The organism is Niallia sp. (genome assembly GCF_031978665.1).
Lineage (GTDB): Bacteria > Bacillota > Bacilli > Bacillales > Cytobacillaceae > Niallia.
Genome location: NZ_DALZDK010000039.1, coordinates 1 through 49,394 on the forward strand (window position 1 = coordinate 1; position 49,394 = coordinate 49,394).

The 49,394-nt window shown below is 33.7% G+C and carries 51 protein-coding genes; 10 read left to right on the forward strand and 41 right to left on the reverse strand.

Annotated features, from left to right (window positions below):
* Window positions 1-107 precede the first annotated feature (107 nt).
* On the forward strand, window positions 108-590 hold the full coding sequence (locus RTL21_RS18940) for an Hsp20/alpha crystallin family protein (RefSeq protein ID WP_312098131.1): 483 nt from the start codon (window positions 108-110) through the stop codon (window positions 588-590).
* A 20-nt stretch (window positions 591-610) separates the two neighbouring features.
* A complete protein-coding gene (locus tag RTL21_RS18945) occupies window positions 611-1,033 on the forward strand; it encodes an Hsp20/alpha crystallin family protein (protein ID WP_312098133.1) in 423 nt (140 codons plus the stop codon).
* A 62-nt stretch (window positions 1,034-1,095) separates the two neighbouring features.
* Here the strand turns inward: RTL21_RS18945 and RTL21_RS18950 are convergent, their stop codons facing one another.
* Together RTL21_RS18950 and RTL21_RS18955 are read right to left on the reverse strand one after the other, a co-directional pair.
* Window positions 1,096-1,599: a GNAT family N-acetyltransferase gene (locus tag RTL21_RS18950; protein ID WP_312098135.1), complete on the reverse strand. Its 504-nt coding sequence runs from the start codon at window positions 1,597-1,599 to the stop codon at window positions 1,096-1,098.
* 287 nt (window positions 1,600-1,886) lie between these two features.
* Window positions 1,887-2,669 (reverse strand): CAP domain-containing protein, encoded by a 783-nt coding sequence (locus RTL21_RS18955; RefSeq protein WP_312098137.1) that lies wholly within the window; start codon window positions 2,667-2,669, stop codon window positions 1,887-1,889.
* 513 nt (window positions 2,670-3,182) lie between these two features.
* Between RTL21_RS18955 and RTL21_RS18960 the strand changes: the two genes are divergently transcribed.
* A complete protein-coding gene (locus tag RTL21_RS18960; protein WP_312098139.1) occupies window positions 3,183-3,428 on the forward strand; it encodes a DNA alkylation repair protein in 246 nt (81 codons plus the stop codon).
* Between the two features lie 118 nt (window positions 3,429-3,546).
* On the opposite strand, the gene RTL21_RS18965 is transcribed toward RTL21_RS18960, so the two are convergent.
* The 5 genes from RTL21_RS18965 to deoD all read right to left on the reverse strand — a co-directional run bounded on the left by RTL21_RS18965 (window position 3,547) and on the right by deoD (window position 8,787).
* Window positions 3,547-4,365, reverse strand: coding sequence for a hypothetical protein (locus RTL21_RS18965; protein ID WP_312098141.1), 819 nt, complete (start codon window positions 4,363-4,365; stop codon window positions 3,547-3,549).
* Window positions 4,366-4,499: 134 nt separating this feature from the next.
* Window positions 4,500-5,405 carry a CobW family GTP-binding protein gene (locus tag RTL21_RS18970; RefSeq protein ID WP_312098143.1) on the reverse strand — a complete coding sequence of 302 codons (906 nt, stop codon included), beginning with the start codon at window positions 5,403-5,405 and terminating at the stop codon, window positions 4,500-4,502.
* Window positions 5,406-5,505: 100 nt separating this feature from the next.
* Window positions 5,506-6,978, reverse strand: a complete 1,473-nt coding sequence (locus tag RTL21_RS18975) for a lmo1851 family serine protease (protein WP_312098145.1) — start codon at window positions 6,976-6,978, stop codon at window positions 5,506-5,508.
* 154 nt (window positions 6,979-7,132) lie between these two features.
* Window positions 7,133-7,996 carry a M15 family metallopeptidase gene (locus tag RTL21_RS18980; protein WP_312098147.1) on the reverse strand — a complete coding sequence of 288 codons (864 nt, stop codon included), beginning with the start codon at window positions 7,994-7,996 and terminating at the stop codon, window positions 7,133-7,135.
* A gap of 89 nt (window positions 7,997-8,085) precedes the next feature.
* The gene (gene deoD, locus RTL21_RS18985; protein ID WP_312098149.1) at window positions 8,086-8,787 is read right to left on the reverse strand and encodes a purine-nucleoside phosphorylase; all 702 of its coding nucleotides are present in this window, start codon (window positions 8,785-8,787) and stop codon (window positions 8,086-8,088) included.
* Between the two features lie 238 nt (window positions 8,788-9,025).
* On the opposite strand from deoD, the gene RTL21_RS18990 reads away from it, so the two are divergent.
* Complete coding sequence (locus RTL21_RS18990; protein WP_095259060.1) at window positions 9,026-9,151, forward strand: hypothetical protein; 126 nt, start codon at window positions 9,026-9,028, stop codon at window positions 9,149-9,151.
* Between the two features lie 131 nt (window positions 9,152-9,282).
* On the opposite strand, the gene RTL21_RS18995 is transcribed toward RTL21_RS18990, so the two are convergent.
* Window positions 9,283-9,453: a YozD family protein gene (locus RTL21_RS18995; protein WP_312098154.1), complete on the reverse strand. Its 171-nt coding sequence runs from the start codon at window positions 9,451-9,453 to the stop codon at window positions 9,283-9,285.
* A 224-nt stretch (window positions 9,454-9,677) separates the two neighbouring features.
* On the opposite strand from RTL21_RS18995, the gene RTL21_RS19000 reads away from it, so the two are divergent.
* Window positions 9,678-9,830, forward strand: a complete 153-nt coding sequence (locus RTL21_RS19000; protein ID WP_312098155.1) for a hypothetical protein — start codon at window positions 9,678-9,680, stop codon at window positions 9,828-9,830.
* On the opposite strand, the gene RTL21_RS19005 is transcribed toward RTL21_RS19000, so the two are convergent.
* Window positions 9,822-10,532 (reverse strand): hypothetical protein, encoded by a 711-nt coding sequence (locus tag RTL21_RS19005; RefSeq protein ID WP_312098156.1) that lies wholly within the window; start codon window positions 10,530-10,532, stop codon window positions 9,822-9,824. The two genes, RTL21_RS19000 and RTL21_RS19005, sit on opposite strands and share 9 nt — an antisense overlap.
* A 449-nt stretch (window positions 10,533-10,981) precedes the next feature.
* Window positions 10,982-11,221 (reverse strand): YozE family protein, encoded by a 240-nt coding sequence (locus RTL21_RS19010; RefSeq protein ID WP_312098157.1) that lies wholly within the window; start codon window positions 11,219-11,221, stop codon window positions 10,982-10,984.
* A gap of 294 nt (window positions 11,222-11,515) precedes the next feature.
* On the opposite strand from RTL21_RS19010, the gene RTL21_RS19015 reads away from it, so the two are divergent.
* On the forward strand, window positions 11,516-12,589 hold the full coding sequence (locus RTL21_RS19015) for an SGNH/GDSL hydrolase family protein (RefSeq protein ID WP_312098159.1): 1,074 nt from the start codon (window positions 11,516-11,518) through the stop codon (window positions 12,587-12,589).
* A gap of 331 nt (window positions 12,590-12,920) precedes the next feature.
* Here the strand turns inward: RTL21_RS19015 and msrB are convergent, their stop codons facing one another.
* The 3 genes from msrB to rsgA all read right to left on the reverse strand — a co-directional run bounded on the left by msrB (window position 12,921) and on the right by rsgA (window position 15,110).
* A complete protein-coding gene (gene msrB / locus RTL21_RS19020; protein ID WP_312098161.1) occupies window positions 12,921-13,346 on the reverse strand; it encodes a peptide-methionine (R)-S-oxide reductase MsrB in 426 nt (141 codons plus the stop codon).
* On the reverse strand, window positions 13,346-13,879 hold the full coding sequence (gene msrA, locus RTL21_RS19025; RefSeq protein ID WP_312098163.1) for a peptide-methionine (S)-S-oxide reductase MsrA: 534 nt from the start codon (window positions 13,877-13,879) through the stop codon (window positions 13,346-13,348). The genes msrB and msrA overlap by 1 nt, the downstream gene beginning before the upstream one ends.
* A 178-nt stretch (window positions 13,880-14,057) precedes the next feature.
* Window positions 14,058-15,110 carry a ribosome small subunit-dependent GTPase A gene (rsgA, locus tag RTL21_RS19030; RefSeq protein WP_312098164.1) on the reverse strand — a complete coding sequence of 351 codons (1,053 nt, stop codon included), beginning with the start codon at window positions 15,108-15,110 and terminating at the stop codon, window positions 14,058-14,060.
* Between the two features lie 405 nt (window positions 15,111-15,515).
* On the opposite strand from rsgA, the gene RTL21_RS19035 reads away from it, so the two are divergent.
* Window positions 15,516-16,274: a DUF4397 domain-containing protein gene (locus tag RTL21_RS19035; RefSeq protein ID WP_312098166.1), complete on the forward strand. Its 759-nt coding sequence runs from the start codon at window positions 15,516-15,518 to the stop codon at window positions 16,272-16,274.
* An 82-nt stretch (window positions 16,275-16,356) separates the two neighbouring features.
* Here the strand turns inward: RTL21_RS19035 and RTL21_RS19040 are convergent, their stop codons facing one another.
* From RTL21_RS19040 to ilvA, 5 genes are all read right to left on the reverse strand, one after another.
* The gene (locus RTL21_RS19040; RefSeq protein WP_312098167.1) at window positions 16,357-16,932 is read right to left on the reverse strand and encodes a YpmS family protein; all 576 of its coding nucleotides are present in this window, start codon (window positions 16,930-16,932) and stop codon (window positions 16,357-16,359) included.
* A gap of 10 nt (window positions 16,933-16,942) precedes the next feature.
* Entirely contained in the window at window positions 16,943-17,758 is an 816-nt protein-coding gene (locus RTL21_RS19045) for an SGNH/GDSL hydrolase family protein (protein WP_312098169.1), read from the reverse strand.
* Window positions 17,759-17,952: 194 nt separating this feature from the next.
* Window positions 17,953-19,560: an ATP-binding protein gene (locus tag RTL21_RS19050; protein ID WP_312098171.1), complete on the reverse strand. Its 1,608-nt coding sequence runs from the start codon at window positions 19,558-19,560 to the stop codon at window positions 17,953-17,955.
* A 395-nt stretch (window positions 19,561-19,955) separates the two neighbouring features.
* Window positions 19,956-20,798, reverse strand: coding sequence for a DegV family protein (locus tag RTL21_RS19055; RefSeq protein ID WP_312098173.1), 843 nt, complete (start codon window positions 20,796-20,798; stop codon window positions 19,956-19,958).
* A gap of 239 nt (window positions 20,799-21,037) precedes the next feature.
* Window positions 21,038-22,303, reverse strand: a complete 1,266-nt coding sequence (ilvA, locus tag RTL21_RS19060; RefSeq protein ID WP_312098220.1) for a threonine ammonia-lyase IlvA — start codon at window positions 22,301-22,303, stop codon at window positions 21,038-21,040.
* A gap of 198 nt (window positions 22,304-22,501) precedes the next feature.
* On the opposite strand from ilvA, the gene trhA reads away from it, so the two are divergent.
* A complete protein-coding gene (gene trhA, locus RTL21_RS19065) occupies window positions 22,502-23,140 on the forward strand; it encodes a PAQR family membrane homeostasis protein TrhA (RefSeq protein WP_312098175.1) in 639 nt (212 codons plus the stop codon).
* A 410-nt stretch (window positions 23,141-23,550) separates the two neighbouring features.
* Here trhA and RTL21_RS19070 read toward each other — a convergent pair whose 3' ends face one another.
* The 7 genes from RTL21_RS19070 to RTL21_RS19100 form a co-directional block, all read right to left on the reverse strand.
* Window positions 23,551-24,039 carry a dihydrofolate reductase gene (locus RTL21_RS19070; RefSeq protein ID WP_312098177.1) on the reverse strand — a complete coding sequence of 163 codons (489 nt, stop codon included), beginning with the start codon at window positions 24,037-24,039 and terminating at the stop codon, window positions 23,551-23,553.
* A complete protein-coding gene (locus RTL21_RS19075; RefSeq protein WP_312098179.1) occupies window positions 24,036-24,830 on the reverse strand; it encodes a thymidylate synthase in 795 nt (264 codons plus the stop codon). Before RTL21_RS19075 ends, RTL21_RS19070 begins: the two co-directional genes overlap by 4 nt.
* A gap of 44 nt (window positions 24,831-24,874) precedes the next feature.
* Window positions 24,875-25,582 (reverse strand): anthrax toxin lethal factor-related metalloendopeptidase, encoded by a 708-nt coding sequence (locus RTL21_RS19080; RefSeq protein WP_312098181.1) that lies wholly within the window; start codon window positions 25,580-25,582, stop codon window positions 24,875-24,877.
* Window positions 25,583-25,854: 272 nt separating this feature from the next.
* A complete protein-coding gene (locus RTL21_RS19085; protein WP_312098183.1) occupies window positions 25,855-26,433 on the reverse strand; it encodes a TerD family protein in 579 nt (192 codons plus the stop codon).
* Window positions 26,434-26,487: 54 nt separating this feature from the next.
* Complete coding sequence (locus RTL21_RS19090) at window positions 26,488-27,099, reverse strand: TerD family protein (protein ID WP_312098185.1); 612 nt, start codon at window positions 27,097-27,099, stop codon at window positions 26,488-26,490.
* A 278-nt stretch (window positions 27,100-27,377) separates the two neighbouring features.
* A complete protein-coding gene (locus tag RTL21_RS19095; protein WP_312098187.1) occupies window positions 27,378-28,481 on the reverse strand; it encodes a toxic anion resistance protein in 1,104 nt (367 codons plus the stop codon).
* A gap of 3 nt (window positions 28,482-28,484) precedes the next feature.
* Window positions 28,485-30,128, reverse strand: coding sequence for a YceG family protein (locus RTL21_RS19100; RefSeq protein WP_312098189.1), 1,644 nt, complete (start codon window positions 30,126-30,128; stop codon window positions 28,485-28,487).
* 281 nt (window positions 30,129-30,409) lie between these two features.
* Here RTL21_RS19100 and RTL21_RS19105 point away from each other — a divergent pair, with 281 nt between their 5' ends.
* Window positions 30,410-30,664: a hypothetical protein gene (locus tag RTL21_RS19105; protein ID WP_312098191.1), complete on the forward strand. Its 255-nt coding sequence runs from the start codon at window positions 30,410-30,412 to the stop codon at window positions 30,662-30,664.
* Between the two features lie 126 nt (window positions 30,665-30,790).
* Here RTL21_RS19105 and RTL21_RS19110 read toward each other — a convergent pair whose 3' ends face one another.
* The 14 genes from RTL21_RS19110 to RTL21_RS19175 all read right to left on the reverse strand — a co-directional run bounded on the left by RTL21_RS19110 (window position 30,791) and on the right by RTL21_RS19175 (window position 47,306).
* Entirely contained in the window at window positions 30,791-31,621 is an 831-nt protein-coding gene (locus RTL21_RS19110) for an HAD family hydrolase (protein ID WP_312098193.1), read from the reverse strand.
* Entirely contained in the window at window positions 31,582-32,700 is a 1,119-nt protein-coding gene (locus RTL21_RS19115) for a cysteine protease StiP family protein (RefSeq protein ID WP_312098195.1), read from the reverse strand. Before RTL21_RS19115 ends, RTL21_RS19110 begins: the two co-directional genes overlap by 40 nt.
* Before the next feature lie 3 nt (window positions 32,701-32,703).
* On the reverse strand, window positions 32,704-34,062 hold the full coding sequence (locus RTL21_RS19120; RefSeq protein WP_312098197.1) for a phosphoribosyltransferase family protein: 1,359 nt from the start codon (window positions 34,060-34,062) through the stop codon (window positions 32,704-32,706).
* Complete coding sequence (locus tag RTL21_RS19125) at window positions 34,001-35,200, reverse strand: HpcH/HpaI aldolase/citrate lyase family protein (RefSeq protein WP_312098199.1); 1,200 nt, start codon at window positions 35,198-35,200, stop codon at window positions 34,001-34,003. Before RTL21_RS19125 ends, RTL21_RS19120 begins: the two co-directional genes overlap by 62 nt.
* Before the next feature lie 283 nt (window positions 35,201-35,483).
* Window positions 35,484-36,266 carry a TerC family protein gene (locus tag RTL21_RS19130; protein ID WP_312098201.1) on the reverse strand — a complete coding sequence of 261 codons (783 nt, stop codon included), beginning with the start codon at window positions 36,264-36,266 and terminating at the stop codon, window positions 35,484-35,486.
* 34 nt (window positions 36,267-36,300) lie between these two features.
* A complete protein-coding gene (locus RTL21_RS19135; protein WP_312098222.1) occupies window positions 36,301-36,882 on the reverse strand; it encodes a TerD family protein in 582 nt (193 codons plus the stop codon).
* 218 nt (window positions 36,883-37,100) lie between these two features.
* Complete coding sequence (locus RTL21_RS19140; protein WP_312098203.1) at window positions 37,101-37,697, reverse strand: YpjP family protein; 597 nt, start codon at window positions 37,695-37,697, stop codon at window positions 37,101-37,103.
* Window positions 37,698-37,828: 131 nt separating this feature from the next.
* Window positions 37,829-38,605, reverse strand: a complete 777-nt coding sequence (locus RTL21_RS19145; protein ID WP_312098204.1) for a class I SAM-dependent methyltransferase — start codon at window positions 38,603-38,605, stop codon at window positions 37,829-37,831.
* A 164-nt stretch (window positions 38,606-38,769) separates the two neighbouring features.
* Entirely contained in the window at window positions 38,770-39,204 is a 435-nt protein-coding gene (locus RTL21_RS19150; RefSeq protein ID WP_312098206.1) for a BrxA/BrxB family bacilliredoxin, read from the reverse strand.
* 99 nt (window positions 39,205-39,303) lie between these two features.
* Window positions 39,304-40,425 (reverse strand): conserved virulence factor C family protein, encoded by a 1,122-nt coding sequence (locus tag RTL21_RS19155; RefSeq protein WP_312098208.1) that lies wholly within the window; start codon window positions 40,423-40,425, stop codon window positions 39,304-39,306.
* A gap of 255 nt (window positions 40,426-40,680) precedes the next feature.
* A complete protein-coding gene (locus tag RTL21_RS19160) occupies window positions 40,681-42,567 on the reverse strand; it encodes an ABC-F family ATP-binding cassette domain-containing protein (protein ID WP_312098210.1) in 1,887 nt (628 codons plus the stop codon).
* The gene (locus RTL21_RS19165) at window positions 42,548-43,204 is read right to left on the reverse strand and encodes an HD domain-containing protein (RefSeq protein WP_312098211.1); all 657 of its coding nucleotides are present in this window, start codon (window positions 43,202-43,204) and stop codon (window positions 42,548-42,550) included. The genes RTL21_RS19160 and RTL21_RS19165 overlap by 20 nt, the downstream gene beginning before the upstream one ends.
* 152 nt (window positions 43,205-43,356) lie before the next feature.
* Window positions 43,357-44,217, reverse strand: coding sequence for an amidohydrolase family protein (locus RTL21_RS19170; RefSeq protein ID WP_312098213.1), 861 nt, complete (start codon window positions 44,215-44,217; stop codon window positions 43,357-43,359).
* Window positions 44,218-44,234: 17 nt separating this feature from the next.
* The gene (locus tag RTL21_RS19175; protein WP_312098215.1) at window positions 44,235-47,306 is read right to left on the reverse strand and encodes a GNAT family N-acetyltransferase; all 3,072 of its coding nucleotides are present in this window, start codon (window positions 47,304-47,306) and stop codon (window positions 44,235-44,237) included.
* A 318-nt stretch (window positions 47,307-47,624) separates the two neighbouring features.
* Here RTL21_RS19175 and RTL21_RS19180 point away from each other — a divergent pair, with 318 nt between their 5' ends.
* Entirely contained in the window at window positions 47,625-48,218 is a 594-nt protein-coding gene (locus RTL21_RS19180) for a MerR family transcriptional regulator (protein ID WP_312098216.1), read from the forward strand.
* Between the two features lie 91 nt (window positions 48,219-48,309).
* Here the strand turns inward: RTL21_RS19180 and RTL21_RS19185 are convergent, their stop codons facing one another.
* Together RTL21_RS19185 and RTL21_RS19190 are read right to left on the reverse strand one after the other, a co-directional pair.
* Window positions 48,310-48,786 (reverse strand): glutathione peroxidase, encoded by a 477-nt coding sequence (locus tag RTL21_RS19185; RefSeq protein ID WP_312098217.1) that lies wholly within the window; start codon window positions 48,784-48,786, stop codon window positions 48,310-48,312.
* 12 nt (window positions 48,787-48,798) lie between these two features.
* Window positions 48,799-49,335, reverse strand: a complete 537-nt coding sequence (locus RTL21_RS19190) for a hypothetical protein (RefSeq protein ID WP_312098218.1) — start codon at window positions 49,333-49,335, stop codon at window positions 48,799-48,801.
* Window positions 49,336-49,394 lie beyond the last annotated feature (59 nt).

Below are 49,394 nucleotides of genomic sequence, written 5' to 3' on the forward strand. Positions count from 1 at the left end.
GATTGCTGATTTGAAAAATGGCATATAGGCATATACACACTTTTATCATCAATGAATACAATGAAAAATAAGCATATATATGCAAAGTGAGAAAGGATGAATTTCCAATGTTCCCATGGAATTTATTCCCTTTTAATAAAGATTCAAAAAATAGAATGGAGCAAATGAATCCCCAAGATATTCAAAAGTATGTGCAAGAAATGATGGATAAACTCATGCCAGAATCTCTCCAAAAGATGGAGCCAGATAATTTGTTTCAGACCTTTTCTAAAGGAGCTAATTTTCGTAACGATAATATCAATCAGTCTGAAAAATTCAACTATGTTGTTTTTGAAACCCATCATCACGTTTATGTGAGAATTCCTATCCTAGATAGTAGCTGGCTAGAACATATTAAAATTTTCTATACATCCAACCAATTAATCATACAGCATATTCCATCATTTGAAGACAAACATACCGTTACGCTCCCTGCCATTGTAAGAAAAAAAGGCTCTGCTGCACTATATAAAGACAATATTTTAGAGATAAGGATTCAAAAAAATATTGATATTCAATATTCTGAGATTGATGTAACAGAGATGAATTAACTTAGGAAGAGGAGATTTTCATGAGTTTTGATAACTTGAAAAAAATCTATCAATTTTCTGAGAATAGTCATAAGGAAGATTATTGGAAAACAATGTTTGGTGCAAATGACAAGGAGTGGTTCTCTACTCCATCTTCATCCATTAAGAACAGCGAGTCTTTTCCTGCATGCGATTATTATTTATATCATTCCCGTTATTATATCGATATAGAGTTACCAGGGATTAACTTGGACCGCTTAAAGATTCACTTAAATAACCATATCCTCCAACTAGAAGGCTATTATCAAACCCTTATTCCCAATTGCTCTTATCTTTTAAAAGAACGACAGAATAAACATTTTGTTAAAAAAATCAGTATTCCAATAGATGTAGACGAAAAGGACATCCAAAAGAAATATGATAATGGAATTTTACAGCTTTCCTTTCCTTGTAAAGAAATGTGAAAGGAGGGAATTTGATAGTCCCCTCCTCTTTATTTATACTTGCTTAAGATTCAACATTAGAATCATAAGAATAGCTTATCATAGCAATAAAACGGTTTGTCTTTGCCTTCGAAATATGTGGAACCGACCTTATTATATCCATTTTTCACAAATAAGTTTTGCGCTTTATCATTTAATGAATATGTATCGGTTTTTAAATAGAAAACATCTTGTTCTATAGCATACACTTCTGCAAATGCTAGTAAATTACTCGCAATACCACCACCACGTATTTCGGGATCCACCACCAATCGGTGAATAACCATATATTCCTTATTATGGTAAGTCCATGCGATTTCATCGTAATTTTTTCCACCAATTTGATCAATAGTAATCGAACCAACCACTTTATCATCCATAATGGCAACGAAAAGATTATTATTTTCGATATCTACTTGGAAGCTAGCTTCATTTGGATATTTATGCGACCATTGATCATTCCCTTCTTCTTGCATAATCACTAACGCCTTTTTTACAATCTCCATGATTGTTGGTAAATCATCTATATGTCCTTGTCTAATTTCCACTAATAAATTCTCCTATACAATAAATTCTTGCCTGATATCTCTTATAGTTAGTGTGCTTTTTCTAAAAGTAGATATTCAGGAAAAATTATTATATAAATTTCTAGCGCAAAATACCACTATTTTGTTTAGCAAACATCCTTATTTCTATAATTCTATTTTTTTAGATTTTTTGATAGGGACTTGTGTCTAACATATATTCATGAAGAAGTGTGCAAAAAAAGCCCCTTCAGAAAAAAATTCTGTGGAGCTGCATAGTTTATTTCTTTATTTGTATAATAGGATAGATATTATTTTCCGATAAATTGCTGTGTCCAGTAATTCCCATTTTCTACATATCCAACACCAATATGTGTAAATTTATCGCTTAAGATATTCGCACGATGTCCTTCGCTATTCATCCATGCATTCACTACTTCTTCAGGTGTTTTTTGGCCTTTTGCAATGTTTTCACCTGCAGCTTTATACGTTATGCCAAATTGCTTCATCATATCAAAAGGACTTCCATATGTCGGGCTTGTATGATCAAAATAATTATTTGTACTCATATCCTGTGACTTCACTTTGGCAACTTTGCTTAATTCTGTATCTAATGTAAGTGCTGGTAAGCCATACTTTGCTCTTTCTTTATTCGTCAATTCTACTACTTCTTTTTCATAAGCGCTTACCGAAGTTGTTGCTTTTGCCGCACTATCTTTGCTTGAATCACCTATTGTATTATTTTGCGAAGCAGTTGTTGTTTCTGGTTTAGATTGATTTTGTGTGTTTGTATTATCTTTTTGTTCAGGTGTAGCTTTTTGTTCTTCCTTTTGTTTAGTGAAATGTTGATGAGTTTGTTGAGTTGCAATCGAATCCTTCCACTCTTTCCATACTTTATCTATATCTACTTGATAATTAGTAGAAATATTATTTATCAATTTATTTAGTTGGTCTTCTGATAGATTATGAGATTGATAGATTATTTTTGCTTCATTTGGCTGAATTGATGCAGCTTCCGCTTTGCTTGCCAGTGGAGTAGCCATCAATAAAGTTGATGCTGCTGCTACTGAAAAAATTAAATTCTTCTTTTTCATTTTTTATTTCCTCCTTGGTTGTCCAAATCGAAATAGTAATAGATTTTGTTGTTTTCGACTTACAACAACATCATATCATACGTTTTTTGTCATATTTTTGGATGAAAAACCCAGATAGTAGATAAAATAATAGAATGTGTGAAGATAAAAGGAAGAAAAATAGGATAGATTAATAGATAAATCAACCAATATATCTCCTTAAATTTCTCGTGGTTTTATATAAATAGCAAAAGAGAATTATGGAAATTTATTATTACCAACCCATATTTTGGTCAAAAAACAGACTTGACAGGCTTTTTTTTGACCTTTGAATTTAACATTCAAGACAAAGAGTTTACAAAAATTTAGTGATTATTACAGTAAGAAAGAAAAATTCACACTAAATGTTAATGTAAGCTTATAAAGTCTGTATATTTTAGTTAAACGCTAATTCTCCTTTTGCTAAATGTATAAAAAAACGACAGTATTGGAAAAATAATTAGGAATAATATCTATAAAGAATGGAGTAATGATATGAATACACCGTATTGCTGCCCCAATTGCAAAACGAATCGAAGTCGATTTAATATTATCAAGCAAGTTGCTCAATCTGTTAAACTAGATCCACAAACAGGTAGCGTTGTAGAGGAATATACATCCGATACATTATCTCCTTTCCATATGGGATATGCGGGACCAGAATATCGAATTCAATGTGCTGCTTGTGGACTTGTGGAAGACGAAAAAACATTTATTAAATTTGGGGAAATGAAAGCTTAACCTTATGCATAGGACTTAAATTACTATAGTTTAAAAACTAGTTAGGCTTTTCTTCCTAAAAAAGAGACATACTTACTGCTAAAATTAGAAGTAAGTATGTCTCTTTTAACAAGCGCTATTAAAAGAGAGGTTCCTCCACACTTACCTTCCAAGGTTCTAGTGGAGAGCTTCGAATTAATAATAGCTCTTTCTTTATTCTCCGTGGCTTCCCGTTTTTCACGTATATATTCCATACTATTGTAAGTTCTATTTGCAATTCCTGTTGAAAACGTCGCTGGTCAATCTCATGGAATTGATCAATTTTAATATTCTCTATTGCTGCTAATTCAGTCGACCATTCTTGTTTTGTGGAAACGTACTTTAAAATAGTTGTATCCTTTTCCTTTATTCCGGCAGTAAATGCTTGGGCTACTTCATTTGGATTCATTTGCTCTAAAAACTCTTTTAAAAGCCCTGCAGCCTTATACACCATTAATTTATGGGAAAAGTCCATCCTTTCTGTCTTATGAGTTATACTTCCTAAAAAGTGTACACAGAAATGACCTGGGAAGTCGTTCTTTAAAGCACCTGCTCCATGAGGCATACCATGCATCGATGCAGCTAACCACTGATCATCTATCATAATCAGAATCGCTCTTCTGCGCCAACTCCATTCCCCTTCATATATTTCTTTCATTATCATCGTATCATCAACAGTAAGCGGCTGTACATCAGCATGCTGGCTCCCAGCTCTCCGTTGTACTCTAAATTGCTTCCCTGACTCAATATCAACAATGGTAAACTTGCTATATCTAGGAATCATTTTATTAATCGTATTCCAAGTTAACAGTTGGATATCAAAACTAATCGGAGAGGAAATCTCCTTTTCTGCGGCATTCACAATATTAGCAGAAGTGATTAATTGACAACATAAAACAATAAGTAAAAATTTGTACACTAAGGACCATCCTTCACTTTTATTTGAATAATGAAAGTTTGCCCCTTTTTCTAAAATTCCCTTATCGTTAATAATTACCAATTCACTACACTTTTATTTTTCCGACTATTATTTAAGCAATAGAAAAAATTTTTTTACAATTGATTTAGTGTGTCCTCAATTTTTTTCCAATCTATATCTTCGCCTATAAATACCATATTTAGTGGCATTTTCATTTCCTCTTTCATAAATAAAGGCATTCCGTATGAGTACTGAAATAGGTCGGGATATGTTGTTCGATGAAATTGAACATATCCCTTAATCCGGTAAATTGTATCAGGAAGCTCTCTTAAAAAGGCTTCGAATTGATCTGCTGCGATGGTTTTTTTAAACGTATAAACAAATGTACTTAAATGCAATTTATGTACCGACGTTTTTTGTATGTCTTCATATACATGACTTTCCATTTCAAGTAATTTTTCAAATGGAAATTTAGAAAAGCTTGTTAATATCATAAATGCTTGTGGACATATAGATTGAAGCTCAAAGCTAATTTTTGCTTTTTCTGCTTCTGTTAATTGATCTTCTTTATTAATGATAAGTAAACTGGCATGTCTAGCTTGCTCAATAATAAGTTGTTGAATAGGAGCATTCAACGTAGATCGCTCAAGCCACTGCTTCCCATTAATAACCGTTATAATTCCTTTAAATCGAAGGCGATCTGCGAAAATCGGAGAGAGAATTCCATCTATCGTTTCAACAGGATGTGCAGCTCCCGTTGTTTCAAAATAAATTACGTCTGGTTTTTCTTCCACCAATAATGTTTGAATTTGTGCTTCTACCTCATCTTGGATTGTACAACACACACATCCACCAAGTAATTCCTTTAAAGGAGTATCTTCATCTATTTCATTAGAATCAATCGATATTTTTCCAAGTTCATTCATTAATACTGCTACTTTTCGGCCCATTCCTTTCTCTTTTTTTAGTATTTCCTTCAATAAAGTCGTTTTTCCACTTCCTAAGAAACCGGAAAGTACGTATATATCTGTTTGTTTCATTTCATAACTTCCTTTTACTATTTTCTATTGAAATAAATAAGCTGATAAGAAAAAGAGGATGACATATTTGTGTCACCCTGTTTTTCTTTGCTTAAATAGCTTATTTTTTCATTTGCTCTTTTAATACTTCAACTGCTTTTTTCATTTGTGTATCAGATTTTTGAATTTTTTCGCTGAGTTTATTCATTAAGGCAGTTGTTGTCTTGTCCGTAATGACTCCGTCTTCTTTTAATTTTTCTTGCTTTTGGAACTCTTTTGTTGCATTTTCTGTACTATCATCAAAGTAGCCATTCGTATTGTCCAATTCATACCCTAATGCTTTTAACATTTCTTGAGCTATTTTTACTTCTTCTGAATTGCTTCCATTTTTCAGTTTGCTTTCTGGATTGATCATCGTTAGACTTGCATAGCTTGGAAGCTCCACTTTATGCGTTGGTTCAATTCCTTTTTCATGTATCCAGCTGCCATTAGGCGTTAACCACTTATCTATTGTAAACTTGATATTGCTTCCATCTGTAAAGCTCTTTGCTTGCTGGACTGTCCCTTTTCCAAATGATTTAACACCAACTAACGGAACGTCTGCAGATTGATTAACAGCCCCCGCTAAAATTTCAGAAGCACTTGCACTTCCTCCATCAATGATTACAACTAGTGGTATATCCATATTACTGCTATTCTGCGAAGTAACTTTTTCTACTGTACCGTCTTTATGCTCAATTTGGTAAATAATTTCTCCATCTGGAACAAAGAGTCCTGCAATTTTCTTGACTTCTTCTAATAATCCACCTGGATTATGTCTTAAATCAAGGACAATGCCTTTCATGCCATCTTCTTGATATTTATTTAAGATATCAACTAACTCCGAAGCAGTATGTTCAGAAAAGGTAGTAATTTGGATTTTGGCAATTTTATCTTTTCCCATTTCTCCATAAACTGTCTCAATCGGAATCGTATCTCTTGTAATCGTTATTTTCAATGGATCGCTTGCACCCGAACGTTCTATTTCTAATTCTACTTTTGTTCCTTTTTCCCCACGAATTAATAGAACTGCTTCCGAAGAACTCATTCCTTGAAGGGACTTTCCGTCCACTGTAAGAATCTTATCATTTGGTTTAATACCTGCTTTTTCAGCTGGAGAACCTTTAATAGGAGATACGACTACAATACTATCATTTAACTGCTGAATTTCAGCTCCTATCCCTTCAAAAGAGGAAGAGATACTTTCTTGAAAGCTTGCTGCTTCTTCTTCGTTCATATAATCAGAATAAGGGTCATCCAATGCGGTAAACATGCCATCAATCGCACCATTAACAAGATCCTCCGAAGTTAAATCTTTATAATAGTCATCCATTAATGTATCATACGCTGTATATAATTTATTGAATTCATCCCTTTGATTATTAACTGTTACAGCAGGCTCGTCTCCAAAAGAAAGAGCAATCGTAGTAATTCCAGCTGCTGCAATTACAACAACAAATAAAAGCATGACAAAATAAAACTTTTTAATTTTTAAATACCCCTGTCCGCTTTCTTGTTCTATTTCCTTTTCATTACTATTTTTTTCGTTATCCAAATGATTCACCACTTTCGTTTGCAAGAGAGTATAAGTATGTATAAAAATAGAATACCATGTTTAATTTTATTTAATCAAATATAAGGAAGTTGCTCCTATAGAAAAAACAGAAAAGGAATGGTGAGATAGAAATATTCCTTTCCTGCATTCTTTATTAGATTTTACGAACTACCTTAAAGTATTCTTCTAATGTCCAGTCATTTTCATATATATCTTTTGCAGATTTTTTTCCAACATAACGGAAATGCCATGGCTCGAATTTATATTGTGTAATATTTTCCTTCCCTTTAGGATAACGGAGAATAAAACCATATAAATGAGCATTTTCCTTTAACCATTTTCCCTCTTTTGTATCCGCGAATTCTTCTGTCAACAGGAAATCCGCACTTTCACTCGAAATGTCCATTGCAAGTCCTGTTTGATGCTCACTATTCCCGGGATAAGCAACTGCTTGCACAGCCTTCTCTTCTCCTACTCGGTCCACTTCTGCATCAAATAGTACTGTTTGGCGGTCGTAAGAACGATATCCAGAAACTGCGTAAAGTGTTAGACCACTTTTCTTTGCTCCATTAAACATGTCTTCCAACGCATTAGCTGCTTCTTCTCTCATATAGCTTTTTTCAATATCTTGATTACCGAAGGAATATTCTACATTTGGACGCACTAAATCCTCCGGCGTATATCCATCTGGTAATCCAAATTCTTTATTAACAAGCGAAACAATATTCATCGGATTTTGAATAATATTTCTTCCATCTACTACTTTTATTTCATTAAAAAAGATAGATTCTAATGTCCAAGGATATTCTTCTTCTTCTGGTACATCTTCAGATGGAGTTTCTTCCTCTACCGTCTCTTGCTCATCTTCTTTGTTAACTGGAGTTTCGTTGTTTTGCTCGTCTGCATTTTCTTCCCAAAAAGCAATTTTATCTTTTAGAGATGTTAAATCTACTTTTTCACATCCCGTTAACATTGCCAAAGCTAATGCTAATGAAGAGATGGTTACTGTTTTTCTCATTTATTTCACCTTACATATCATTAAATTTTCTATTTCTTGTACATGATTTGATAAAGGTATGCAAAAAGCATACCTTTATCGGTCAACAATTATTTTATTGCAGCTTCTAAAGACACTTCAATCATTTCGTTAAATGTTGTTTGTCTTTCCTGGGCAGTTGTTTCTTCCCCTGTTAAAATGTGATCACTTACTGTTAAAACAGAAAGTGCTTTACGATTAAATTTAGCAGCAATAGTATAAAGGGCTGCTGATTCCATTTCTATAGCGAGTATTTGATATTTAGCCCATTTCTCTAACTCAGAATTATCGTTATAAAACATATCTGCTGTAAATACATTTCCTACTTTTAAAGATAATCCTTTTTCAATGCCAGTGTCATATGCCTTTTTTAGTAAATCGAAGTCAGCTGTTGGTGCATAATCTACTCCACCAAATGTTAATCGATTCATTTGTGAATCAGTTGAAGCACTCATAGCGAGAATGACATCTCTTACTTTAACATCCTTTTGGATTGCCCCACATGTACCAACTCGAATTAAATTTTGTACATTGTAGCTACTAATTAATTCATTGATATAAATAGAAATAGATGGAACTCCCATTCCTGTGCCTTGTACACTAATTCTTTTGCCTTTATACGTTCCCGTATAGCCAAACATATTGCGGACTTCATTGTAGCATTTTGCATCCTCTAAGAAATTTTCAGCAATGTATTTTGCTCTCAAAGGATCTCCTGGTAATAACACTGTTTCTGCTATTTCATGTTCTTTTGCACCAATATGTACACTCATTAATATTTCCTCCAATTGATACTCATTTCACTTTACATATCCAAATATTTCATGCTTTTAGAAAACTTTACTATTTGTACTATATCATATTCTAATATGCTGTAAAACATATTTAATTTTAGCATAACATTTTTCCGTAAGGTTATACTAAAATTAGTTTTCCTCCACAAAGAGGCAAAACAGTTTGTTTTATTCAGGGATTGTAGCTGAAAGAAAAATGCATATGAGGGGGATTATAATGGGAAAAAAACATCGAAATCGAATAAATTCTCCAAAGAAAAATAATCATATACCAAAAGAAGCAATTATCGCAGAGCAAGAAGCACATGGTAAAGAATATTCTGCTACAGGGCGAAAAAGATAATATAAAAAATCTGACTTTCTTCTAGGTTTTACAGATACAAAAAGAAAGTTATATCTCCAGAATTAGTTCCATAAATAGCATCCATTAATAGAAAAATGGTGAGGATTAATCCTCACCATTTCTTATTTTCATTATTCATCAAGTTCCTCATCAATTATGCATTTGTCCAGTAAGTATTCAAAAGTAATGTCAGCCAATTCTTCAATTTCACCTTCTGTAGGAACGAATCCCCTTTTTAATAGCTCGCGAAAGAAAAACTCTGCTATTTCCTCTGTATCAATAATCACGTCGATTTCTTTCAAGCTTATCGCCCCCTTTTTAAAGAATATATGTGACATCTTGCAAAAAATGCTTTCACAATAAAATTATCTGATAAAACAGACTTTTTTTCAAGAAGAAAGATCCATTACTTTGCAAAATAATAGGAGCTAGTTAAAAAAATATTCCTCTAGTTAACTTTCAAAAAATAGACATGTTTATCTATGCTAATACATATAGTTTTAGTAAAAAAAGGGAGGCACTACAAATGAATAAAATCCAATACCTAGTCGAAGATATAAAAGTAGATTTGAATAAAGAAAACAGTGAGATTCTTTCCATTTTCCATTCCCTTTTAAAAAAGTTATTTTCCCTTCTAATAATCAGCAGTGTACCGATGTTTATCTATCTTTTATTCTAATTTTTTTGTACCATTGTCTTTATCTGTTCTTTTGCTTACTTGTTTTAGCTTTCGGAGTGTTTGCTTCATCACCTGTTCATACTCAACATCTTTAAATAATGAATATAGGATGCTGTAATCATTATATATATCTAACAATCCATCAATAAGCTCTTTCTTCTCCTTTGTTCTTTCAAGCAAGTCTTTTTCTGTCTGGTGGAAAGAGCTATTTGACTTTTTTAAATCGACGGACTTTTGTTTTTTATCTAATATATACAATAGCCCTAATTTCTGTATAAATGAATCAGCACTTTCCGCATCCGCAACCAAGGTTAATTCATCTTCGCCTGCCTCTAACCATTCTCCATCACTAACTCTAGAAAGCTCGTAAATCACATCTTCCCATGCATCAGTTTTATATCGCCAAATCTCTGTTCGAAATCCCATAATTTTAAAAAGGTTTGATCCGTACCCTTTTACTTTTACTAAATCACCGATAAAGAAGCGATATTCTATGTCAATTTTTTCTGAATCCATTATTTCTCCATCATACTCAGAAAGCATTTGTAAACTGGATTCTAAATATAAACCTTCACTTTTATTTACTTCATATACATGCATATTATCTAAATACTTCACATCTGTAATTTTGCCGACGGTTCCATATATAGTGATTACCACTGTATCACCAATTTTGAATTTAGGTTTTTTTCGATTCGCCATAATTACTAATCCTCTCTAAACAAGATTGTGTGGCATTTGCCTACTTATGCGGTTTTCCCCCACACTCTTGAGTAGAACATTTGATCAATGAAGATGGGGGATCTTAAAGGAATATAATCCTATCTTCAATTACCATGTAATTTTCATCCTTTATATTCGTCTATACTTTCTACTTGCACTTTGTTGCTATTATCATATGCAATAATCCTCTATCCGCTCATAAAATTTCTTTACATTCTAAAATCACTACATTTAGATACGTTTAAAACTGTTTATTCATTATATGTCTATATGTTAATAGGAAGAATACTTTCTAACGTTTAAGTACAAGCACTAGCTCTTCCTTTTTTTTTTGCCCAAGTACACTCATACCAAAATGCTGTTATCTTCCAAGAAGCTCAACCAAAATATCATAAAAAAACATCCATGCAATTCCTTGCCGGATGTCATCAATAACTATAATTTTTCTTTTCTTCTTGAAATAAATATTGCTCCCATGCTTCATCAAAAACGCGCATGCTTTGAAGATAATGTCCATTTAATTCTAAGTAATCACTAATTTCGTCATAATCAAAGCTATTCTTTGGAAAATCATGATCAAGATAAGCTTCATTTGCAAATTCGCTAATTTGATCATTTGGTTCAGGATGCCGAAACTTCATAAGAAAATGATAAAAGGATTTAGTCATCATCTCACCTTCCTCGATCAATAGATATAACGTATACTATACATAATTGGAAATAATGGTGCAAGTAATTCAGCTGATTTTCAGGGGGCTCTTGTTAATTTTTTTATGCTATTTTCTAAAAAAATGTATTTTTTGATTGAAAAATCCTAAAAAAATTACCCGGAACGTCCTGAATTCAGTCATCATTTTCTAGATACCAGGAAATTACTGCTTATCTTATACTTTAGTAGGGTAATTTAATAAACAGTATAATGATAGGTCGCTATTATAAAAGGAGGGAAATAAAAAAGAAAGATGAAAAAAAGATTTAAATATTTTATTTACTCTCTTATTTCAATAATCATTTTGAGCATGTTCTATCTATTAATTCAATCAAAAAAAATGGAGAGAAATGTCTACGAAAAAATTTCTGATGGTAAACAAGTGAACTACTTAATTGTTGGTGATAGTATTGGCCGCAGCTCTGGTGCAAGCAATAACAACCATAAGTGGTTTAAACTAGTCGAAAGAAGCTTAACAAAAAAATACGGTGGATCTTTCATTAGACATTTAGTGGTTCAAAGTGGTGCTACTGCATTTGAAGGGTTATATAAGTTGAAGAATAACTTGTCTGAAGATATTGATTTAGTCTTCATTGTGTTTGGAGAGAATGATCGCAAATATATGGATAACAAGCAATTTTATTTCATGTATCAATCTTTATTAGATGAGATTGTCATTCGTTTTCCTCATGCGGAATTAATAACGATTACAGAAAGCAGCTTAGATAACGAGGATTTTATTCATGTTATAAAACAGTTATCAAAAAACTATTATGCTACAAATATTGATATGAGAGTCCCGTTTCGAAAGTCTCGACTATCTGCCGAACGATTAACAAATGACCTTGTACATCCAAATGATTATGGCTACTTTTTATATGCTCAGGAAGTTATTGACGCAATCGAAAAAGCAATTCGTGAGAAAAAAACAGTACTTACTTCTTCAATCCCTATAAATGAGGTAACGAGTGTACAAATGCATACAAATTATGCTTATCATTCTATTGATCCAAGTTTTAGAAACGAAAAAGGCTATTATACATCAAATCAAATTGGTGCAAATATTGAATATCATTTTTCCGGATCATTTTTAGGAGTGAATGTTCTTAGAAGTGAAAAAGGCGGAATGATGGATGTATTTATTGATGATAACTATGTAACAACTATATCTACATGGTGGCCGTTTCAGAAAGAAAGATCATTATATGTCACAAGTGGATTAACCGATCGGGACCATACGGTTAAATTTCAAAATTCCCCAAACAAATCAAGATACAACATAACAGACCAACAACTGATTCAAATTTCGTCGATTATCACTAATTAATACTAATCGTTGGAAAAGCTGGGACATAGGTATTCTAGTACAAGTTAAAGCCAAACAATGAGACGAAAATTTCGTATGATTGTTTGGCTTGTTTATAAGTTTGTAAAAAAGCTGTTTCAGTTGTTAGTACCCGAGCCTAGCCGAGTTAGGCTTAGGTTGCTCCCCGACGCATCGAGTGTTAGTAGCGCAATGAAACGAATGGCTTTCCTCACTTGACAATAATTTAAACCATAAATAACCAAATATGCGAAAGTAGCCGTTATTTAAATAGCTATATTGAAGCTTGTTCGTCTTTAACCATTATATATTTTGTTGTCTCAGACTCTTTCTTTTATTCGAATAATTTCACATACTTTCCGTAACCTTTTTCTTCCAATTCCTCTTTTGGAATAAACTTCATCGCTGCGGAATTCATACAGTAACGTAAACCTGTCGGATGTGGTCCATCATTAAACACATGACCTAAATGAGAATCAGCTTCTTTACTTCTTACTTCTGTACGAATCATCCCATGACTAGTATCCTTTTTTTCCATTAATTCCTCTTCCTCAATAGGCTTTGTAAAACTTGGCCACCCACAGCCAGCATCATATTTATCAGAAGAACTAAACAACGGTTTTCCAGAAATAATGTCTACATATATACCTTCTGAAAATTCATCCCAATATTCATTTCGAAACGGTGGCTCCGTCCCATTATTTTGAGTGACTTCATATTGTATTGGTGATAGCTTTTCTTTTAATTTCTCTTTTTCCATTATTTATCTCTCCAATTCGCTTGAATAAATGCGGCACGTCCTGAACCGATATGATAACGTGTATAATGATCAGAATTCTTTTTGTAATAATCTTGATGATAATCTTCCGCAGGATAAAATTTAGAAGCTGGAAGTATTTTTGTAGCAATCGGCTTATTAAACCTCCCACTCGCTTCCAATTGTTGCTTTGATTTTTCAGCTAATTGCTTTTGTTCCTCATTATGATAGAATATGGCCGTTTGATAGGATTGGCCACGATCATAGAATTGGCCACCAGCATCGGTAGGATCAATTTGTTGCCAATAGACACTAAGTAGTTTTTCATAAGAATACACGCTCGAATCAAATGTAATTTGGACCGCCTCATAATGTCCAGTAGTCTCTGAACAAACTTCCTTATAAGTAGGGTTCTCTTTATGCCCACCTGTATATCCAGAAACAACCTTTATTATGCCAGGTTCTTGGTCAAATGGCTTTACCATGCACCAAAAACAGCCCCCTGCAAATGTTGCTAATTCTGTATTCTTTTCCACTTAAACAGCCCCTTTAAAAAACGTTCTCCTCTTTATTTTCCCATAACTCATTGTTTTCACACTACTAGCTTAATATTTAATGTGGAAATAAGCAAAAATAAAGATTCCAATTGGAATCTTTATCCTTTGCTTAAAATTAATCGAAGGGAACAATCAAAACTAATTATGCGATGTAAAATCATTTTGTTCTGTATTGTTTCGTCATACTCTTCCATTTCTTCTTTTCATCAGCCTGTGCTTTTTTATCTTGCCGTCTTTCTAGAAAAGCTAATTCCCTTAACAATTTTTTATAACTGAGAAGTCTTTCTTCCTCTATATCCCCATTTTCAATCGCATATTTTACAGCACAGCCAATCTCTTTTTCATGTTGACAATCCCTAAATTTACATCTTGCTGCAAGCTCTTCTATTTCTGAAAAGCTGTTAGAAATACCTGCTTCACTATTCCATAATTGAAGCTCCCTCATCCCAGGTGTATCAATTAAAATCGCATTATTAGGCAATAATACCATTTCCCGATTTGTTGTAGTATGCCTTCCTTTTGCATCTGAATCTCTAATTTCTTGCACTTCTTGTTTTTCGTATCCACAAAGATAATTCGTTAAAGTTGACTTCCCAACCCCAGATGAACCTAATAAGGCGACTGTCTTTCCAGGGATAAGATATGTTTTCAATTCATCTAAACCGCTATTGTTTATGACACTTATTGTAATGACTGGTATCCCATAAGCGATTGATTCTACAAGCATTAGTTTTTCGTTTAAGTCAACTGCCAAATCTGCCTTCGTTAAAACAATTACAGGACTTGCCCCGCTTTCCCATGTTAAAGTTAAATACCTCTCTAATCTTCTTATATTTAAATCTTCATTAAGCGAATTGACTAAAAAGATCGTATCTACATTTGCTGCCACTATTTGTTCTTCCGTATTACTGCCAGCTACTTTTCTAGAAAATTTACTTTTTCGTGGCAAGATATTTGTAATCGTCCCTTTTCCTTCTTTTACTCTCGGAGAAACAATGACCCAATCTCCTACAGCAGGATATTCCTCTCTAGATTGTGCATCATAAGCTAATTTTCCAGAAACTTCACATAATAACTCTCCAGAAACCGTCCACACACGGTACATTCTTTTATGTTCTAAAGAAATTCTACCAATTATTTGATTTGCCTTTCCTACCTTTTCAAATGCCTCTTTCACTTTATCGTTATAACCGATTTGAGTTAATTCCACTTATAGACCTCCAAATGTTTGCATAATAAAAACCATGGTGCATACAGCCCATGGTTTTCTTACAAACACTAAAAAAATCTACATCGAATAGCGTATCATCCATATAAAAAAATAGATGAATCAAATTACGTACTATCGTTGCAACCGTTTGGGCTGTATGCTAGATAAAATACTTGCGTTTAAAAATGTATTTTTGCTCATAATACATCAGCCCCTCTCATTTAATATCTTTATTATATAAATTTTCTAACAAATTGTAAAGTCCATTTTCTCCTTTTTCATTAGGCACTTCCCCTAATCTTTGGCATATTCTATTTTCAAGAAGGCTTTTTTCGTAAAATGTTGCTCATAAATGACAATATTCATTAGAAAACAGCTAAAAAATTTGCAATTGGAGTGAGTTTCATGCCACAGGATCATCATCACTCGATACAAGAAGCCGGTATGTATAATGTATTAAGTGATTATTATAAATATACGAATCCCGAACTACATGTTTATTATTATCATAAGCATCTTCAAAGCTTGAAACATGTTTTTAGCGATGATAGGCAATCTGCTGTAATCCCTGATATCCAACGACAAAAAGAGTATGGAAAAATAAGAATATTGCATGCTGCCATTAACACAGCAACTGTCGATATCTTCATTAACAGTATGCGTATGTTTAAAGAAGTATCATATAAAACAATGAGTAATGAATTAACATTACCAGCTGGAACATATCAAATAGACATTTATGAAACAGGAAAAATGATTGATTCGTTATGCAGTCAGAAAATACATGTAGAAAGCAATGTTTACCATACATTTGCATTTAGTGGAATGGAAAATAGGCTAAAAGTGCAGTCTTTTCCCGAATATCCAGTAGTACCACCCCATGAAACAAAATTGCGATTTGTTCAGCTTGCAGACAACTTACCAACAATCGATGTTGCTGTTCAAAAAGGAGATGTGGTTTTTCCATCCATCAACTATAATGTAGCTACTTCGTATTTAGGTTTGTACCCAATGTCTGTCTATTTAGAAGCAAGAATTTCTGAAACGAAGAAAGTAATCCAAGCATTTCCTCCCCTGCGATTAGAAGCTGATAAAACATATACTGCCTTTATTGTAAAAGCTGCCGAAGACGAAAATTGTGAATTGTTACTTTTTTCCTGTTAACAACAAAAAGGCTATTTCCTAATCTCATACAAATCATTTTGTATTTACATGAGAACTAAGGGAAATAGCCTTTTACTTTTTATTATTCTGTTGGTAGCAATAAGTTAAATTGAATAATATTTTGTTCTAAATCAAAAGTTTTCATTTTTACTAACATTCCATTTTTCAAGTTCATCTCCGTTAAATGAACGTATATTTCTTCATCATTTGGCTGAATATCAACCCAATCTGGGAAATTATATTGATTTGCAATAAAATTCATAATATAAGATACTGGCAATGGAAGCTGACCAATACTAATTTCTTTTTGTTTCAATAATAAATCACCATTTTCCAATGCTACCGGTTCGAATGTTAATTTCATTTGAATATCTGTATTAAAAATTGGCAATGTTCCATATAACTCAACTTGATCTGCAATATTAATTTCATAATGAATCGGACCATTAAGCCCTTCTTTTTCTAAATAGTGATTAATTAACTTTGTTAAATCCTCACGATTTGTCGTAACAGCAAATGGGACTTCTTCACCCTGTTGCTTTTTAATGATTGTCGATTTCTCGACTGGTTGAAATATCATAATAGTCAAAATAATAATACTTAGTACAAGTACACCTATTAATGATAAAAATGCTACTTTCCACTTGTTCTTAAACAACCTTTTCTCCTCAATTCTCTGTTTGCAAATTCTCAAGAATATCTGCTAATGGTGCTGTTAACATCTTGTTGTAAATTGCCTCTGCAATAAGCTGATATCCCTGGTCATTAGGATGAAAATAATCTTCATACAATAATTCCGATGTCGGATTTTCAAAAATATTTTCGATGGGAACAAAATAAGTATGATCAAATCCTGCTAATACTTTTTCACTCGTACTATTCCAGTCTGCAACAATTTGATTCATTTCTTTAATGTCAGAAAACATTTTAATAAAAGGATTGTAAACTCCTACCAATATGATAACAGCATTAGGATTGTTTTCTCGTATAATAGACATTACATCGGTTAGATTTTTTTCATATTCATCTAATGGATCAATAAAGGAATCAACTTGCAAATTAGTGAAATTATTTCTTACCACCTTCATAATGTCATTTCCACCAATGGTAATAATAACCCCATCTGCTTTTTTTATAGATTCACTAACTTCCTCTGTTTTAATTCTTTTTAATAACTGATCTGACCTGTTGCCTCTTACTCCATAATTAATAAAATCTGCTTTATTCACTCCTTTGGTTGTTTCAAGCAAATCTTGCAGATACGGAACATACCCTCCTTTTCCAGTGCTGTCACCAACACCTTGTGTAAGGGAATCTCCAACAGAAACGATCGACAATTCCTGTGGTAAAAAACTTACTGGAATATCTTTTTTTTCGGTTACAATGACATCTTTTTCTTTATTATAGAGCGTCTGATTAGAGCAGGAAACAAGCATTAAAAGAGAAAATAATAAAACAAGAAAGGTAAATGGTTTTTTCATCATTTCACCTACCTTCATTTTTTATAGTATAGCATATTGGTGAACTTTCGAAATTATTTAATACATTTATTTTTTTACCAATAGTCTCCCTATATGCATTTTATTCACTACAAAAAAAAGTGAAACTCTCCTCCAATTTATATTGCACTTTTCTTCTGGATTTCTCACTATTCTTTTATCGGATGCTCCTTTTTAGCTTACAAGGCTTCATTCTTATGCGAAAGCGGGATATAAATTTTAAATAATGTTCCTCTTCCCTTTTCACTTTGGACTTCAATTCGCCCTCGCATCTGCTCGACCATTTGATAACAGACCATTAATCCCATTCCAGTACCTTTTTCTTTCAAGGAGTAAAATGCGGTACCTAACCGATTTACCTCTTCTTCTGTCATCCCAATACCAGTATCTTCGATTTCAAAAACACCGTATTCGATACTTGGATATAGGTTAATGGTTACCGTACCACCATTTTTCATCGCTTCAATTGCATTTTTTAAAATATTGATTAATACTTGCTTCAATTCATTATTATTGGCTTCTATGTATACTTGTTGAATATTCTTCTTAAAGTGGATTCCTTTGCCCATCATCGCATATGAATGCATTAAATCAATGACTTTATTCGCTAAATCTGCACCATCAATCGTTTGTGATTGTTCCACATCTGGCTTCGCAAGCGATAAATAATCATTAATAATCGTTTCTGCCCGATTCATTTCTTCAATCATTAACTTTATATAGGTTCTTTCTTCGTCACTCATATGTTCTTTCGCATAAAATATTTGCAAAAAGCCTTTAACAACCGTCATTGGATTTCTAATTTCATGGGCAACAGATGCCGCTAGCTGACCTACTGCATTCATTTTCTCTGCTTTCTGCAGTTCTCGATTCATTTTCATAAATTCTACGATATTATCCATTTGTGTAAGTGCTTCTTCTATCGTAGTTAATTGAAAATCCTTCGATATCGTACCAAGTTCTTTCGCTGTATTTGTTAACCGATAAAAAAGAGAGGAAAGATTATCAACAACTTCGTTAAAGTTTTTCATTAATCCCTGTAATTCTTCGTTATCATTCACTTCCATCTTAACATCAAAATTCCCGACGCTTAACTCATTTAAACCTACCATCATTTGATTAATAGGACGAAGGACTTTATTTAACCAATTTCTTATAAAAAGAAAGATCAATATATAGCTTAGAAGAATAAACAATACTGTTTGAATGGCTAAGTTTTTAAAAAAAAGGAAGGGATCACTGATTTTCATATCCATACCAATAATTCCGAGAAATTGCCCGTTCTCATCATTAATAGGGGTAAAGGAACTGAGATAATACTCTTCCTCCTGTTTGTATATGCTACTATGCTGCATTTCATGCAATGTAAGTGCTTTATTGTAAATTGGCATAATCTGATCTGCTAATGTATCAACATAATTAATTTCCTTTTTTTGCTTCTGTGGAGAAATAACTGCTATAGGAGATTGCTCACCATCTTCTCCTAGCATTGATATATATAATATTTCCTGCATTTCTGAAATATTGTTGTTAAAATCCTCTGCATATATAACATTATGTAAAAGTTGTTCAGAAGAAACATTCTTCCATTCTCTCATTTGAAAAGAAACTCTGTCACTTAATAAAGCTAAGATTTCTTCTCCTTCTTTTTCAAAATGTATTTTCAAATCTTTATAATGCTGATAATAAATAAATGTAATAAAAAGTATTAAAAGGAAAAAGGTCAGAAAAAAAGATATTACTTGGTTTTTATTCACAAATGGAATATTGAATAATTTTTTTATCATACTGGCCACCTATTTCATTTATTCCTTAGTCTGTAACAGCTTAAATTATTGCTACATTCTATTGTGTTCTTCATGACTTCACACTAACAATTAAATTCATTCAATTAGTTATAAGCGTTCGTAAATATAATTATTATGTTGATTCGACATATTCACTTAAATTCCCTTTAAATACACCATTTTTTTTAATGAATTGACCATTTTTTATTATTCCTCATTTAATTTAAACAAAATTACCTTTAATGACACTGCTCGTGTGACTAATGTCTTCATGTAAGTGCATCCTTTTTACCCCAAACGAAACCCCCCCTCTTTATAAGATGGGGGGGGTAAATGATATGAGTTTTAAAATTCTTTTTAATGGAAAAATAAAATCTTCCCAAGAAATTAGCAATCTATTCAACGTAATAGCTGAATCCAATTGCTCCTTGGCCAGTATGTGTGGAAATAACAGGCGTAGTATAGTCAATATCTACTTTATTGAACCCTGTTGCCTTTTCAATTGCTTCTTTTAATTTAAAGGCAACATCAAGACTGCCAGCATGTGTTATACCAACACTTTTAATTTTTTTGCCGATACTGTCTTCTACAAAAGCATTAACTAAAAACTTTACTGCTTGTGAACGACTTCTTACTTTTGCTTTTGGTGTATATACACCATCTTCAAGGGTCGCTATTGGTTTAATATTTAATAAAGAGCCAAGAAATGCTTTCCCTTTCCCAATTCTTCCACCCTTCATTAAATTTTCCAATGTATCCACAACAACGTAGAGTTTCGTATGTTTTTTTACATGATTTAATCTTTGCAATATTTCCGCTATATTATGTCCTGCTCGCACCATTTCCGCAGCTTCCAATACTTGAAAAGATAAACCCTTCGATATAAATTCGGAGTCTACTACAAAGACCCTTGCTTTTGTTAATTGGCTAGCACTTTTAGCTGATTCTACCGTACCACTCATGCCGCCTGTCATATGAATAGAGATAACATCATATCCTTCATCAGCTAACTCATCATATTTTTCAACGAAAGTCCCAACAGAAGGCTGAGAGGTTTTAGGCAACTCTTCTGATTCCAGCATTTTATCGATAAATTCAGCAGGTGTAATATCCACTCTATCCAAATATGATTTATGATTTATATATATAGATAATGGTATTACTTCAATTTCAAAATTATCTAATATTTCCTGTGAGAGATCGACGGTTGAATCTGTTACAATTTTGATTTTTTTCATTTCACACTTCCCTATTTGACATTCATTTTTCATTAAAGCGCTTTCTTAATTATATATCTATTTTTAGATTATTCCTATGCTCTTCTATATTATTTTTTGAGCATATATTATCAACTATACCACAAAATATGCTTTTCGTAACCTGTGATTTCTATCACATTATCATTCAGACACTACAAAAAAAGCCTTACATGTATTCTATCTTGAACATGCAAGGCGATAATCGATTACTTTATATGCTATACGAGCAAATGGAATAAATTAGAATCTCTATTGACTTCAGTATATGGAAAACCTTTTTTATCCATCCGTTCAATTAATCCTTTATAATCATCCCTATTTTTCAGCTCTAACCCGACTAATGCTGGACCATTTTCTTTATTATTCTTTTTAGCATATTCAAAACGTACAATATCATCATCAGGACCTAACACATCATCTAAAAATTCTCTTAATGCCCCTGCTCTTTGAGGAAAATTGACGATGAAGTGATATAACAATCCTTCATATAGTAACGAACGCTCTTTAATATCCTGCATTCGGTCAATATCGTTGTTTCCACCACTTATAACGACAACTAGGTTTTTCCCTTTTATCTTTTCCTTATATAAATCCAGCGCTGCAACAGGTAGAGCTCCGGCAGGTTCTGCAACAATAGCATGCTCATTATATAAAGATAGAATTGATGTACAAACTTTTCCTTCAGGTACTAAAACAATATCATCAACATAATCTCTACAGATTTCAAAATTCTTTTGTCCAACACTTTTGACTGCTGCACCATCAACAAATTTATCAATCTTATTTAATGTTACTACCTTATTTCTAATTAATGCTTCCTTCATAGAAGGCGCACCAGCTGGCTCCACACCAATCATTTTAGTAGATGGAGAAACGCTTTTCATGTATGTACTTAATCCTGCCATTAAACCGCCGCCACCAATGCTTGCAAAAACATAATCAATTGGAACATCAATATCATTCATCATTTCAATAGCCATTGTTCCTTGGCCAGCAATGACATTTTCATCATTGAATGGATGAATAAATGCTCTTTCTTCTGCTTCAGCACAAGCAACTGCTTCTACATAGGAATCATCAAATGTATCACCAGTTAAAATAATCTCCACCTTATCTTTCCCAAACATTTTAACCTGTGTTACCTTTTGTTTTGGAGTTGTCGCTGGCATAAAAATCTTTCCATGAACATTTAGATAACGACATGAGTATGCCACCCCTTGTGCATGGTTACCTGCGCTCGCACAAACTACCCCATTTTTCATTTTTTCTTTTTCTAGCATCTTCATCGAATAAAAGGCTCCTCTTAATTTAAAGGAACGCACATGCTGTAAATCTTCCCTTTTTAAATAAACATTGCAATCATATTTTTCAGATAATCGATAATTTTTTTGTAAGGGAGTATGGGCTACTATGTCTTTAATTCCCTGGTATGCAATAATAATATCCTCCAACTGCACCCATTTTTTCATTACATTTTGTTCCATTTCCACACCCTCATTTCTAACCATTTTAATTCGTACATTATACCATGAATTTTTAGCTTTCTCCTAACAAAATTTTAAATTTTCTTTTTTTTTAAACATTTTGATTGCGTAAAATTTTTTCCAGTAGAATCATCTCTGTATTAGTTTGTTTTTATTGTAGGAATACATTACAATGAAGAATAAGGAGTGACTATATTCATGAATTTTTCGATAAAAGATTTCTCGATAAAAGAAGAGATTGCAAACAGTATTACTCACGGCATTGGATTTCTATTAAGTATTCCAGCATTGGTTATGCTAATATTAAATGCTGCTGAAACTGCTAATCCATGGAGAATTGTAAGTTTTTCCATTTTCGGTGCAACAATGATTATCCTCTATTTATGCTCCACCTTATTGCATAGTATTACCCATGAAAAAATGAAGGATTTTTTCGAGATTTTAGATCATTCTTCCATCTATCTTTTAATCGCTGGCACATACACCCCATTTGTTTTAGTTGCCATTCGAGGTGGATTGGGCTGGACGCTTTTTGGAATCGTATGGGGATTAGCAATTACTGGGATTGTCTTTAAATGTTACTATGTTAAAAAGTATATTGTTACCTCAACAATTCTATATGTTATTATGGGCTGGCTAATCGTGATGGCGATTATACCCCTTTATCATGCAATTGGTACAACTGGATTTATGCTTCTTATCGGTGGGGGCCTGCTTTATACTGTCGGTAGTATATTTTATGTCATGCAAAAGATTCCATACTTTCACGCCATTTGGCATATCTTTGTTTTAGCTGGTAGCGCCTTAATGTATTTTTGCGTCTACCTTTATGTGTAATCGATAAAAAGGTTCATCTTATTCATATAAGGGACTGGGATAAAACTAAATAGCCCATCTGTAAAGACGAATAATCTCTAATTTAGATCTTAAATAAAGGTTCTTTTCATACAATGGTTATTTATGTTTTTAAATATAGTCTAAGTGTAAAAACTAATTATTTTTCTAAGAAAATATTAATTAGTAAGAAAAATGGAGCAGCTTGAATACACGTAGACTCCTATGGGATTAGCGAGACAGCTAAAGATCCTGCAGGCCGAAGCGGGCTCAGCGCGAGCCCCATGGAAAGGCTACTAACAACCGAAACAGCTTTTTTATAAGCTAATTAAAAAGCCAAACGATTATACGAAATTTTCGTATAATCGTTTGGCTTTAACTGGGGTTGGAATACTTATGTCCCAGCCTTATATTTACGCTCTTTCATAAACATAAAAAGAATGAGGATAAATGTTTTTCTCGTCAACTATCCCTTCTTGTTCGTCTACTAGCTTCCATTCATCCCAATTTAATTCTGGAAAAAACGTATCTCCTTCAAACTCATGATCAATTCGTGTAATGTATAACCGGTCTGTTTCGCTAAGTGTCGCCACAAAAAGCTCAGCACCACCAATTATAAATATCTCCTCATCATGATGTATATTACTCCATTTATAAAATTCATCGAGTGAATAAAAAAGTGTACAACCTTCACAAATATATTCTGAATTTCTCGTAATAACGACATTTTCACGATTCGGCAAATTTCTTCCGATGGAGTCCCTTGTTTTTCTACCCATTACAATCGGATGTCCAGTCGTGATTTTTTTGAAATACTTTAAGTCCTCTGGTAAATGCCATGGCAATTGATTGTTAATACCAATTACTCCGTTCCTATCCATTGCAACAATCAATGAAATCATACACTTACCACTCCTTTAATATGAGGATATGCTTCATAATTAACGATTTCAAAATCCTCAAATTGGAAGGAGAAAATATCTTTCACTTCTTTATTGATCTTCAACTGTGGTAAGGGCTTAGGCTCTCTTGTAAGCTGAAGCTTTACCTGATCGATATGGTTCGTGTATATATGAACATCTCCAAAGGAATGAACAAAATCTCCTACCTCTAAATCGCAAACTTGAGCAATCATATGTGTTAGTAACGCATATGAAGCAATATTAAAAGGCACTCCAAGAAATACATCTGCCGAACGTTGATACAGCTGACAAGATAATTTACCATCTGCAACATAAAATTGAAAAAGACAATGACATGGCGGCAAGGCCATTTTCTCAATATCGCCAACATTCCATGCACTCACAATCAATCTTCTTGAATCTGGATTCGTCTTGATGGAATGTATTAATTCAGATATTTGGTCAATCGTATTGCCTTCTCTCGTCGTCCAAGAGCGCCATTGATGTCCATAAACTGGACCTAAATTACCTTGCTCGTCTGCCCACTCATTCCAAATTCGAACATTATGATCTTGTAAGTATTTCACATTCGTGTCTCCATTTAAAAACCAAAGCAACTCATAAATAATGGAGCGCAAATGCAATTTTTTTGTAGTAATTAAAGGAAAACCTTCTGAAAGATCAAATCTCATTTGATATCCAAATGTACTAATCGTTCCAGTTCCTGTTCGATCTTCTTTAGTTACACCACTTGTTAAAATATGCTCACAAAGCTCTAAATATTGTCTCATTTTTATAAACACCCTTTTTATTTTATTGCGATTCAGATATATAGCTATTTAATAGAAGCTATATAACGATAGGTTTTTGGCGCTAATTGTAATAGTTTTTCCTTTTCCTTTCCTCCAATATAGAACATTGCAAATGTTTCTGCAAAATATTCTTCTGCATATTGAAGAAAGTATTGTCTATTAGGAAATAACTTCCCTTTTTCCTCATTCCATACTAATCTATATGCTTCTGTTTTACTCGCATTGTTTAATACTTTATAGTCAATGGAATGAGCTAATTCGTGATATTCTAAATTAACAGAGCTATGCCCTTGTCCCTTTTGGCTGGCTCCTATTTTTACTAGAACCACTTTTCCACCGCCTATTCCAGGTACATCATCCCATGTCTTTTGAGAAGTATACCCTCTGGGAATAATTCCTGCAAATTTTTGTGCGGTTTTATTATCTGTTAATTTATCAGTAAATAATTTTACTTTTATTCCACTTGATTGTATCTTTTTTAATAGAGATGAAGGCAAATGATTTAATCTTTCAATCATAGCGGCTGCTTCTATTTGATCATAAGATTCTTCTGGCAATATCATAATATTACCTAAGTTTTCTTTTGCATCATCGGATAAATGTGCTTTAATAATTGTTAATTCGGATAAGCTTTTTAAGTATATTTCATTATTTGGAAGCTGTGAGTTTCCCATCAGAATACTTGTTGCAGCTATCATACATACTGGTGCTAATCGTTTGAGCCACCTCATCCTTCTTCCTCCCCAACAAACCTCTTGCGTTAAATATTCTATTATTCTATAAGTTCGTCGAAACAATACTAGGCTATTAAAAATTATAGCATAGAAATGTATACGCAAAAAACAAGATAATATTGGGTTAAAACTCCACAAAAAAATCCAAAAGAAGGAGTACATAGTAAGAAATTCTTCTATTCTTCTATGGTCATTCTTATTGGATAGTATTTATTAATGAGAAAAACATGGAAGTAATAGCTTTCAATTTTTCAACTATGTCAACTTAATTAAACATCCAACCCATAATTACGGCAGAGAGCAGAAAGGCCACCAGAAAAACCACTTCCAACCGCATTAAATTTCCACTCGCCATTATGTTTATAAAGCTCACAAACGATAACAGCTGTTTCAACAGAAAAATCTTCACCTAAGTCAAATCGAAGTATCTCTATATTATTCTCTTCATTTACAACACGGACAAATGCATTAGAAACTTGTCCAAAATTTTGTCTTCTTGTTTCTGCATCATGAATAGTAACAGCAATGCCAATTTTATTTACGTGAAGAGGAATTTTGGTAAAATCAATAATGATTTGTTCATCATCACCAGCACCCTCACCTGTGCGATTGTCACCAGTATGCTCCACTCCTCCACTTGGATGGACTAGGTTATTATAGAAAATAAAATCCTCATCGTTTATTACCTTGCCGTTTTCATTTGCCATAAAAGCTGATGCATCTAAATCAAAACCAGTACCGCCATCGTATTGGTTAATATCCCAGCCTAACCCAATAATAGCTCTTGTTAAACCAGGATTTGTTTTGGTTAAATCAATTCGTTGTCCTTTAGAAAGATTAATACTCAATTTCTATTCCTCCTTATTTGAATAATAGATTGATTGTAACCCAGCTTACCTTAATTAAGAAAACGATTTAACTAACTCTCCTAGGGTTCCTGCATTCGTGCCTGTGCCAATAGCAGCAAATTTCCAATCTTGTCCGTGTCTGTATAATTCACCAACTATTAAGCTAGTTTTCCCTGCGTAATCATCTGTCAAATTGTAGTGAATAAGTGATTGATTCGTTAGTGGATTTACAATTCGAATGAAAGCATTCTGTATCATACCAAAATGTTGCTTTCTTTTCACTGCGTCATATATATTTACAACAAAAATTAACTTATGAATATGCGTAGGTACTTTATTTAATTCAACATGAACTTGTTCATCATCCCCATCGCCATCACCAGTTAGGTTATCACCTGAATGCTTAACACTACCATCACGGCTTTGTAAATTCCCAAAATAGATAACGTCACTATTTGCTTGAACTTTGCCTTGTTCATTTACCATAATGACCGAAGCATCACAATCAACACTTGCTCCCTGGCCGCCACCAAAAAGGGAACCTAATAAGCCGCCGCCTTTGCTTTGCTGAACTGGATCCCAGCCAAGACCTATCAAAATTTTACTTAATCCTGGATTTCCCTTAGTTAAATCAACTCTTTGTCCTTTTTGTAAATTAATCGCCATTATTCTTCACTCCTATGTATGTTAGTCTGACTCTTGACTCTTTCTCAAAGTCTTTTGTTCTCTTCACTGAAATAGCTGAAATACTTCTATACTCTCTTCTTTTCTCCAAATGAATTTGCCAGTTGATTGCATCATCCGACCCCACAAGATTCCGTAGGAAAAATGGAATCTCTGTAGAGTCTCTAGTCAATTAAACAATGCTACAATCAAATTAGTTTGTTAAAAAATCTGTTAAAAAAGAAACAAGCTTTACAAGATAATTGGTAAATAAGGCTAAATTACCCTTGCAGCTTCATTTGTTTGAAATTATTTTGCAATTCTTCCAGTTTCTTTGTACCTTCTTCTCTTAAACGTTTATTTTCTTCTTCGATTGTTTTTGTTTCCTGCATTCCTTTTAAGATAATATTCCAGGATTCTTCAATTGTTTCAATTTTAATACTAGGACTGCCTGCAAGTCTTGCAATATCTACACTTTGTTGGGAGATATTTTGTGCGTTTTTAACGAGCATTTCATTCGTTCTTCTATCCAATTCGCTCATGCTATCTGCAACTAATTTTTGTCGCTTTGCTGCTACAGCCTGAATGAGGCCATTTTTAAAAATCGGAATTGTTGTTACAAATGCTGAATTAATCTTTCCAATTAATTTTGTATTTCCTCTTTGCAATAAACGAATTTGCGGTGCTGTTTGCAGCGCAACCATTTTTGCCATTTCCAAATCGTAAACACGCTGATCTAGCAGCTCTACTGCATTTCTAAGTGAATCAAGCTGCATTCCAGCTAATTGATCTCCAGCAATTGCTTTAGCCTCAATTTGAGGAAGTACTTGCGTTTTCAGTTCTTCTGACTTCATATTACCTGCAACAGCGTATTTTTCTAATGTTAAATAATATTGATAATTTTGTTCATACATTTCATCTAGCATGGTTGTGGAATCGACCATTTCATTTTGATATTTCGAAATTTCCACATAGACTTTATCAATCTCTTGACCCATAGACTGATATTTTCCAAAAAGCTTTTCCATAATCTTTTCACTTTTTTTAAACAACTTTCCAAAAAATCCCTTTGATGTATCCTCAAAATCCTTCTTATCGAATTTATCCATAATTCTGCCAAGCTGTTTTAATAATTCTCCAGAATCTTCAACTTTTGTTGTTTTCATATTATTAAGGATTTTATCGGAGAATTTAGAAATTTGAGTTGCTGGTTCTTTCCCGAATTCAAGTATTTGGATTTGATCCTTTTCGTCGATTGACTGTGCTAATTTCTGTACTTCAGGCTCATTTCTAAGTGCTAATTTGATTTCAGATACTTTTTCTTCTGTTAATAATTCTGCAACTTGATTATTTGCATTATTTATATTTGATGATTGCATATTCATCTTTTATTCTCCTTTTCTATTCTTTAAAAACCCGCCAAATATTCCCCTTTTTAGTATCGATGGCTCCTTATATTCCATATCAAAAACAACATCCTCTAGCCAATGAACATCAAATAACGTATTTTTTGTAAAGGTCTCCATGTCTACATGACCAGCAGGATTATAGATAATAATATCAACCCCGAGTGCGTTCATTAATAGTAGCATGGCTGCATCTTCTCTAGTGAAAACCCCATTTTGCTCTGTTTTAAATAGTACGATACTTGGAACCTCTTGAGAGTAATCGAATTTTTGAAGCATTTTCAAGAAATCATCTGGTATTAGCAAGCATTGTGAAAATAGAAAAATTGCAACATCTTCATCTGATTCAGTAGAATGCTTCTTAAGGGATGGACTTGCACAAACCCTTGAAATAGCAGCAGCTATTCCTTTTTGTAAGCCTGCTGGTAGCTGCTTATAATTCCAATAATGTGCTACCATCATCTTTTCCGGATCAAGCAAGCCATCTGTTCCAAGTGCACCACGATAATGATATCGATAATCACTAATAATAGCTCTTGTAAATGGAAAGCTTCTAATTAATAAAGTTTCCTCTTTATTAACGACACCGTGTATTCGATCCCAATACTCTTTACGATTCTTACTTACACCAAATATTTTAGCAAAAATAGAAGGGATATGCACTTCTCCGTTTCTAACAGCAAAATTTGGACGAATCATTGCAAGTTCTTTTTCAAGTAGAAAAATTTCATCATACGTCGTTTTTAATGTTATAGAAACCGGAAGATAATCTCTGAATTGCCAAGGCTTATAAAGGTTCGATCCTTCATAGTGAAGAATGCTCTCAATTTCTCTTGACGCCCGGTATGCTATGGTTGCAGTTCTTTTTCGTTCCTCTTTAGGAAAGGTTTCAGGCTCTTTAATTTGTGGATACTGATGCTGAAAAAACAATTCCTTATCCAGCTTTAGCTTTTCCAGAATATCTACCCCTTTTGGATGAACCATAACGATATCACATCCAAAGGTAAGTAGATAATACATAAAATAGGCCTGGCTTTTATTGGCATCTCCATACCAAAGAAACTTAGGCATATTTTCATTTAACTGACTTTCTTCCAGAGCAGGTTGTAAATGGTTGATCGACCATTTTACAATATCAACTACTAATCTTCTTAAATCATTATTTTTCAAGCCGTTATCTTCGATTTCTGCAAAATGCTGGATAACTTTTATGAAGCTTTCTCTTAGTTTTCGATGAATGGCAGGAATGGATGATTTTAGCAAAACATTCTCTCCATCTAGAAAAGCAACAAAACGATTAATGGACAAATTCTGTTCCTGCATTCGATTAAACACTTTTTGAATAGATTGAAAATGCTGATTATCAATCGTTCGATTAAGTGTTTCATCCGTTAGTAAGTGTAAACCAATATTGTCTTTATGTATCCAATTAAATAGCTGATTATAATATTCGTCTTCGTCTAATGATATGCCAAGTAATTTAACTACAGCCTGACCGAATGTAAAATTACGATTATTTGTATCATGCAATGGTCGTTCTTTAATAGGCTTTGATAGGATATCAAACCAATTTTCCGTAGACAAAGGAAGTATTATATTATTGATCGTATAAAAATCTTTATTCATTTTCTCCACTTCCTAATTTTAAACCAATGATAAATATCTATCTTTATCATAGCATAGCTTTACGTTAACACTAAATATTCTACTTATTAATTCTTTACGTAATTTTTATAAAAAAGTTTCATTTTATTAAATGTTTTTTTCCGTAAAGTTTAATTCTATTAAGAAAGGGATGGATAGTATTTCAAGAAGACTTTTACTCCTTTTTCACGAGCTGGTGATTTTAGCACCTAACCATTCACCTGTGCATATAATACAGTACATTAGGCGAGTAGGTGCTAACTATGAGATCATTCTTCCGAAAATACACATATCATGAAATTGAAACAGATTTAAATTATGTGCAAAATGTTCTATCATCCAATATGTATGTCTTTGTTGATTTAATCTTTATTTCTCTTATTATCAGTTTTTTTATGGCTATATTCTTCGATTCGATTTTATTTGGGGTTATTATATTTATTTGTTGTTATTTATTCTTTGTCTCCATCTATTGTTTATTGCTCAAATGGATTAAAGATCCGCCAGATGATTTTTAGAAAACTTTTATACTTCACACGATATTTCTCTCTGAGGTGTACCGTTTCTCCTCATTATTGCGCAGTAAATGCTTTTGAGGCGAACGTTTAACGGTCGCCTCTATGTATATGTCTATTTAAGCAAATTTATAAAAGAAACTGCCTATGAACATTACTTACGATTTCTTCCCCAGCAAATGCTCCTTTTTGAATTGTTAGATTATGTGTTGGATTTTTTATTTCTTCCAAAGTTAGCTCACCATGGCTTGGAATATAAGCAAATTGACATATATTTAGAAACGGGAAATCTAATACTGAATCTCCCGCACCAATCGTTTGCTCTATTCCTTCTCTCTCTTTTATGTATTTAATCGCCTCTCCCTTACAAATAGGTATTGGCATAAAATAGAGTTTTCGTCCTTGCAACGATATATTCCAGCCATTTTCTCTTGCTACCTTTGTTAATTCTTTTTTTACATTTTCGTCTATTTTTGTTTTTAAGACATAATAAAAGAAAAGATTATCAGCAACTTTCAACTCGCCAGGCAGAGCATAATTCTGAAGCTTTTCCAATAAGCCCTCTTTCTCCATACACTCTCTTTTTAATCGGGTCCGAATGATTTCTTTCCAAGCTTTTATAGGCTCTCCTTTATAATGGATATTTGCCCCATTGCTTGTAACACAGTATGTCACCGGCATTTCTTTTTCAAAGATAAAAATCCGTTTATATTGTTCATAGGTTCTTGTCGTAACAGGAATGAATAAATGCTTAGTAGCAATTTCTTTCAATTTATTAAAACTTTCTTTCGTCATAAAGGAAACGTCTTCACCATTTTTCACTTCCACACTAACCATTGATTCATTCCAAGGAGTTTCCATTTCACTTAATGCTCGTTTAGAGTAAATTAACGTTCTATCCAAGTCTGAGGCAAATAGATTCATCGATCTTCCACAACCTTCTTTATCAATCCACAGCATGTATAGCTCATATTGGGATATTCTATTACCTCAACACCTCTTTCTTTTGCAAGCAAAATAATATGTTGGACATATGGACTATCTAGATCTTTCATTAAAATCTTCCAGGGCACTCTTCTTAATAAAACTCTTGTCGTTTCTCCGACTCCAGGTTTTACATAATGCGTGTTATCAATGTTAAATTCTTCCTTTATTGTTAGAACCTCTTTCATCCCTCTAAAATCAACAGTTTGATCAAGTAGATTTACGCTAATATTCTCCTCTATAGACATTGGATTCACTTTTTGAAAAGCCTTTGTAATCTCGTCTATATAGTGGTTCGATACATCAAATGGCTCTAATTCCTGATAAAACTTTGCCCCATGAAAATCATCTTTTTTTATATATTCTTCATTTAAAACAGTGCGGCTTACAAGTCCTGACACCGTTGAATTCAAACAAGCGCTTGGAATTAAAAAATCTTCTCTCGTTCCATAAAGCGTTGTACAGTATCCTGGATCAGCTAGAACTGCTAAAGAATCATCTAACCTTACATGAAATTTTTGATAAAACGCTTCACAGTTTTTCGTTAATTCAAGCGAAATAGCCCCTTTTCCTGTCCACCCGTCAATAAATTGTAGCGCATATCCTTTATGTGTTTGCATCATATAATGAATGGCATTTTCATCGATGCCTCTATCTCTGATGATAGAAATACTATAATGTGGCAAAGAAATATCATATTTCCATTTCAAATAGCGTTTAATCAAGATCCCAATCGGTGTGCCTGCTCGTGCTAAGGAAACCAATACTGTTTGTTTTCCATGTTTTCGATAAATTTGCTCGGCGACAATAGCAGTACAAAGGGCTACTTTGTCTTTATATTCATGAAGTGTCTCCCAAAATAGCTGCAAATAATGTTCGGGCGGATTATATTCGATGGGAAGCGTTTCACTATAATGCTCTCCACCTTGAATCTTTTTTTCTCTCTCTTCCGTTGATCCTTCTAATGAAATTTCACTTAAATCTTTTAATAGAAAAATAACATCTTCTCTATCATAGGAGCCGAACTTTGCTGGTTGATGTACATTTAATGTCATTTTTTACCTCCCGCTACAATATACAATATTTATTTTTTTGGCTTGGACAGCCTTCAACTCAGAAAGCAAGTCTTTTAATTGTTCCATATTTACTTTTCTCTCAAAAAATAGGAAGATATCATCGTATTGTTTAGCCTTAATATTGTATAAATAATTTGCAATATCCAAATCTTCTGGATTAGAAAAACAAAATGCATTTTTTGCCCCATATTCTTCTTCATCATTTGGATAAATCGGACTTCTTGTCGTTGATTGAAAATGTAGGTTTCCACCCATAAAACTTGCTAGCTTCATAGGAATATACATAAATTCCCCTGTGCCAATACATAGAGTAGTACCAACTCGCTTTTTCTCCAGCTCACTTGCAGCTTGCCTGATCCAAGTGTCGGTCACCTCTTCTGTACAGATGCCAAATCTGCCTGTATCTTTTAAATAGCCGTATTCATTTCGGCTGCCTGCTAAACAAGTCGATGTTATCGGAATGACTCGCTCTTTCACATAATTTTCGAGACTTATATACTCCAGTAACGGTTCTTCCGTATTCCTTTCCAAAATCTCTGTTTGTGAAACTAGATTAATCTCCTTACCAACAAGGTCAAAACTTCCTTTTAAGAGAGAGACGACTTGAATTGTTATTTGTAATTCTTGTTCTAGGGATTTCATCTCATGTTGCCATTCTTCTGAACGCCAATCTAGGATCGATACAACTGTATATTTATCTCTTGGATAGTTCCTCTGAATATCTCGAATAATATTAATGGCCGTTCTACCTGTTGTTAACTCATCGTCGACTAGAATGATTTCTTTATCATTAGCAAGAATGCCTTCCTCTACATAGCAACGATGGGAAGTGGCATGTGAATGCTCTTCTTCAAAAGAGATGATTGGAACTAGCTCATTTGCATTTTCTCTAGTCGTATGAAAAAAAGTAGCATGTTCAAAAGCACGAAAAAAAGAATGCCCTAATGCAGTTGCCGTTTCTGCAAAACCAATAATTATTGGATTTGCCTTTTTACTCGATATAAATGGTTTATCAAAAAAAGGTAGGGAAGAATCACTATAGTTAGCTATCAGCGCTTCTCTTTGTGGTGTAATAATGCCAGTAACAATTTCTTCATATCGTGCTGCTAGCATAAATCCGGTCAATAACCCTTTTTTGGGTTCAATCGGTAAATGCTTCCCTAAAAGTTTACTCACAAATAAAAACGCTCGCTTCTTATTGATTCGTGCAGCCATCTTGAAAAAATCCTCTAGCGGTAGATTAAATGGATTTTCTTCAATGGTAATGTCTATCCGTAAATTATGAATGATTGGTAATGAAATTTTCTTGTTTAAGTAAGTCAATGTATGTAAATCCCTCATGAAACACCCCGTAAACCTTTGATTTTAAAATAATTTTCTGAGCCCAATTCAAATGTGGTTTTATTTCATTCATCTTATTTGAAAAACTACTTTTAACAACGCCAATCTGCCCATTATTACTTTCAATAATATTACAAGCGTCCAAGTATTCCTCATAGGAAACAACATTTAATGCTTGTACTGGCTTTATATGCGTTGGATGGATGATTGTCTTTCCTGTTAAGCCATTTGTAATATCCATCATTACTTCTCTTATTAACCCATCCATATGCTTATCAATTAGCTGTGTTCGCATATTCATACCTGCTTTTCCATAACGCTTACGAAAAGGTGTCTCTCTTAATTGTGGAATAAGAATTCTTTCTTTAGTCGTGAAATATTCCCAAACAGGTCCAGAAACAACATAGGGGCTATCTGCACGTGTAAATACGTTAACAATATCTGATATACAATCTCGGATTATCGCAACATCGTAGACAGTAGTTTCTGCATTTCTACGGATGCCATATAATCCACAAAAATCGGTTGCTCCAATTCGCACATTTAAGACAAGATGTTTATAATCATCTAATACTTTCTTTATGGAGAGGAGTTCCTCCATTCTTGTTTCTTTTTCAATTATTCTTTTTGTTTCTAATATTGGCATCGCATATAAAGAATGTCCTAGAATATTATAATTTTCTAATTCTTTTAGAATAATCTTTCCAACTGCAGCTTCAAATTTTGGGATTACGATACCAGTTAGTAAGTCTTTCTTTTCACCGAGTGAATCCATCAGGTGGAGAAACTGAGGTACCGAGCGAATTCTAATAAAAATCAATGGCAATTCACTTTTACTAAGAACCCCGTCTTGTAATGCTTGATAGATAGATGTTAACTCTTCCACTAATTTTTGTTCTGCTATGTCTACCTCATGATCACCAATTGAATCCTCTAGACAAATTACCATTGATGTTAAAGCAGCATGCTTCTTAGTTAATAAATCTTGAAAAATATTCGGCCTTGTCGCAGGCATATATAAGGTGGAAGCAAGTGCATAGGATAATACTTCCTTCTCCGAAGTACTAAACACCTCTTCTGGTAATTTGAAGAAAAGACGTTTCATTTGTTTTTCATTTAAGTCAGAGAATAATTTCATTTCCTTTGCTCCATTCGATGAGAGTAACAACTATTTAGATAATATTCAGAAAATTTAAAAATAAAAAATTTATATAGTAGAATAATTAAGTCTATCTTACAACAAAACTTTTTTTTTGAAAATAATGACTTTTATAGAAGTTTCCATTATGCCTATGGAAAGCATGCGAAGGTTATCCTGGTCAGGTGTTAGGCTGAGGAGAAGGAACTAAATAACTTCTTATGAAAAAGAGGACATATCTAGCAATGTCTATTAAACCTACTAGAAATATCCTCTAAAAGCATTAAGCTTCGCCCTGCTGTTCTGCTTTCTTTTTATTTCTAAAGTGTACAACAAAGGTTGCGCCAAACGCGATGACTAACAATCCAAAGAAATAAATATGATCAATGTGAATATCAAAAACGCCTAGTAGCATCTTAACAGCGATAATTAAGATTAAGATATAAGCTGTTGCTTCTAGCTCCGGAATTTTATCAATTAACTTAAGGAAAACCCCCGCTACGCCACGCATCATAAGGACACCAAGTATACCACCGATTAATAATACCCATACTTGATTACTTACACCAAATGCCGCTAAAACGCTATCTACAGAAAAGGCAATATCCATTAATTCAACAGAAATTACTGTTCCCCAAAATAGACCAAATGTGCGGATAAGAATCCCATTTTTATTGATTCCTTTATTCTCTTCGTCATGCTCTTCTGTTTCATTTGCTGCTTTTCTTCGATCCATGAAATACTTAATAGCAAGATATGCTAAATATGCTGCTCCCAGTACTTTCACCCATGAGAATTCGATTAAATAAACACCAATACCGATTGCTATAAAGCGGAATATATAAGCACCTAATAACCCATAGAACAATGCTTTTCTTCTTTGCTCTGGCGGTAAATGCTTAACCATTACAGCAAGCACCAAGGCATTATCCGCTGATAACAAGCCTTCTAATATTACTAGTGTTCCAATATAGCCCCAACTTACTGGGTCCGTTAATACTTCTCCCCACATTTCCCAGTCAAAAAACTGGGCATATGTATCAATAATTGTTTCAAATATTCCCATGAAAAAAGTTTCCTCCTAAAATATGCTTAAATAATTAGCCAACTTGCAGGCCAAAATCAGTTGCTAAAGCAGCTAAGCCGCCTTGGTATCCACTGCCAATAGCACTAAATTTCCATTCATTATTATGACGGTATAACTCTCCAACTACTAATGCTGTTTCGATGGAGAAATCCTCTCCTAAATCGTAACGAATTAATTCTTCATTTGTTTCCTCATTTAAAATACGGACATAGGAATTAGAAACTTGCCCAAAGTTTTGATTTCTAGCTTCTCCATCATGAATTGTAATGGTAAAAGCAACACGCTGAATAGTAGCAGGAATTTCTTTTAAGTCCACAATGATTTGTTCATCATCTCCATCGCCTGCTCCTGTACGATTATCTCCTGAATGAACAATTGAACCATTTCCACCTGTTGGATTATTGTAAAATACAAAATCACTATCATTTGGTACTTTTCCATTTTCTCCAAGCAAGAAAGCAGATGTGTCTAAATCAAAATCATTTCCGCCATCATACTTATTAACATCCCAGCCTAAACCGATAATTACTTTTGATAAACCAGGATTTCCCTTTGTTAAATCTACTTTTTGTCCTTTTGATAAACTAATTGCCATATCTTTGCTACCTCCAAATTTTTCAATATAGTTTTTATACGTAATCATATAAGAAAAAGTTTCATCTTCTAAATAAAGTTATTGCACCATATACGCAACCTTATAACACCATTTCTCTTTCGTGAAGAAAGTAATCGCTAGACTTTATTATGCTACTCCTCGCTTTGTCTACAGGTTCAGTTTGTTCTACATAAAAAATGAAATTCCTCTATTTCATGTTAACTCATCCACTTTGGCGGAGTATTTTTGTCCCAATAAATTTCTCCCAGTGTATAATGAGTTTGGAATTGATCATGATACGTATGGTAATGGAAGTTAAAGTAATATCCTTCCTGTGGGGGACGATCCCTTCTTACGTGAAAACGGATAATGTCCTCTTTCTCCCTTGTAATATGGAAAATTCGTTCACTTGTTCCCGAAGCAGGAAACTCGGTCACAGTCAAATAGCTTAATTCCTCTTCTGGGAAAATGCTTGTTACTTCATCAATCGCTTTTTCCATATTTGGGAGAACGACTAAACGAAATTCATCTTCAATAACTGGTTTAATTTTTGATCCGAATTTTAAATAGCTTTGCTCTTCTGCTTCTTTCATCATTTTACTAATAAACGCTTCTCTAGAGAAGAATTCCTCTTTACTATCCGTAAATATAGCTTCTTCTATACTTTCTCTAGCAAAAGGCATTTCTCTTTCATCAAGTGGCTTTTTATCACTATCGCTGTTATTATTTAAAAAAATAGAAGGCGATGGTGAAACAAGACCAAAAGTTAAAATAGAAACAAATACAACCAGGCTTTTACGAATCCAATTAGGCATTTATTACACCTCGCTTTCCGTTCATCCTGATGATATTTAAAATGTAATAATAAAATATTAATAGATTAAGTATATATTATTTCCTATCAAATCTTCTAGTATTATCCTAAAATAGATAGGTTATTTTTTCATTATTCTTTATTTAGCCATATTCCATAATGAAATTTAGCTGTTTTACGTTTTTGCTGTTCAAATTTAAACCGATCAAATCTGCTACTTCTAAAATGATCCTTCAATACGACTCTCTCTTTTGCAACTCGCTTTGCGTGATTGATTATTTCTTCTGTCAATTCTTCATAATGTGCTAGTTTCTTTAATGGATGGATGCCATCGGAAGAGATTTCTTCTTCAAACATCGGATCAAAATAAACACAATCTATACTATTGTCTTCTTTGTGAATGAGCTCATCTAAGGCGTTAATATGCTTCACTGATACTCTACGCATCGCTTCATCTATTGCAGAATTACTTGTCTCCCATTCCTTCAAACCAGTTTTTACCAGAAAAGCAATGACGTTATTTACTTCCAATCCTTCTACGAAGCCTTCGCTTCCTACTGCAAAACTCGCAACGATGCTATCGGAAGCAAGACCCAAAGTACAATCCAAAAAGCTCTTCCCCTTTTTTAAATTGGTTGCTTCAATAAATGGATCATGCTCTTGATTTATGAGCCTTTTTATACGAAAAGCAGCTGAATTTGGGTGAAAAAAGAATGGTTGTCCTGTATTTAGTGGATAAAATTCAAATCGATTTTTCCCTATCATTAGAATATCTGTCTCATAGTGAATTTTTAAATAATCGATGGATACTTTCTCACGTTCTACAAACTTACTGTTAAATTCTTCTGCTATACTTTTTGCGAGAATTTGCATTTCCTTATTTGTTCTACCAGCAGTTGTTACAATCATTTTTTTTCTCCTAATTACAATTTAGAAAAGCATCTTTTTGAGTCTCTGTTCAACAAAAAGGATGCTTCAAGTGAAATCTGTTGAAAGATAATCCGTATTAACTGCCTAAAAAAAGAAGGCTCATGAGAGAAAAGGCAAGCCCTCATTTCCCATGAAACCTCATATTAGCAAAATTGTTCAAATGCGGATACTAAATTCTCCATAATTGCTTCCATAGAATTTCCTTCAATATCGTAACGGTGAATGAAGTGAACAACTTTATTGTCTTTAATTAGTGCCATAGAAGGAGAAGATGGCTCAATATCACCAAAGTATTCACGCATTTTTGCTGTCGCTTCTTTGTCTTGGCCAGCAAATACTGTTACTAATTGATCTGGTTTTTTTTCAGAAGCTAGCACTGCTTGTGTGGCAGCTGGTCTTGCTAATCCTGCAGCACAGCCACAAACTGAATTAACGACAACCAAGGAAGTACCTTTATTTATTTCGATAAATTGTTCCACTGCTTCTTCCGTAAGTAATTCTTCAAATCCTGCCTGTGTTAGTTCTGCTCTCATTGGCTTTACCACTTGTTTCATGTATTCATCATATGCCATTGACATAATTAACCCCTCCAATTTCCACTTTTTATATTCCATAAATATACATTAGAAATACTCTTCTCGCAATCTTTTAACAAAGAAAACATGTGCTTAACATGCCTATTTTCTTGCTTCAGTCATCTGTTTCCAAACTGATCCTTTCGCTTCTTCCCCTAGTTCAATCCGTTCAATTGCCAATTTTATTTGCAAGCTTACTTCAAATTCCGGATCATTCTCATGTGCTTTCAAAGCTGGAAGTGCTCTTTCATCTCCAACTTCATATAAAAACATGGCGGCTCTCCAACGGACAATCTTACTTTTATCATCTAGTGCCTCCATCATTTCATCCATCGCTTCTGGAAATCCTAAATCGGATAAGCAATCTCCTGCTGTACGTCGCACGGTTACAGTTTTATCCTTTAAAGCTTTATATAATGAAGGGAGAACGGCAGCATCCTCAATCATCCCAAGGTAAACTGTTGCAAGTCTACGAATAGATGGTTTTTCATCATCAAGTGCTTTCGTTAAAACTGGTATGTCGTCCACTGAAGGATCTTCGCTTTGTTCAAGTTTTTGATATCTTACTTTCCAATCAGGATCCTCTAGATCCTCAAGGGTAAGTTTTGTTTTTACTCGTGCAGGCTTTTCATTAGCTTCCGTCTGAGGATTTTTAGCATGCTGAATAATTGCATCGATTCGTTCTTGTGGATATGCTGCAATAAGTTCTTCAATTATAACATTGCCGATTTCCTCAAATTCTCCATATCGCACCCCAAAATCTTTCCATTTCCTTGTCATTACAACATTATCTTCCGGACTACGTACTGCTGATACGGCATGAATAAATAATTCAGGTAAGCCGAATCTTCTTTCTTCATTACCATCCGATAACTTAATTTGCATTGGTATGTTTTTATACATTTGAACTTGAACCTTTATTTCACCATAGTGTTCATTAATTTCTTTTGAATCCTCGGTAGCTTCGTCCTCACCGAAGACATTACGCACTTTTGAAAGCAATTCCTTCCAATCATAGCGAGCATTTCTTTCAACTGCTAAAAAATCAGCAACATGGTAGACACCTTTAACTCCTTCAACGGAAAGGATATTTCGAATTAATTCAGGTGCCCCTGACGAATTATCTACCTTATAATTATTGCTTTTTCCCATTGGCAACTCTTGGTCTAAATTAATTTTCATCGTATTTGGACTTGGTGTTGGTTCAATAGAAATAATTCTCACATTCCATTCCCCCTCTTCTTACAACACTTATATTAGCATGCTTTATTCCTTTCGAAAAATAAACAGCTCTCATCCCTTATCTATTGCATTTGCTTTTGTATGTCGCCAGTCGATTTCTGCTCTAGATAAGATTCCCCAAGTAGAAATGTGAGCCCTACGGAAAACGAGTGTATTCTAAGCTTAGCGTCCAATAGTAATGGTATTCCCAGCACTAACCAAATAAGTAGGTTATTTTTAGTGTATTTCCTTTATTTATTACGACTTATCTGCTATTTCTGACAAGTAGCTCCATCGTTCAATCAGATATTCTAATTTCTCATTTAATTCATCTTGTTCTTTCATTAATTGGGCAGCTTTTTCAAAATCACTGCCAGTCTCGGCTAATTCTGTTTCAATGCTTGCTAGTCTTTCTTCTACATTTTCAATATCCTGGTCGATTGTTGCCCATTCTCTTTGTTCATTGTAACTAAGCTTTACTTTTTTCTCTTTTGACTCTTTCTTCGCAACTGGTGCTTCTGCTTTCACTTTTGTTTGTTGCTCTTCTTTTCTCTCTACCTCTAAGTATTCACTATAATTGCCATAATAAGTGTCTATTACACCATTTCCTTTTAATATCAATAACTGTTCAGCTACTTTGTCGAGAAAATAGCGATCATGAGATACGGTAATAACTACACCATTAAAATCATCTAAATAATCTTCTAGGACCATTAACGTTTGAGTGTCTAAGTCATTGGTTGGCTCATCCAATAAAAGCACGTTTGGTTCTCCCATTAAAATTTTCAATAAATAAAGTCTTCTTCTTTCTCCTCCTGAGAGCTTACCGATAATTGTTCCATGTGTATGCAATGGAAATAAGAATCTTTCAAGCATTTGTGCAGCTGTAATTACTTTTCCATCTGATGCTTCAATTACTTCCGCTGTTTCCTTTAAATATTCAATCATCCTTTTCGAAGTATCCATCCCTTCATTTTCTTGCGTGTAGTACGCTACCTTCACTGTCTGGCCAATAATTCTTTCACCAGCATCAAGGGATAGATTTCCTGCCAATATATTTAGGAACGACGATTTTCCTGTCCCGTTTTTTCCAATTATTCCTATTCTATCTCCAGGTTTCACTAATAAATTAAAGTTATCCAAAATAATTTTATCTTCGAAACGTTTGCTTGCATCAACCAATTCAAAGACTTGTTTTCCTAATCTGCTCCCTTTTAGCGATATATCTAGTTTGTCTTTGCCTTTTACATTCGCTAATTTATCGTCCAAAGCATCAAAGCGTTGAATTCTCGCTTTTTGCTTCGTGGAACGTGCCTTTGCTCCTCTTCTAATCCATTCTAATTCTCGGCGAAATAGATTCTTCTGCTTTTCAATCGTTGCCGCTTCATTTTCTTCCCGAATGGCTTTTGCCTGCAAGAAATCTCCATAGTTTCCCTTATAGCTATAAAGATTTCCTCCATCTAATTCGAACATTCTATTCGTAACACGATCCAAGAAATAGCGATCATGGGTTACTAATAAAAGAGCTCCAGTATATCTACTTAAATAATCCTCCAACCATTTCACTGCCTCAAAATCAAGATGATTTGTCGGTTCATCTAATATAAGCAAATCTGGTTCCTGAATAAGAACTTGTGCCAATGCAACTCGTTTCTTTTGTCCTCCTGACAATTCGCCAATTTTCTTATCAAAATGATCAATCCCTAGCTTCATTAAAACAGTCTTTGCATTCGTATGAACTTCCCAGCCATTTAAAGCATCCATTCTTTTTTGCAAATCAAAAAGCTTTTCATGAAGCTTTTTGTTTTCAGGGTCATTATTGACTTGTATTAATGTTGCCTCATATTCTTTAATTAGCGTTAATACGGGGGCATCGCCTGCATATACTTGATTTAAAACGGTAAGCTCTGGGTTTAATTCAGGACTCTGGGCAGAATAAGCAATCTGATAATCCTTTGGTGCCTTGATTTCGCCTTCATCGGCTATATCTATTCCAGCAACAATTTTTAATAATGAGGATTTTCCTGTGCCATTAATTCCGATTAAACCAACACGTTCTTTCTCACTTATTGCAAAAGATATGTTTTCAAATAATTTTTTCTCTCCATATGTTTTGGTGATATTTTCAATTAAAATACTTTTCATTTTGTACATTCCATTCTTTATAAAATTCTTGTAGAAATTCTTCCATAAACAGATGTCTTTCTTCTGCAATTTTTCTAGCACTATCTGTATGTAATAGATCTTTTATTTTTAATAATTTTTCATAGAAATGATGAATAGTGGAAGAGTTGTTTTTTCGATATTCTTCTTCCGTCATCTTATCTCTAATCGGCAACGAAGGATCATAAATAGGACTACCGGCATGTCCCCCATATGCAAATGTTCGAGCAATGCCTAGTGCGCCAATTGCATCTAATCGATCTGCATCTTGGATTATTTTTGCTTCCATGCTTTTAGGAGAATCGCTATTTCCACCTTTATAGCCAACTGTAGCAATAATTGCTACAATATGATCCTTTTCCTTTCTATCAATTGAAAGACAATCGAGAATATGTGCTAACTTCTCATGCCCCTCTTCTTTGGATTTATTTAATTTGCTATCAGAAATGTCATGCAATAATGCTGCAAGCTCTATAGTTCTGGAATAGCCCATCCCCTCTTTTTCTGAAAGAATTAATGCCATTTTCCTAACTCTATCCACATGATACCAATCATGGCCACTTGCATCTTTTTCCATTTCTATTTTCACCAAATTTTCCACTCGGGTAATCATATTCATATATTTTCACATCCAGCTAATCCTTTTTATGAACATATTGTATCATGAAAACTAGTCATTCGAATAAGAAAGAATATCGCTTTATAAAGACAAAAGCCAGAGAAGAACGGTTTTACCCATTCTTCTCTGGCTTCATTTCCTCTATCAATCTCTTATTTTTCGATTAAAAACTGCTTAATTTTCGGAAAAACTTTCAGTGCAGTCCGATAAAAAACATCTTCATGATAGCTTTCTGGAATAAGGTTCTTAACAAACTCTATATAGGGACCAAATGGTGCCAACGGCCAATCTGTACCGAATAGTAGCTTATCATAGGAATGGGAAAAAACTAGTGCATGGCGTAAATGGTCAAGAAAAATCCCTTCCTGTGCCTCTTCTAGCTCTTTTTTTGCTCCAACGATTAGACCAGATAAATCGGCATATACATTCGAATTTTTGTAAATAATTTCAGCGCCAGTCAGCGTCCACGGATCCCCAAAATGCGCCATCATAAAATTAACCTTACGATGTTTTACCGCCACTTCATCAATTGCTAGTGGATGACTGTATTTTAAGAGCCCTCTTTCAGAATACGTATCTCCAGTGTGAAAAACGACGGGCAAATGATACTTTTCTGCAAGCTGATAAACGGCTTCATACACGTCATCATAGGCATAAAAGGGATAATAGCCTAAATAGATTTTCATTCCAACAACATTTGGCTTTTGTATCTCCTTTTCAAGTCGATCTTTTGCTGCATCATCCATATTATATGGATTAATACCCGCACAATATACAATACTTTCAGGTAGTGCCGAATCCAAATCAAGCCCCATTGGTGTTTGGGCATGATAATCAGGAAATCCCATCTCCGGCGTTTCTGTAACACCCATTCCAATTGCAAGGACAATATTTGCTTCATTCATTTCCTTTTGAATTCCTTCAAAGCTATAATCAACAAAGGAAATTTTTTTGGCTGTATCTTTAAATGTGTCTATATTCGAATAATGAATATGTGCATCAATTATTTTCATCAAAAATATTCCCTTTCTTAAAATACAATTCTTCTTACTTGTTTTAATAAAGCTGGGGAGATTTCCTCCTTAGCAAACAATAAATAGTTTGGTTCTGTGTGTAATCGGTTCTCTATTCGCTTTGCTTTATCAAAGGAAACTAGCTGTATTGCTTCTTTATTGCTGTAAAACTCTGTATCCATTGCAGATTCACTTGTGATGTAATAAAGCTTTTCTTCCCCTAAAGATAAATAGAAGTTGTCTTTTACATTGACTTCTTGCTCTTCTTCAGCAACGAAAAATTGTTTATTTTTCACCTTATCACCCTGAATATGGAGGACGCATGTATCCTTGTCATTGCAAGTCATAAATAAATTTGTATGCCACTTTTCCTCTTTCATCCGATAACCTGCATGATCGATAATTTCTACAAACGTAATTAAAAGTGGTAACCCAGGCATTGTTACAAAATATTGTACATATTTTAAACCCTTCCACTTTTGATGATGGCTGATATTGGTTTCAAGCTTTAAGCCAGCCCATTCATTGTTATATTTATCTTTTACTGTCGTAAAGACACAGACTGTTTGCTCTTTTAACAAAGAAAACATATTTAAATCTGGAGGTCCATTTTTTATTCCTCCACACCATGGATTCCACCAGCTTTTTGCAATTGGCTTTGGAAATGAATGCTCGAGCCATTGTTTGTCATTTGCTTCAATTGAATAAATTCCTGGATAATAAACTGGAGAAGCTTTAAAGGTTACTATTCCGTTGGAAACACGATAAACAGTTAATCCTTCTTCTTCGATAATATCTGTTTTGATATTATCGGCACTAGGTACAAAAAACAACTCATCTATTTCCATCTTCTTTGAAGGAAGAGTAGTAGAAGTATTTATTTTATTTAATCCAAAATGAAGAGTATTTGGATTATTTACTTGATAAACCTCTGTTTCATTTGTATTAATCGCCACAGTCTGAATGTCTTTTTCATTAATGGTAAAAGTAGTTTCACCAATTAGAGGCTGATTCCTAAAGGTTCTTATCCGCACAGTCGATGGGCTTGCATTCTCTTTAATCGGATTACCCTCATTAAATTCGAACATTATTTCCTTGACAACGGTTCTTTTTCCTTCTTCTACTATACCTTCTACTGCCACCTCCCAATCTTGCCAGTTACGATAGGCACCAAGGTTTATACTAATAGGTGGAAAATCAAATGTTTCATGCGATTTAAGAATAGCTGTTGACTCTATATGCATTTTCCAGCTATCCATTTTGATTTTGGATTGTTTATCCCATGCTACTCCAAATGGAGAAGAATTTTGAGAAGAAAAATACCAATTTCCAGATATATCTTTTGAAGCCAATTCAGATGGAGACACAGCACTTAACTCATTGAACGAAACTACTTCACCCTTTAGTGGTAAATAAAGCTGTTGCCAAGAATCATAGAAGGTTTCCTGCAAGCTAAGCTCTTGTTCTCCTATACGATTATTAATTAAAGTGACCCATCGTTTCATATACCCCTCTGCGAAAAGTTCATTCGTTAGGACAATATCAATCCCAGGAAAATCGCTAGACTTATAAAACATTTTGAAAGCTATACTGCTATTTACTATTTCTTCGCTTACTTGATAAGGTTTTTGTTTAGACAGCTCATTGGAATAAGGTTTTCCAATTGCTGGTGCAAATAAAGTGAAATCAGTACCTTTAATTTCAGTCGCTTGGTCTGTTTTACTTATGGAAAGCAGATGGGGACCGTTATACACCTTCCAAGCCTTCTCATTTTCTACAACAAACTGCATGCCAATTCCTTTTAGACCAAGCGTAATTTCTTTCTCCATGCTTAAAAGATGACAATCATTTTCAAAAATTCCACATGTGATTCTTTCTTTAAAGCATCCGGAACTCTTTACTTTCACTGGTATACGTATCCACTTATTCTCATTTTTTGCTAGCGTGAAAGAGTACTTATCACCCTCAAATAGTAAATGGTTATTCAATGGAATTGTTATACTAGCACTAATATCTTTATTTAAATTGTTTTTCAACTCCAAATCTAAGTAAGTATTCATTCCTTTAACTAAAATAGCCTCTATTTCCTTTGTTTCAATAGTTATTGGCGGTTTAGGAAACACACCCAACTGTAAACTTGTTTCCAATCCGTTAATGCTGAGATCAACCTTTAATGTAGGAAAAGTTTTTCCTTCTGCAGGCTCATCTCCTTCTTTTACTATAAAGGGAGATGGAACGGTAATCTCTTCGTTTGCCTGTATCTCCATTGTTTTAGCAAAACTGCCTTTAATTCTGCCATAATTATCTGCCCATGCTTGCAAGGAAACTGGTTTTGTAGTTTTATTCTTTATTTTCAAGTACACTTGCTGTTCTATTTCTTCAATGCATTCATGATGTCCCATCATTAATTCTATTTGAAAATCCTTTGTTTCAATATAGCTGATTCCTCTGCCTGTTTTTTCGAATTTGACAATAACGCTTTCCTGTTCTTTTTGCCAAACATATTCATAGTGTGTAAAGCCATGCACAATCTCTCCATCTGGTTTAATTTCAAGATTTCTTTTTAAATCAGCATACCAGTCCATGTCTTTTAAATAATAATTGATTAATTCATTATTACGAACAGTTGGGATAAAATTCATTAAGTGGGTATACTTATCGTTATCCTCCCAGAAGAAGCCGCAGCGCTTGTATAGAGGAACTGCCTTTAAGTTACCAGCCCATGTATATAAATCTAGCCTTGGCCATTTTTGCTCTATTGCTTTCGTTAGGGCATGTAATAATAACTTTTTACCTACTTTCTTTCCATGAAAGTCTGGGCGTACATTTAACAAAGGTACATATAATGCCCCAATATCTTCTTTATAAACAGAAAATCCGCAATATCCAACCACTTCTTCTCCCATTACCGCTAAGAAAGTATCAAGATTATCCGAACTTTGCTGCTGTTCAAGCACTTGCTCCTCCGTTTTACCTGTTCCTCCCCATGAGTCTTTACTCTTCGTCCACATATCAGCGACACTACGAGCTAACCCCTCATGATAGCTAACTATCTTAATTGTTTGTGAACCTTCTTGTATTTTTTCCACTAAGAACCCTCATCCCTCTTATTTTGAATTTTTGCTTGTACACCAACTTCTTTAGAATGCATCATTGTCAGCTCCTCCTTTCTTGATTATAGGAATGTTTTTCCAACACTCTTGTTCTATCGTATTATCTTTGAGAATTTTTGTAAAGATATCACAATAATAATTTTTCTGATAATTAAAATGAATATCCAACAAAACTAGACAAAGCTCGTCAAAGGATTTTCTTTCCTTTTCTCGAAAATTATAAAGACAAGGCTTTTAAACGTCCTTCTAGCCAATGGTCTCGTTTCAATTATTTTTTATTGAGGGGTGTGTAGAATGTTAAGTGTACAAACAAAAGAACTTGCTATTAAGGAAGAAAAAACAAAATTATTAAGTGTGAAAGAAGCAGCGGAATATATCGGAGAAGGTCCTGGGGTTGTACGAAACTGGTTAAGAGAATTAAAAACGCTTATCCCAGTCATTATTGGCGAAAATGGTTATCGCTATTTTGATCAAAGAAGCTTGGATATTTTAGTAAAAGTTAAAGAATTACGTAATGAAAAACAGATGTCACTAAGACAAATTGAAGACGAGCTCACAAGCCCTGTTCCTACCTCTATCCCAATTGCCACCGATGCCACGGAAAAAATTCTTCAAGATTTACAAACAATCAAAGAAGAATTAGAACTTCAAAAAAATTTCAATCAAGTACTAGTACAGCAATTAAAAAAGCAACAGGAGCACATTGAACGCCAGCACGACCATATTATTAGTCAAGAAAAAAAAATAACATTGTTAGAAAATCCGATCACCCAGCAAGATAAAGAAGAAAGCCTTGCAAAATCAAGAAAAAAGAAACTTCCCTTCCTAAAAGAGAAAGAAACTAAGCAGAAAAAGACAGGCTTTATTCGCCTTTTTTCATATCGTTAATAATTGTTTAACAAGAGGGTTGCCATTTTCTTAGTGAAATATTTTGCTCCTCTAAAAAAATGGCAGATCCCTACTTTTGTTTAAAGTTCTTTTATAATAACTTTTCAATCTGTTCTTTTATAGCAGATGGCTTAGTATTTGGCGCATATCTTTCCATCACTTTTCCATTACGATCAATTAAAAACTTCGTAAAATTCCACTTGATTGCCTTTACGCCTAACGTCCCTGGTGATTCTTTTGTTAAGTATTGATAGAGTGGGTCTGCCATTTTTCCATTTACATCGATCTTTGCAAACATCGGAAAGGTTACACCATAGTTTATTTCACAAAAGGACATAATTTCCTCGTTTGTTCCTGGATCTTGATTCATAAATTGATTGCTTGGAAACCCTAGCACGACAAACCCCTTATCTTTGTACGTTTGATACAATTCTTGCAACTCTTTAAATTGAGGAGTAAAACCACATTTACTAGCTGTATTTACAATTAATAATACTTTTTCTTTATAATCATTTAATGACCGTAATTCTCCGTCCATTGTCTTTACTTCAAAATCATATATTTTCATTCAACATTCTCCTTATACAGTTAATAAAAAATCGATGGAATGAAGGGAATGTAATGTCCTTTCCATAAACTCCATCATGGTAACCATATCATCTATCTGTTCTTCTGTAATTAAACGTTTAAAATCAATGGTGATATGATTATTTACAACTTGCTTAAAGCCAAGTGGAGGAAAACTAATTTCTTGGAGAACCGTAATATCTTTTCCCCATATGTCCTCCATTAAATTTTGTAGGATGGGATAAATGGATTCGTCCTTTTTATGGCGTAAAAATAAATGTATGTAGATGGAGGAACCAACCAAATTTTCGTTTTCTCCACTTGCTAATAGCTCTGCTGATAAATTTTGCAAATCAGCTGATAGTTCAAACATTATTTTCGCATTTTGTTGGTCTTTCAGCCGAAAAGTAACCGTATAATTCCTTGATAGTTTACTACTATTAAATATATCATTCCGATCTAAGACTAAGATACCCCCTTCCAAATCTCGATCATAAATAAAGCCTTCCATTACTGTTCTCATATTTTCATAGGCAGTGGGATCAAACATTTTTTCCTCCTTTTTTTCTGTGAAAATAAATAATGGTTTAAACTAGATCATTTTTGTTA

Excerpts from the sequence above, each read along its gene's own strand:
- RTL21_RS19055 (WP_312098173.1), bottom strand. The coding sequence starts at position 20,798 with ATGAAAAAAATCAAAATTGTAACAGATTCAACCGTCGATCTCTCACAG.
- RTL21_RS19045 (WP_312098169.1), bottom strand. The coding sequence starts at position 17,758 with ATGATGAAAAAACCATTTACCTTTCTTGTTTTATTATTTTCTCTTTTA.
- msrB (WP_312098161.1), bottom strand. The coding sequence starts at position 13,346 with ATGGAAAAAGAGAAATTAAAAGAAAAGCTATCACCAATACAATATGAA.
- RTL21_RS19070 (WP_312098177.1), bottom strand. The coding sequence starts at position 24,039 with ATGATTTCATTGATTGTTGCAATGGATAGGAACGGAGTAATTGGTATT.
- RTL21_RS19000 (WP_312098155.1), top strand. The coding sequence starts at position 9,678 with ATGAATAAAATCCAATACCTAGTCGAAGATATAAAAGTAGATTTGAAT.
- RTL21_RS19130 (WP_312098201.1), bottom strand. The coding sequence starts at position 36,266 with ATGGGAATATTTGAAACAATTATTGATACATATGCCCAGTTTTTTGAC.
- trhA (WP_312098175.1), top strand. The coding sequence starts at position 22,502 with ATGAATTTTTCGATAAAAGATTTCTCGATAAAAGAAGAGATTGCAAAC.
- RTL21_RS19150 (WP_312098206.1), bottom strand. The coding sequence starts at position 39,204 with ATGTCAATGGCATATGATGAATACATGAAACAAGTGGTAAAGCCAATG.
- RTL21_RS19100 (WP_312098189.1), bottom strand. The coding sequence starts at position 30,128 with ATGAATAAAGATTTTTATACGATCAATAATATAATACTTCCTTTGTCT.
- RTL21_RS19185 (WP_312098217.1), bottom strand. The coding sequence starts at position 48,786 with ATGAAAATATATGATTTTGAAGTAAAGACAATGGACGGAGAATTACGG.
- RTL21_RS19110 (WP_312098193.1), bottom strand. The coding sequence starts at position 31,621 with ATGCTGTGGATTGATAAAGAAGGTTGTGGAAGATCGATGAATCTATTT.
- RTL21_RS19115 (WP_312098195.1), bottom strand. The coding sequence starts at position 32,700 with ATGACATTAAATGTACATCAACCAGCAAAGTTCGGCTCCTATGATAGA.
- RTL21_RS19135 (WP_312098222.1), bottom strand. The coding sequence starts at position 36,882 with ATGGCAATTAGTTTATCAAAAGGACAAAAAGTAGATTTAACAAAGGGA.
- RTL21_RS19010 (WP_312098157.1), bottom strand. The coding sequence starts at position 11,221 with ATGACTAAATCCTTTTATCATTTTCTTATGAAGTTTCGGCATCCTGAA.
- RTL21_RS19160 (WP_312098210.1), bottom strand. The coding sequence starts at position 42,567 with ATGAAAAGTATTTTAATTGAAAATATCACCAAAACATATGGAGAGAAA.
- RTL21_RS18980 (WP_312098147.1), bottom strand. The coding sequence starts at position 7,996 with ATGAGAAAAACAGTAACCATCTCTTCATTAGCATTAGCTTTGGCAATG.
- RTL21_RS19125 (WP_312098199.1), bottom strand. The coding sequence starts at position 35,200 with ATGAAATTATTCTCTGACTTAAATGAAAAACAAATGAAACGTCTTTTC.
- RTL21_RS18960 (WP_312098139.1), top strand. The coding sequence starts at position 3,183 with ATGAATACACCGTATTGCTGCCCCAATTGCAAAACGAATCGAAGTCGA.
- RTL21_RS19050 (WP_312098171.1), bottom strand. The coding sequence starts at position 19,560 with ATGATAAAAAAATTATTCAATATTCCATTTGTGAATAAAAACCAAGTA.
- RTL21_RS19170 (WP_312098213.1), bottom strand. The coding sequence starts at position 44,217 with ATGAAAATAATTGATGCACATATTCATTATTCGAATATAGACACATTT.
- RTL21_RS19165 (WP_312098211.1), bottom strand. The coding sequence starts at position 43,204 with ATGAATATGATTACCCGAGTGGAAAATTTGGTGAAAATAGAAATGGAA.
- deoD (WP_312098149.1), bottom strand. The coding sequence starts at position 8,787 with ATGAGTGTACATATTGGTGCAAAAGAACATGAAATAGCAGAAACAGTG.
- RTL21_RS19015 (WP_312098159.1), top strand. The coding sequence starts at position 11,516 with ATGAAAAAAAGATTTAAATATTTTATTTACTCTCTTATTTCAATAATC.
- RTL21_RS19090 (WP_312098185.1), bottom strand. The coding sequence starts at position 27,099 with ATGGCGATTAATTTACAAAAAGGACAAAGAGTTGATTTAACTAAGGGA.
- RTL21_RS19180 (WP_312098216.1), top strand. The coding sequence starts at position 47,625 with ATGTTAAGTGTACAAACAAAAGAACTTGCTATTAAGGAAGAAAAAACA.
- RTL21_RS19140 (WP_312098203.1), bottom strand. The coding sequence starts at position 37,697 with ATGCCTAATTGGATTCGTAAAAGCCTGGTTGTATTTGTTTCTATTTTA.
- RTL21_RS19190 (WP_312098218.1), bottom strand. The coding sequence starts at position 49,335 with ATGTTTGATCCCACTGCCTATGAAAATATGAGAACAGTAATGGAAGGC.
- RTL21_RS19005 (WP_312098156.1), bottom strand. The coding sequence starts at position 10,532 with ATGGCGAATCGAAAAAAACCTAAATTCAAAATTGGTGATACAGTGGTA.
- RTL21_RS18940 (WP_312098131.1), top strand. The coding sequence starts at position 108 with ATGTTCCCATGGAATTTATTCCCTTTTAATAAAGATTCAAAAAATAGA.
- RTL21_RS18955 (WP_312098137.1), bottom strand. The coding sequence starts at position 2,669 with ATGAAAAAGAAGAATTTAATTTTTTCAGTAGCAGCAGCATCAACTTTA.
- ilvA (WP_312098220.1), bottom strand. The coding sequence starts at position 22,303 with ATGGAACAAAATGTAATGAAAAAATGGGTGCAGTTGGAGGATATTATT.
- RTL21_RS18990 (WP_095259060.1), top strand. The coding sequence starts at position 9,026 with ATGGGAAAAAAACATCGAAATCGAATAAATTCTCCAAAGAAAAATAAT.
- RTL21_RS18945 (WP_312098133.1), top strand. The coding sequence starts at position 611 with ATGAGTTTTGATAACTTGAAAAAAATCTATCAATTTTCTGAGAATAGT.
- RTL21_RS19145 (WP_312098204.1), bottom strand. The coding sequence starts at position 38,605 with ATGATTGTAACAACTGCTGGTAGAACAAATAAGGAAATGCAAATTCTC.
- RTL21_RS19075 (WP_312098179.1), bottom strand. The coding sequence starts at position 24,830 with ATGAGACAATATTTAGAGCTTTGTGAGCATATTTTAACAAGTGGTGTA.
- RTL21_RS19120 (WP_312098197.1), bottom strand. The coding sequence starts at position 34,062 with ATGAGGGATTTACATACATTGACTTACTTAAACAAGAAAATTTCATTA.
- RTL21_RS18970 (WP_312098143.1), bottom strand. The coding sequence starts at position 5,405 with ATGAAACAAACAGATATATACGTACTTTCCGGTTTCTTAGGAAGTGGA.
- RTL21_RS19035 (WP_312098166.1), top strand. The coding sequence starts at position 15,516 with ATGCCACAGGATCATCATCACTCGATACAAGAAGCCGGTATGTATAAT.
- RTL21_RS19080 (WP_312098181.1), bottom strand. The coding sequence starts at position 25,582 with ATGAGGTGGCTCAAACGATTAGCACCAGTATGTATGATAGCTGCAACA.
- RTL21_RS19105 (WP_312098191.1), top strand. The coding sequence starts at position 30,410 with ATGAGATCATTCTTCCGAAAATACACATATCATGAAATTGAAACAGAT.
- RTL21_RS19095 (WP_312098187.1), bottom strand. The coding sequence starts at position 28,481 with ATGAATATGCAATCATCAAATATAAATAATGCAAATAATCAAGTTGCA.